Consider the following 56,129-nt stretch of genomic DNA (forward strand, 5'->3'; position numbering starts at 1 on the left):
CCATCTCTACAACGCGACCGCGCCGCTGTTCCGCCGGGTCGTGTTCAAGATCGACAAGGCCGAGTGCCTGGCCCTGGCCACGCGCGGCACCGAGCTGGTGATGAAGTACGCCGAGCAGCACCTGGGCGACGTCGAGTTCGGTTACCAGTACTCGCCGGAGATCTTCACCGGCACGGAGCCCGAGTTCGCGGTCGAGGTCTGCAACGCGGTGATGGACGTCTGGCAGCCGAGCGCGGGGCGGGAGATCATCCTCAACCTGCCCGCGACGATCGAGATGTCGACCCCGAACACGTACGCCGACCTGATCGAATGGTTCGGCCGCGAGGTCCGCAACCGGGAGCACGTCGCGATCAGCCTGCACCCGCACAACGATCGCGGTACGGCGGTCGGCGCGACCGAGTTGGCGATCATGGCCGGCGCGGATCGGGTCGAGGGCTGCCTGTTCGGTCACGGCGAGCGGACCGGCAACGTCGACCTGGTCACGCTGGGCATGAATCTGTTCTCCCAGGGCATTGATCCCAAGATCGACTTCTCCGACATCGACGAGATCCGTCGCACGGTGGAGTACTGCACCAACCTGCCGGTCCACCCGCGCCATCCGTACGCGGGCGACCTGGTCTACACCGCCTTCTCCGGGTCCCACCAGGACGCGATCAAGAAGGGGCTGGAGGATCTGGAGGCCCAGGCCAGGAGCCAGGGCGTCGAGGTCGCCGACATCGCCTGGGAAGCGCCCTACCTGCCGATCGACCCGCACGACGTGGGGCGCACGTACGAGGCCGTGATCCGGGTGAATTCCCAGTCCGGCAAGGGCGGCGTGGCGTACATCATGAAGAGCGAACACGCCCTCGACCTGCCCCGGCGGCTGCAGATCGAGTTCTCCCAGGTGGTGCAGTCCCGCACCGACGCGTCCGGCGGCGAGATGACGCCGGAGGTGCTGTGGGAGATCTTCTCCTCGGAGTATCTGGACCCGGAGGCGCCGCTCCATCTTGATCATGTGATCGGTGCGACCAGCAGCGACAGCGGTGACACGGTCGCCGCCTGGGTGATCGACGGCGGTGAGGTGAAAGAGGTCAGCGGCGACGGCAACGGCCCGGTGTCCGCCTACGTCGACGCCGTGTCCGCGCTGGGCTACAAGGTGCGGGTGCTTGACTACGCCGAGCACGCTCTCTCCGCCGGCGGCGACGCGATGGCCGCCGCCTATGTCGAGGCCGAGGTCGGCGAGGGTGAGGACGCCAGGATGGTCTGGGGTGTCGGCATCCACGCCAACATCGTCACCGCCTCCCTCCGCGCCGTGACCTCCGCGATCAACCGCGCCCACCGCTGACCCACACCCGCCGACTTGTCAGAACTGAGTTGTGCCCGGGCACAACTCAGTTCTGACAACTCGCGATGATTCGGAACGAATCAGGTCCGGGGTTGGGACCAGGCCTGCCAGAGTTCCGCGTAGCGACCGGCGGCGGCCAGCAGTTGATCATGGGAGCCCTGCTCGACGATCCGGCCGTGTTCGAGGACGATCACCCGGTCGGCGGTGGCGGCCTGGCTGAGCCGGTGGGCGACGATCAGTGCGGCGCGGCCGGCGATGGCCTGCTCGGTCGCGCGGTCCAGCAGGCCGGCACTGGTGCTGCCCGCTTCGGCGGTCGCCTCGTCGAGGATCGCGACGGGCGGGTCCAGCAGCACCAGCCGGGCCAGCCCGAGATGCTGCACCTCGGCGGCGGTCAGCGCCCGGCCGTGGCCGCCGACCTCGGTGTCCAGGCCGTCGGGCAGCCGGGTGACCAGTTCCTCGGCGCCGACGGTCCGTAAGGCGGCCCAGAGTTGCTCGTCGGTGGCGCCGGAGTCGACCAGGGTGAGGTTGTCGCGGAGGGTGCCGGCGAACACGTGCACCTCCTGGGTGATCAGCACGATCGGGTCGGCGTGCCGATCGATGCTGCCCGTGCCGGGCTGGTGTACCCCGGCGATCAGGGCGGCCAGCGTGGACTTCCCGGCGCCCGAACTGCCGACCAGGGCGACTCGTTCCGAGCGGCCGAGCTCGAGCTCGATGCCGGCGAGCACGGGATGATCTTGGTGGTACGCGAAGCCGAGCTCACGGATCCTCACCGCGGCCGATGAATCGCGCGGCTCCGGTTCGGCGATCCTGGCGTCCGGCTCGGCGGCCGCGGTGGGTGCCTGGATCACGCCGACGATCCGGCCGAGCGAGGCCAACGCCGACTGCAGGTCGTCGACCACGATCAACAACTGGTTGATCGGGTCGAACAGCCGCAGGAAGAACAGCATCGCCGTCGTCGCCGCCCCGATGGTGCCCAGATCGTTGTTGATCAACCAGAACCCCACCAACAGGATCCCGGTCATGCCGAGGAATTCGGCGAAGTTGAGTCGACCGAAGAAGCGGTTCTGCAGCACCCGCGCCTTCATCGCCCAGCCGACCACCTGCCACGAGGCGGCGGCGATCCGGCCGCCGTGCCGCTCGCTCATCCGGTACGCCAGCACGGTGTCCAGGCCGCGCAGGCCGGCCAGCACCTGATGGGCCCGGTCGGCCATCGCAGCCCGCTCGGCGGCGTAGACCGGGGGAGCGGCCCGGAGATACCAGCGGACCGCGAGCACGTGCACCGGAATGATCACCAGCAGCGCGAGCGCGTACCGAAGATCGAGAACGGCCATCCCGACGAACGTCAGCACGATCGTGAACAGTGCCCCGGTCAGCGCCGGCGTGACCCGCGGGACCGCCTCGGCGACCCGGGCGACGTCGTCGCTGGCCCGGCTGATCAGGTCACCGGTGCCGGCCCGTTCCACCACCGACTGCGGCAGCAGCAGGGCGCGGGTGACCATCCGTTCCCGGAGGGTGGCGAGCACCGACTCGATCAACCGGGCGGACAGCACGACACCGACCCCGGTCAGCGCCGCGCCGACGATCCCGCTGCCGACCATGATCAACCCGAGCAGCCAGATCCGGGTCGCGCCGAGCCGGCCGTCGATCGCGTCGACGATGCCGCCCAGCGCGGCCGGCATGACCAGCCCGGCGGCGTTGGCGGCGATCAAGATCACGATCAGCAGCGCCAGCAGCTTCTTGCGTCCGCGCAGGGCGTGCAGCACCTCGGCCGTGACCTGCCGGCGGTCGGCGATCGGCAGCCGGTCGCCGGGCACGGTCGCCGGATCGGCCACACCGGAGCGGAGGGTCGCCGTCATGACGCCACCTCGATCACCCGATCGCAGGCCGACATCCAGGCCGGCGAGTTGGTGATCACGATCGTGGTCCGGCCGTTCCTCGCGTCCCGGACCTGCCGGGCGATCTCGGCCTCGGTGACCGAGTCGACGGCGGTCGTCGGGTCGTGCAGCACCAGCACCGGTGCGTCCTGGGCCAGCGCCCGGGCCAACGCCACGCGCTGCCGCTGGCCGCCGGACAACCGGGCCCCGGCCTCGCCGACGGCGGTCCGGTGTCCGTCCGGCAGCACCTCCATCAGGTCCGCCGCGCCGGCCTGGGCCAGCACCCGGTCGGCCCGGTCGGAGTCCGCTTCACCGAGCTCGAGATTGTCCAGGACCGTTCCCTCGAAGAGATCCGCGGCATGCGGCGCGACCAGCAACTCGGCCCGGATCGCCTCCGGCCGGTAGTCGGCCAGCGCGATCCCGCCGTAGCGCAGCTCGCCCCGCTCCGGCGGTCGCCGCGCGGCCAGCAATGCGACCAGCACGTCGGCCTGGCCGCCGGTGGCGCGGACGCCGACGAACTCCCCGGCCTCGACCCGGAGGTCGAGCTCGCGTACCGGACCGGAGCTGACCCCGGCGAAGCTCACCGGCGCGGTGGCCCCGGGGCGCTCGGCGGTCCGGGAACCGTGCGGCATCGGCGGCGCGGTGAGCACCGCGAGCACCCGGGCCGCGGAGGCCTGCGCGGCGGCCCAGATCGGGCCGGCGTTGCCGGCGATGCTGCGCAGCGGACTGAGGATGAACTGGGTCAGCCCGACGATCGTGATCAGGCCGCCGACGCTGAGCGACCCGTTCAGGGCGAACAGCCCGGCGGCCACGGCGATCGCGGCGACGAAGATCGTACTGACGCCGGACATGGTGCCGACGTAGCCGCCGAAGGCGCGCCGCGCGTGCAGCGTGCCGTCCAGCGCCTCCCGGCTGACCCGGCGATAGCGCTCCGCGGCGATCCGTTCGGCCCGCAGGCCGCGCAACACCCGATAGCCGGTGACCAGATCGGCGGCGCGACCGGACGCGGCCGCGGCCAACTCCTGCTCGCTCTCGCTGCGCCGCCGCAGCGGCCCGCCGGCCCGGTCGAGCAGCAGCAACATCAGCGGGGCGCCGACCAGGACGGCGATCCCGAGCGGCCAGCACAACACCAGCAGCACGATCCCGGCGAAGATCACCGCCGCCAGCTGGCCGACCGGATAGACGGCGAGCATCAGCGCGAAGGAGAGCCGATTCACGTCGGAGGTGGCGACGGACAGCGCCTCGCCCGGCAGCCGGCCGGCGGTGCTAGCGTCGCCGGCCGGATCCAGCAACCGGTCGGTGACCTTGCCGCGCAGCTGATGCTGCACCACCTGGAGGCCGTACTCGCCGATCCGGGAACCGAACCGGTACGACAGCGACAACACGGTGAAATCGACCGCCAGTAACACGATCCAGAACACCAGCTGACCAAGATCACCGGTGGCCAGCGCCCGGTCGATCGCCAGCCCCATCACCACCGGGACCAGCCCCTCGCCGAGCTGGTGCAGCACCGCCAGCACCGCGGCCGGGATGACGTAGCGGCGGCCGGCCAGGACCGTCCGCAACACCAGCCGGCGCGGGGTGGTCGCCGCATCGATCGTGATCGGCCGGCCGACGCGGGGGCCGCTCGCAGCTTTCACCCCTGGAGGTTAGCTTGCCCTAACTTCGACCGTCGACCCTGCGGCTGGGTTCCGGACGGGTGATCATCACCACAGGGCGTTCAGGCGATCAGGCGGCCGGCGGCGACGGGGAGGGTGCGCATCATCGGGTGGTCCTGGGCTTGCCCGGCCGGGTCCTTGGCCCAGGAAGTGTCGGCGGCGGGTGTCACCATCGACACCATCAGCAGGCGGTTGCCGGCCCGGACCAGTCCGATGCTCTCCGTGGTCGGCCTGCTCTGCCGTTCCTGGTATTCCAGCCGCAGGTGTTCCGCGACGACGCCCTCGGGCAGCGGCACCGGCCTGGCCGCGACCGGGCTCGGCTGCAGGTAGCCCTGACGGCGCAGCATCCGTGGACAGTCGCGGATGCTGCGGCCGAGCTCGGCGTAGACCTCCTCGGCCTCCGCGTCGGAGGCGTAGTCGGCGATCAGGGCGGTGCCGTGGCCGCTGGCGGCCAGGGTGTAGTCGCGCCGGAAGAGGTGGGCCGGGTTCGCCAGCACCGTGACCGACGGCAGGCAGACCGAGGGCAGCTCGTCGCCGGACTCCTCGGCCGCGGCCCGCTCCTGCCAGTCGCCGGTGGCGCGCCAGGCGAGGTCGGTGGCGGCGGGCAGGTTGCCCTCCGTGATGGCCGGCCGGGCCTCCTGGGCGGGCTCGGTCGGGGACGGCGGTCGGGTCGGCTTCGGCGACCGCGACGGAGATTGCTTGGGCCGGCTCGTCTCGTCCTCGGTCGGCTCGTCGTCGGGCACGTGCGAGTGCTCGTTCTCGATCGGCGTCTCGGCCTGGCTGGCCGGCACCCGGCCGAGGTGGGTCGCCGGCGGCGGGCCGGCCTGGGCCGGTGGCGCGGCCGTGGTGGCGGCCTCTGGCCGGTTCACCAGGACGAAGACCACACCCAGGACGGCGATCGCGATCATCGCGATGCCGACAGCGCCGAGAATGCGCCCGGATCCGGGCGATCTCGGCGACGGTGACCGGCGCTGACGCACCCGTTCCTCCTTGTCGATTCCCCCGAGGACTCGTCTCTTCATCGGCGTCGTGCTCGACACCGGTGGTCGCTGCAGCACAATACCCCGTCAGCGGAACCCGTTCTCCGGCGTCGCCGCCGGTACGGACTCCGACCGCAGCCAGGCGTCGAAGAACGGTTCGAGATCCGTGGTCGTCCTGGCCTGCGCGGCCACCATCCAGTCCTCGACGCTGCGGGGACCGGGATCGGCTGCCCAGTCCCGGGCCAGCGCGAAGAAGGCGTCGTCGCCGATCACGTTGCGCAGCGCCTGCAGGGTCATCGGGCCGCGGCTGTAGACGGTGTTGAACAGCTGGTCGGCGCCCGGATCGATCATCGTGATCCGCCAGAACTCACGGACCCCCTTGACCCGGTCGTACAGCTTGGTGAACGACTCGTTCGCCGGCCGGCCGTTCCGCTCCCGATACAGCCACTGCGCCCAGGACGCGTACGCCTCGTTGATGAAGATGTCGTCCCACTGGGCCAGCGTGACGTTGTTGCCGAACCACATGTGCGCCAGCTCGTGCATCACCAGCTCCGGGCCGTGGTCGGGGTCGGCGATCGCCTCCCGCTGGTAGATCGGCCGGGTCTGGGTCTCCAGTCCGCCGAACCAGAAGTCGTGCACCGGGACGACTCCGCCGAGCTCGCTGAACGGGTACGGGCCGAACGACTGCTCCATCATGGTGATCAACTCGGGCGACCTGGCCAGGTTGGCGAACGCGGCCTGCCGCTGCGGGCCGGGGATCTGCTCCGACACCGCATAGAGGTACGGCCGGCCGGCGGCGACGCCTTCCTTGATCTCGTAGCGTCCGATCGAGATGAAATTGAGATAGGTCGCCATCGGCTGCCGGGAGATCCAGCGCCAGGTGTCGTGATCTTGCTCGTCGGCGGTGTCGCGGGACTCCAGCCGGCCGATGCTGATCACGTCGAAGCCGGTGGGCACCCGGACGCTGACATCCATCAGGGCGACGTCGGACGGATGATCATTGGCCGGATACCACCAGGCCGAGCTCTCCGGCTCGCCGGCCACGGTCCACTCCTCCCCGGTCGCATACCAGGCGCGGATGTCGTCGCGCCGGACCTGGCCCGGCTCGCCCGCATACTCCACCTGCACCTGGAACTCGTTACCGGCCTCGACCGGCCGGGCGGGCGTGATCTTGACGTCCTGGAAACCGGACTTGGCGAACCGCGCCTCGGCTCCGTCGACCAGCACCCGGCTGACCGGCAGGGCAAGATCAACATAGAACGACGACAGTCCCTGCTCGGCCCGGGCGTTGATCGTGGTCCGGCCGGAGAGCCGACCGGCCGCCGGCGCCCAGTCGACGGCGATCGTGTATTTGCTCACGTCGTAGCCGCTGCTGCCGTAGTCGGGGTAGTAACGATCACCGACCCCGGGCTTGCCCGCGCCGGGCTCGGGCAGCACGATCGGCGGGGAGCCCTCGGCCGTCGAGCGGTTGATCAGGACCGGGATTCCGACCGGCACCGCGATCAGCACCAGGCTGACCAGGACCATGATCACGGCGAAGACGTACGCGGCCCGGTGCGGGCGGTGCTTCGGCGGTCGGGCCGGCACCGGGGCGCCGGAGAATCGGCCCGACGGATCGGGCGGACCCCAACCGGGATCAACGTTCGACATGCGCCAGCGATCGCAGATTCCGGTCGAGGTGCCAGGCGACGTAGCCGCCGGTGATCGAGCTGGCCTCGGCCATGATCACCGCGGGCTGGTCCCGGGTCGCCTCCCAGTGACCCTCGAGCAGGGCACTGAGCAGGGCCAGGGTTTCGGGGTTGGGCCGGCTGGAACCGGCCGGGCGACAGGGCTCGCAGACCACGCCGCCGGCCGTGGGGGAGAAGGCGCGGTGCGGCCCGACCAGCCCGCACCGGGCACAGTCGACGAACGACGGCGCATAGCCGGCGATCGCCATCGCCCGCAGCAGGTAGGAGTCCAAGATCAACGACGGCGCCCGCTCGCCGTCCCGGGTGCCGGACTGCAACACCCGCAGTGCCCCGGCCAGCAACAGGTAGTGCTGCACCGCGGGCTCGCGTTCCTCGGCGACCAGCCGGTCGGCGGTCTCCACCATCGCCTGGCCGGCCGTGTATTTGCGGTAGTCCTGGCCGAGCTCGTCACTGTGCGGCTCCAGGGTGACCGCCTGGGTGATCACGTCCAGCGTGCGACCGATCGCGAACTGCAGATCGACCCGGGAGAACGGCTCCAGCCGGGCGCCGAACTTCGAGGACGTGCGCCGGATCCCCTTGGCCACCGCCCTGATCTTGCCGTGCCGCCGGCTGAGCATCGTGATGATCCGGTCGGCCTCGCCCAGCTTGTGGGTGCGCAGCACGACGGCCTCATCGGAGTAGGTCGGCACCCGGCTATTGTCCCTTACGTGCCAAGGACACCCGACGAGAACGCTCCGCTGCACGCCACCTTTCCGCGGGGACGCCGGTGAGGAACTCCCGGCGTTCGTACGCGGCGCCCAAGCCCCACCCCAGCGGGGCGCGGCCGCCGAAGCTCCCGGCGGCCAAGCTGCCGCGGCACGTCGCCATCGTGATGGACGGCAACGGCCGCTGGGCCAAGGCCCGCGGGCTGGCCCGGACCGAGGGGCATGCGGCCGGCGAGGCGTCGTTGTTCGACGTGATCGAGGGCGCGATCGAGGTCGGGGTCAAGTACGTGTCGGCGTACGCGTTCTCGACCGAGAACTGGCGCCGCTCGCCGGACGAGGTGCGCTGGCTGATGGGCTTCAACCGGGACGTGATCCGGCGCCGCCGGGACGAGCTCGACGCGATGGGCGTCCGGATCCGTTGGGCCGGCCGGCGGCCCCGGCTGTGGCGCAGCGTGATCTCCGAACTGGAGGCGGCGGAGGCCCGGACGGTCGACAACGACGTGATCACCCTGCAGTTCTGCGTCAACTACGGCGGCCGGGCCGAGATCGTCGACGCCGCCCGCCGGATCGCCGAGGAGGCCGCGGCCGGTCGGCTCGATCCGTCCCGGCTGACCGAGGACCGGTTCCGCCGGTTCCTGGACGAGCCGGACATCCCGGACGTCGACCTGTTCGTCCGCTCCTCAGGGGAGCAGCGCACCTCCAACTTCCTGGTCTGGCAGTCCGCCTACGCCGAGCTGGTCTTCCTCGACCGCCTCTGGCCCGACTTCGACCGCCGTGACCTCTGGCGGGCGATCGAGCTCTACGCCGACCGCGACCGCCGCTACGGCAGCGCCTGACCCAATCCGCCGACCCGCCACAAACGCACGCGTTCTGTCGGCGTGTCGGTGCACAATCGACGTCTCGACGGGAGCGGGAACCGAGGGGAGGACCATGTCGGTGGATGAGAACGGTCTACTCCGAGCGCTGTCGAACATGGATGGTTTTGCTGGTTCCTGGTGGGTGACCGGCGGCACACCCGGGTCCGCCGGGAGTGGGAACGGGGCGATGCACTGGTTGCTGGGCCGGACACGATCGTGCTGGGCTCCGCGGACGATCCCGGGGAGGGCTGCGGTTGCGGCCGGCGGTCGCGATCGTCCGTCGCCGAGACGTCACTTCTGCACCGACACGCCGCAAAACCCGTGCACTAGTGCCGGGTGGGCGGATTTTAGTAGATGAAGATCGGGAGCCAGTCGGGGTTGTGGGCGTGGACCAGGACGAACCACAGCACGCAGTCGAAGATCAGGTGCGTGCAGACGACGTAGGGGAGTGACCTGGTCCGCTTGAAGATGTAGCCCTGGACCAGGGTGAACGGGATGGTGAGCAGCGGCCCCCAGCTCTGATAGCCCAGCTCCCACAGGAACGACACGAAGATGATGCACTGCAGAATGTTGGCCTGCCACATCGGGAAATGGCGCCGGAACAGGGCGAACGCGGTGCAGATGAAGAACAGTTCGTCCCACAGGCCGACGGCGTTCACGGCGACGCCGAGTCTGATCATTTCGCTCGGCTCGTGCACCGCCGGCCAGTTCAGGTAGGTGCCGGAGTTGATGAAGTAGAAGGGCAGGATCAGCCAGGCCAGCGCGACGACGATGACCAGGTACCAACGCTCCAGCCGGGTCCAGCGCCGACCGGTGTTGACCGGGAACCGGATCACATGGCGCTTCAGGATGAACCGGTCGATCAGGTACGGCGCACTCGCGGCGAAGGCGAGCACGCCACCCATCCGGAGGAAGTTGAACCAGCCGATGTCGGCCTCGAGCGAGATCAGGCCGATCGGGGCCAGCCCGATCCCGATCAGCAGCAGGCTCTTCCCCAGATCCCGGTCCAGCACGAACGCAAGGCCGATGCTGACCGCCAGCACGAGATAACCGGACAGTTGGTGTTGGAAACCGAACAACAGCACCGCGGAGGCGGAAACGCCCGCGGCCGGGATCAATCCCCACGAGAACGGCGGCGGGGTCGGGGACTCGGCCTCGACCGTCTCTTCGGCCGTCGTCATCGGTACAGCATGCCATCTTTGTCCTGGATCGACGGAGTTTGGGGTTTCGGACAGGGTTTGGGTTGAGCCCGGAGTTGAGTACGGTGAGCGCGTCGGGATTGCGGGATCCACGGAAGGCCCATCATGGATACGTATACAGAACTTCGGCTCGGTGACCTCGGCCGGCTGTCTCCGCGGGTGGCCGTCGAGCCGTCCGCCTCCCTGATCTCGGTTGTGGCCGACCTGCTCGGCGGGCCGGCCCAGGGCATTCCCGCGCACTGCCGGGCGAAGCTGTTGCCGGCCGAGCTCGCCACCGACCGGGCCCGTGCCGCGCAGCTCTTCGGGTCGCCGCTGGTGGCCATCCCGGATTGCCTCTCGCCGATGCCGTACCCGGGGGAGCCGTCCGGCCGGAGCTTCCTGGACCGGACCGCCGACGTCGACCGGCACACCCTGCTGGCCGAACTGGAGGCCGACCTGGCCGGCGAGCCGGTGCCCGAGGCGTTGCGCCCGGTGATCGACCGGCCGGGCACCTTCCTGGCCGGATTCTCCCGGGTCGCCGCCCACGCCTGGGAGTTCGTCGAGGCGGTCTGGCGGCGTCGCCGGCGCCGGCTGAGCCGGGAGGTGGTACGGATCGGCACCGCGGCCGTGACCGGCACGCTCGGCGCCGGACTGTCGCTGCTGGGGCCGCGGATCCGGCTGGTCGGCAGCTCGCTGCTGCTGCCCGACCCGCGCGGCGAGGTGATCGACCTGGCCGGCCGCACGTTGGTGCTGGTGCCGCTGATCTCCGGCGGCACCGCCTCGCTGCTCAACGTCGACCAGGACGATCACGTCTGGATCGGCTATCCGCTGCGGGAGTGCGGCACCACCCACCCCGCGGAGTCACCGGCCGACCTGATCCTGGGCGAGGCCCGGACGCAGATCCTGCGCGGCGCCGACGGCTACCTGACGATGAGCGAGGTCGCCGCCCTGATCGGCAGCACCGGCGGCAGCGCCACGTACCACTGCAAGCAGCTCGAGTCGGCCGGACTGATCAGCCGGCACCGGGTGGGCGGCTCGGTCCGCGTCCACCGCACCCTGCGCGGCGAGGAGATCCTCGACCTGCTGCACTGAGCCGTACGACGGCGGTCAGACGGTCAGGTCGACCTTGGCGAGCTTGCGACCGGCCAGGGTCCAGGCGGTCATGGTCGAGCCGATGAACCCCAGTTGCGGGTAGGTGTACCAGGACCGGCCGAGGTTCTGATTGCGCAGGGTTGCGGTGGTGAGCCCGGGCCCGAGCCGATACAGATGGACGTCGTCGTTGGCTTCGGCGTTCACGGCGGCGAAGATGTGACCGCCCTGTCGGACGACCTCCCCGTAGCCGGGCAGCATCCGGACCCAGTTGCCGTTGGCGTCCTTGGACGATCCGGCCACCCGCTTGCCCTGGGCCAGATCCCAGGCGAACCAGTAGCCGGCGGGCACCTTGTAGACGCCGTAGACGAGTCCGTCGAGGTGGGCGATGCTCATCAGGGCGGTGCCCTCGCCGAGCGGGGTGAAGGTCTGCAGGGTCTGCAGCGTGGCGAGGTCGAGCACCCGGATCTGGGCGCCGGCGGCCCCGTCCGGCACCGTCTCCGCGCCGGCGGACCGGTCGCCGGCGATGAAGATCTTGCCGGCGTCGAGGTCGACCGAGACGACCGCCTGCCCGGGCAACAGGCCGGTCAGCACCTGCAGGCTGTCGGCGACGGACGGCTTGATCACCGCGAGGGCTCCGTCGGCGACGCCGAGGTTGGGTTTGGTCGCGATGAAGACGCGGCCGGTGGCGGCGTCGACCTCGAGGTCCATCGGGCGGTACTGACCGTTCAGGATGCGGCCCAGGCTCCGCTGGTCCCCGGTCGTGCGGTCGATGGCCCGCAGTTCGGTGGACGGGTAGATGGCGGCAACGAGGTCGTTGCCGCACACGCCGACGGCCTTGGCCTCGCCGGAGATCGGATAGCGCACCGCCGTGCTGCTGGACACGTTGTGCATGGTGATCGCGTTCCGCCCACCGACCCAGGCGACGCTGCCGCTCGACGAGGCACAGATCGAGTGCACGAGTTCGCCGCCGGCGGCCTGCGGTGCGAGCTCGATCAGGTTGCGTTCCGTGTACGCCCCGGTGGCCAGGACCAGGTCCCAGACGAGCCCGTCCTCGGTGCAGCCGACCAGCAGTCCGGGTCCGGCGATCCCGATGCCGGCGTGGCGCAGCGTGGAGGTGGTGTCGGCCAGGTGCTCGTACGAGGTCGAGCCGTCGGGCAGCCGGTAGATCGCCCCGTCGATGCTGGCGACGTAGAGGGCGGCGGTGGCCGGGTCGTGGCAGAGCTGGTTCAGCACGGCCGGGGCGGTGATCGACTCCACGCCGCTGCCGTCGTGGTTCAGCCGGACGACGTCGCGGCCGCTGAGGGCGTACACCTTCGCGGCGCTCAGGGCAACGCCGTTGTAGCCGGTGACGGTGACGCCGGGCGGCTTCGGAATCCGGTGCAGCTCGGTCCAGCCGCCGCCGCTGCGGGCCCGACGGACCAGCACTCCGTCCCGGGTGGTGGCCACGTACACATGGGTGGCGTCGACCGCGAGCCAGCGGGCGAAGCGCGACGTCGCCGCGGGCACGGCCTGCCCGAGGGAGGTCACCGCGCCGGTGCTCGGGTTGTACTCCCGGACCACCGCTCCGGCGTTGGGGTCGTAGATCCCTACGTAGACCTTGCCGTCGGGCGCGACGTCCAGGGTGAACGGCAGGTTGCCGATCGTGTTGGCCACCCGGGTGAAGGCCTGGGTGCCGGGGTTCCAGCGATACAGGTCGCCGTCCGGGTAGGTGGCCACGTGCACGAGTGAGCCGTCGGGCGACGGCCCCACCCCGTAGGCGCCGTCGATCGCGGTGCCGTTCGCGCCGGCCGCCGGGAGGAAGGACACGTTGCTGACCTGGCGCGCGGCGAAGTCGTACCGGAGCAGGCGGACCGGGGCGAGGCCCCGGGTGGTCAGGTAGCCGATGCCGTCGTGGACGCCGAAGCCGGAGAGCTCACAGGACAGCGAGGCGTCGCCGTACACGGTCGGGGTGGCGGCCTGCGCGCTGGGGACGGCGGTGCCGCCGACCGCCACAGCGGCCAGGGAGGCGGCGCCGAATTGCAGGACTCGACGACGCCGGAGCGGAAAGGACGGTGACACGGGGTTCCTCCCGACGCGAGGCGAATTTGCGCGGAGCGGCGCATTACGGACGACCTTCGCTCACATTCAGGCACTGCCACAAGAGGCATCTCACTGCACCCGATCGCCGGCAAGCGCGGAAACGATTTCAAACTTCTTTCAAAGCGTTGTGACCGCCCAGCACCGGCCCGGACAGTGAAGGCATCCGGGACCGATCCCGAGTCCCGGACCCTGGACGAGGAGGAACTGTGGGATCCCAACGCACGCTTCGACGCACCGGACGACTACCCCTGCTGGCCGCACTGCTCGGTGTGGTGCTGGCGGTGCTGCTGCCGCTGACGGCGTCGGCCGACAGCGCCATCGACGAGGACAAGAGGGTCGCCGGCCGGGATTACGGCGTGGCCGGCCCCGACGGCTACTGGCAGACCTGCACCCAGATCGCGACCTGGGAGCTGAAAGGCACGCTCTGCATCGACGCCTCCGGTACGGCGAACGGCCAGGGGGTGATCGGCGTCGGTTGGTGGCAGACCAGCGCGGCGAACAAGGCGATCAATCTGTGCTGGGGCAACAACCAGAGCGGCTACCACTGCAAGACCGCCGGCGTCACCGGCGGCGGTGACAGTGCCTCGCACACCTGGCCGACCTGGATGGGCCGGGGCTGCAACGTGCACCCGATCATTCAGGTCAACAACGTCACCAACGCGCACGGCAACCCGCTGTGCATCGCCTGACGCCGATGATCACGGTGAACCGGCGACTGCGGCGGGCTGCCGCCCTGGTGATCATGACCGTGCTGATGATCACCGGCGGCGGTTCGGCCACCGCCACCGCCGCAACCGAACCGGCCAGGGCGGAGTACTACACCTGCTTCGTCAAGACGGTCGGCGTGCCGTTCTACAACAAGCCCTACCCGTCCGGCGGTGAGATCAAGGGCTGGGTGACCCAGGGCCAGGGCTTCGACGTGTTCGCCGAGGATTTCGGCGGCCACTGGCGCGGCGGCAACCTGTGGGGCGGCCCCAGCGGGGTCTGGATCCACGCCAACTATCTCGCTTGTTGATCAAGCTAGGCAGAAAGGAATGATCATGATCAAACAGAGACTCAGGTCCGGTCTGGTGATCGGTGCCCTGGTGCTGACCGGCTGGCTCACCGCCGGGGCTGCCACGACGGCAGCCGCCGCGGGGGAGGAGCCGGCGGGTCGCGACTACTCGGTCACCGCGCCGGACCAGGAATGCATCTACAAGGTGCTGCAGGCGACCCTGATCGAGTGGGACGGCGGCGGCAGCACCTGGCTGCAGCCGGGCGCCGAGTTACACGGGCCCAACGACCTGGGCCCGATCAACGTCTACTCCTACGCCCACGCCCGCCGCGGCTGGGTCTACCGCGACTACTTCAACCTCCAAATAGTCGGCTGCGACCCCTAACCCCCGACTTGTCAGACTCTCACCATGCCCTGGCGTGGTGAGAGTCTGACAACTCGGGGGGTTGGGTCAGTGGTCGGCGCAGGTGCCGAAGATCTCCAGGTCGTGGCTGACCTCGCGGAAGCCGTTCTCCTCGGCGATCCGGGTGGCCCAGCGTTCGACGGCGGGGCCGGTCACCTCGACCGTTCGACCGCAGACCCGGCAGACCAGGTGATGGTGGTGGCCGGTGGAGCAGCGCCGGTACGCCATCTCGCCCTCACCGGTCCGCAGCGCGTCCACCTCGCTCGCCTCGGCCATCGACTGCAGCGTCCGGTAGACCGTGGTCAGGCCGATCCGGTCGCCCTGCTGACGGAGCAGGTCGTGGATCTGCTGCGCGGTCCGGAACTCGTCCAGATCCGACAGGATGGCGTGTACGGAGGCCCGCTGCCGGGTCCGGCGTTGCGGCGTCGTCGTCACCTTCGGGTCGACCATGGCCGGCTCCCTCGCCTGCTCAGTGCTCGTCGTAGTGGTCCGCGTGCTGGGCGTGTCGGTGCCCGTCGTGGACGTAGTCGATGTGGTCGCCGTGGCGGACCGGTTGGTGGCCACAGGTGTCGCTGTGCTGGTGCGGATGGTCCGGCGCCGGCTCGTGCGGCGTCGGCTGGTCGAGTTCCTCGCTCAGTTCCGGTAGCACGGGGAGCACTCTACGACGACGGGTGAAGAGAATCGAGAAAGGCCAACTGAGCGCGAACACGACGATGGCCAGCACCACGATCATCGCGCCAGGGGGAGTGTCGGCATAGAACGAGGCCGTAGCACCGCCGACGGCGACGACGACGCCGATCACGATCGCGCCCACCAGACCGGCCCCGAAACCGCGGGTGAGGTTCTGGGCGGCGGCCACCGGGATCACCATCAGCGCGCTGACCAACAGCAATCCGACCGTCCGCATCGCCAGGGCGACGGTGATCGCCGCGACCACGACGATGATCAGGTTGTAGAGCCGGACCTTGAGGCCCTGCACCCGGGCGAACTCCTCGTCGGCACAGACCGTGAACAGTTGCGGCGCCAGCCCGAGGGTCGGCACCAGCACCAACACGGTCAGGATCCCGACCATGATCAGATCCTCGGCGGTGACGCTGGTCAGCGAGCCGAACAGATACTGCGACAGGGCGCCGGCGCCGCCACCGGCGATGCCCGACATCAGCACACCCGCGGCCAGGCCGCCGTAGAACAAGATCGCCAATCCGACGTCGCCGGTGGCCTTGCCCTGCTGGCGGAGCAGCTCGACGATCACCGCGCCGGCGACACAGACCACGACCGCGATCGGGATCGGCGCCTGACCGGTCAGCAACGCGAGGCCGACGCCGGCGATCGCCACGTGGCCGAGGCCGTCGCCGAGCAGGCTGAGCCGGCGCTGCACCACATAGCTGCCGATGGCCGGCGCCATCAGGCCGGTCAGCAGCGCGGCGATCAACGCCCGCTGCATGAACGGGAACTGCAGGATCTCGATCATGAAGCGCCGTTTCGTCGGAGCAGGTCGGGGCGGTCGATCATGGCCGGGCCGATCAGGCCGGGCTCGATCGCCGGCTCGTCGCACTCGTGACCGCCGGAGCGCAGGCCGGGGATGCCGGCCAGGCTGCCGTGGTGGGCGACGCGGCCCTGGTTGAGCACCACGGCCCGGTCGATCTGACCGGCCAGCGGCCCGATCTCGTGCAGCACGACCAAGATCGCGGTGCCGTTGTCGGTCAGCCGGTCCAGCACCGAGGCGAGCACTCGCTGGTGCTCCAGGTCGACGCCGGCGATCGGCTCGTCCAAGATCAACAACCGGGGCTGGGCGACCAGCGCCCGGGCGATCAGCACCCGCTGCTGCTGGCCGCCGGACAGCCAGGAGATCGGATCGCCGGCCCGCTCGGCCATCCCGACGGTCTGCAGCGCTTCGGTCACGGCCTGGCGCTGCTGCCGGCCCGCGGGCAGGATCGGGATCCGCCGGGCCAGTCGGCCGGCCGCGACGACCTCGCGGACCGTCGCCGCGCTGGTGCCGACCGGGGTCCGCTGCGGCACGTACCCGATCCGCTGCCAGTCCCGGAACAGCCGGATCGGCCGCCCGAAGAGCGTGATCATTCCGCGCTGGTACGGCAGCAGGCCGACCAGGGACCGGACCAGGGTGGACTTGCCGGAGCCGTTGCCGCCGAGCAGCGCGACCGTCTCGCCGGCCTCGACCGACATGGTGATGCCGCGCAGCACCGGCAGCCCGCCCAGCTCGACGGACAGGTCGGTCGCGGCCAGGACGGTTGCGGCGTCGGGCTCCGGGTTCACCGACCCTGGATTCACAGACACGGAGTGCTCACCGGCATCGGCGGGGTCACTGGCACGCGTTGGCGGATCGGAGCGCCGTCAGGTTGGCACGCATGATCTCAAGGTAGTCCTTGCCGCGGGAATCCTGGGTGACCCCCTCGATCGGGTCGAGCACGTCGGTCTTCAGCCCCAGGTCGCCGGCGATCGACTCGGCCACGGCGGGGGAGACCAGCGTCTCGTAGAAGATCGTGGTGATCTTGTGTTCCTTCGCCTCGGTGTGGATCTCGGCGATCCGCGCCGGCGACGGCTCGGCGTCCGGGCTGAGCCCGCTGATCGAGATCTGTTCCAGCCCGTAGCGCTTGGCCAGGTAGCCGAACGCGGCATGGTTGGTGATGAACTCCCGGATCGTGCACTGCTTCAGCCCGGCGGTGTATTCCTGATCCAGCCCGGTCAGCTCGGTGGCCAGGGCAGCGGCGTTCTCGGTGTAGTCGGCGGCATGATCGGGATCGGCGGCGGCGAGTCGTTCGGCCACCGCCCGGCCCACCGTGGCCAGGTTGTTGGGGTCGAGCCAGATGTGCGGATCGAGGCCGCCGTGATCATGCTCCTCGCCCTCCTCGCTGCCGTCTTCGTGTTCGTGAGCTTCCTCGCCGAGCGGGATCATCGGCACCACGGTCGCGGTGTCCAGAGCCCGATCGCCGGCATTCTGCGCGACGGCCTCGTCGACGGCGGCCTGCAGCGTCTTCTCGTACACGACGAGATCGGCCTTGCCGACCTGGGCCACCTGCTGCGGTGACAGCTCGAGGTCGTGCGGCTCGGCCCCCGGCTGGGTCAGGTTCTCGACCTTCGCATGGGTCCCCGCGACGCGCTCGACGACGAACTGGAACGGATACACCGAGGTGACGATCGACAGCTGACCAGGCTGCCCCCCGGAGCCTCCCGGACCGGTCGACCCGCACGCCGCAGCAAGGAGGAGAACGGACGACGTGACGAGCGCACCGAGCACGCGCGGGAACCTCTGCATGAAAACCATTTTCAATAAGTTACCTGGCTTCGTCAAATCCCCAACCCCAAATTCCGCCGACCCGTCACATCCGCGGCCGTTCTGGCGGCGTGTCGACGCGGATGTGACGGATCGGCGGAGCTGGTTGGGGCGGCGGGCGGGTCGTGGTGATCGCTGTGCGGTCGAAATCTCGTTGTTCCGGGACGATCGGGTGTGGCAGAGTCGCCGATCATGGCGGATGTCGCGGGGCTGGTGATCAGGCCGTTCCGGCTCGAAGATGTCGACCGCTGGACCCGCACCGAACTGCACCGGCAGCACCTCCTCGGCGGTCTGGAGGGTTCGGGTGACTATCTGGCCGCGGTGCTGGCCGACGGTCGGATCGCCGGCAAGATCGGCATCCGATACGACGAGCATCCCGACGCCGGGACGCTGTTCCAGTTCGATGTCGTCGAACGCCTTCGAAACAAGGGGATCGGAACCGCCCTGATCGGCCGGGCGGAGCAGGTGATCAGTGATCATGGCCTCGATCGCGCCACCCTCGGCGTCGAGGAATCCAACGAGGGCGCCATCCGCCTGTACCGCCGCCTGGGCTATCAGGAGTTCGCCTCTGAACCCGCCGAGTGGGACCAGGAAGCGCCCGACGGGACCAGCTACCGCTACCACTGCTTGTGTCTGCTGATGCACCGGTCGCTGACCTCTGTCTGACCTGAGAAACCGCCGGTGTGCCGGGAGGCCGGCGGCGACCGGGGTCGGGATCAGGTGAGCCGGAGCAGGCGCAGCCCGCCATCGGGCCGAACGACCAGGATCAGTTCCTCGTCGACCTGCAGAACGGTGCCGGACACCAGATCCGAGCGGGTCCGTCCGCTGCGGTCGTACGCGACCTGGCCGTGCTCGGTCTGCACCCAGATGTGGTCGCCACGCGCGAACAGGAGCGGGTTGGTGCCGTAACGGTCGGGCAACGGGGTGAGCAGCGGCGTGGGATCCCTGGTGGACCGGCTGAACAGGTTCGTGCCGTCGTACCACCAGGCGACCGGTCCCGTGGACGATGTCGAGGCCAGCTGCCCGGGCCAGGGCGACGCGGGCAACTCGAGCACGACCCGTCCGTCGGACAGGTCGACAACCAGGGCCGGTGATTCCGGGTCACTGAACGTGAAGATCGTCGCCAACCCGTCCCCGACGGTGTCCCAGACGGAAGGCTGCTTCACCGCAACGCGGGAGATCTCGGCACCGGTCCGTCCGCTCAGGACGACCGGGGTGCCGGCGGCATCCCGGCGGTCGTCCCCGACCGGATCCTGCAGGGCGAGCACGCGATCACCCTCGACCCGGGACGGCAGCACTTGCTCGGTCCGCCACAGCCGCTTGCCGGAGCGGGGATCGATCGCGACCGTCGCCAGGCCCGGATCGTGCGTCGGTCGACTGGTGCTGTACGTCATGGCGACGACCACCGAGTCGCTCGCTCCGATGGCGTCCATCCGGACGGCCTGCTGCTCGCCCTCCAGCTGCTTGACCGCCGGGGTGACCTCGGTCGCCCAGCGGATCGAACGATCGACCAGGGAGACCGCGACCAGGCCCGCACCCCCATCGCGAGTCTGCTGGGATGCATGACACATCGGGGCGTCGTTCCGGCACGAGTTCTGGTTGTACTCCAAGATCAACACCCCGCCCCGCCCGTCGTCCGCGGCCATGGCCGCGGTGCCCGCCCAACCTCCGTCCGGACTCCCTGATGAGCCCGGCTCGACCGGGCCGAGCCTCGTCGAAAGCTCGGCCGGCAGGTCGCCGTCGTCCCAGAGCAGCTTGCCCGAGCCGGCGTCGATGATCATGAAAGTGGGATCGTCCTTGGTCGAGCCCCGGACGACCAGCCGGGAGCCGATCCGGTCGGCTGACCAGCCGGTCTCGAGCCCCACCCGATCGAGCTGCCAGACCTCGGTCCAGTCCAGCCGGGGCGCCGGCGGTCCGCCGTAGCCGGCCGGGCCGGTCGGAGTCGGGCTGACCGATGGCGGAGGAGGGTCCGACGGTGGCTCCGGTTTGGTGCAGGCGGCGATCGACAGCAGCGCCAGGCCAAGTGTGGCGATCACGAAGAAGCGCACGATGAACCGGTTGCCCGACGACGAACCCACTCGCGCCGAAACCTTGGCGAGCGTCCGATCAGAGGATCGATGCCTTGATGGGTCCACGTCTCCCGTCCCCGGTGCAGCGGCAACATCCGGCCGCGTTCGTTCCTGGCGACGGTAGTGATCGACCGGCCCGGTCCGATACACATCGGCACGGCCAATCTGCAATGGGCCCATTGGCGATCCGCATCGGCGACGCGCGCGGCATCCACACCACCGATCTCACGGCAGCGCGCGGCTCGAGGAAGTTCAGAGGCGCGTGATGGTGAGGATGATGATCAGGACCAGCATGATCGCGCGGATGATCTTGCCGCTGGTGGTGACGGCGGGCCAGGACAGGTAGGAGATCCAGGCGATGAACAGGAAGACCAGGACGAACGCGGGGATGGCGATCGGCAGCGGGGCGAAGGCTCCGACCGCGACCAGGGCCAGGGTCACCAGCGGCACCACCAGGCGGGGCAGGGCGGTCAGTCGGACCAGAGCGGGGCGGCTGATCCGCTCCATCGACTGACGAAGGCTCGGCTGGGACGTCTCGGGCATCTGCCAAGTCTGACACGAGTGCCGAGTGGTCCGCCCGGGTGCCGGAGTCACTCGGCCGGGAACTGGATCGGGCTGATCAGATACCTGCTCCGGCCTGGCGCCTCCTGGTTGGCGAGCACCGGCAGGATGGCGGCGCGCAGCCCCTCGATCAACTGCTGCAACTCGGCCGGGCTGACCCAGATCGCGTGCTGGCGGTAGCCGACCAGGTCGGCCGTCGGGTCGGCGTCGGGGCGATCCAGATAGGCGTTGAACTCGGCGGCGAGGACGGCGATGGCCGCGGTGAAGCCGCGCCGGTGATCATCGGTTGTCAGTTGCTCGGCCTGGGCTGCGCTGATCGACGCCCGGTCCTGGCGGAGCCGGTAGTGCCGCTCGACCGCCCCGCGCACCCGCCGTTCCTCGGCGACCTCCAGGATGCCGCCGTCGCTGAGCAGTTCGATGTGCCGGTAGAGCGTCGCCTTCGACACATCGGGGATGCGGTCGCCGAGTTCGGCGGTGGTGAGCCGACGGTCGCCACGGAGGGCGTGCACGACTCGGAGCCGTACCGGATGGCCGAGCAGTTCGAGCGGATCCATCGGCCAACGATCTCAGAATGTGCTACCTTTCGCAAAGAATGAGAAAGGTGAGCAATTCGTGACGACTGAAGAATGGGCACCGCCGAGCTACGCCGACCCCGCGCGGTTCACCGAGCGGGAACTCGACCTGACCGCCGCCAGCGGCACCGTCGGCGGCACCCTCACCCTTCCCGAGGGTCGTACGCAAGCCGGCGTGGTGCTGCTGACCGGCGGCGGACCGCTGGACCGGGACGAGACCAGCGGCCCGAACAAGCCGCTCAAGGATCTGGCCTGGGGTCTGGCCGGCCGCGGGATCGCCGTGCTCCGGTTCGACAAGATCAGCTTCCTGCGCCCCGAGTCGATGACCGAGCCGGGCTTCACGATGACCGGCGAATACCTACCGCACGCTGTCGAGGCCGTACGGACCCTGCGCCGGCACACCGATCGGGTCTTCGTGGCCGGCCACAGCATGGGCGGCAAGATCGCGCCGCTGGTGGCGGCCACCGAGCCGGCCGTGGCCGGAGTGGCGATCCTGGCCGGCGACACCCAGCCGATGCATCGGGCGCTGGTCCGGGTGGGCCGCTATCTGGCCGAGGTGGCACCGGAGCTGGTGCCCGCCGAGCTGGTCGAGCAGTTCGCTCGGCAGGCCGCCGTCATCGACCGACCCGACCTGTCACCGGCGACGCCGGCCGCGGATCTGCCGTTCGGCCTGGCCGCCGAATACTGGCTCGATCAGCGCGTCTACGACCCGGCCGCCACGGCCGCGGCACTGGACCGGCCGATCCTGATCCTGCAGGGCGGCCGCGACTACCAGGTGACGGTCGCCGACGACCTGCCCGGCTGGCAACGGGCCCTGGCCGGCCGGTCCGACGTGATCATCCGGGTGATCGCGGCCGACAACCACCAGTTCGTCGCCGGGAACGGCCCGTCGACCCCGGACGACTACGGGCGACCCGGGCATGTCGACCCTTCCGTGATCACGACGCTGGCCGACTGGATCGACTCCTGTGCCGCGCGGCCGGACGAAGGGCCTATCCTCGTCCGGTGATCGCGATCAGCCGGTTCCGGGTCGATGCCGCCGAGGCCGCGTCGTTCGCCGAGCGCGCGGCGGCGGCGGTCGGCGTGCTGCAGGGCAGTCGCGGCTTCCGCAGTGTCGATCTCGGCCGCAATCTGGACGATCCGGAGCTGTGGACGATCACCACCCGCTGGGACGACGTCGGCTCCTACCGCCGGGCGCTGCAGGGCTTCGAGGCCAAGACCGTGGTGGTGCCGTTGCTGTCGGTCGCGATCGACGAGCCGAGCGCGTACGACGAGCCGGAGCTGGTCGGGGAAAATGTGGCCCGGGGTTCCGGTTCGGGCCCGTTATCCTGAGGCGTCGGTACGGTCTGCGTACCGCACGACAATCCCGAAATCCTTCATCCACCTCGTATTGGAGTAAGCACGTGGCCCCCGCCAGCCGTTTGGACAACGTCACCAGTCTCTGCAAGCGCCGGGGGTTCGTCTTCCCGGCCGGCGAGATCTACGGTGGCACCCGCTCGGCGTGGGACTACGGCCCGCTCGGGGTGGAGCTGAAGGAGAACATCAAGAAGCAGTGGTGGCGCTCCGTCGTCACCTCCCGCGACGACGTGGTGGGGCTCGACTCCTCGGTGATCCTGCCGACCGCGGTCTGGCACGCCTCCGGCCACCTGGAGGTCTTCAACGACCCGCTGATCGAATGCCTGAGCTGCCATCGCCGGTTCCGCGCCGACCACCTGCAGGAGGAGTACGCGGAGCGGAAGGGGATCGACAACCCCGACGACGTGCCGCTGACCGACATCCCCTGCCCGCACTGCGGCACCCGCGGCCAGTACACCGAGCCGCGGATGTTCAACCAAATGCTCAAGACCTACCTCGGTGTGGTCGAGGACGAGTCCGGGCTGCACTATCTGCGGCCGGAGACCGCCCAGGGCATCTTCGTCAACTTCGCCAACGTGGTGCAGACGACGCGGAAGAAGCCGCCGTTCGGGATCGGGCAGGTCGGCAAGTCGTTCCGGAACGAGATCACCCCGGGCAACTTCATCTTCCGCACCCGCGAGTTCGAGCAGATGGAGATGGAGTTCTTCGTCGAGCCCGGCACCGACGAGGAATGGCACCAGTACTGGATCGACGAGCGGACCAACTGGTACGTCGATCTCGGCGTCGACCGGGACAACCTGCGGCACTTCGAGCATCCGAAGGAGAAGCTCTCCCATTACTCGAAGCGCACGGTCGACATCGAATACCGGTTCGGCTTCGCGGGCAGCGAGTGGGGCGAGCTGGAGGGCATCGCCAACCGGACCGATTTCGATCTTGGAACGCACAGCAAGAACTCCGGCCAGGACCTGTCCTACTTCGACCAGGCCAAGAATGAGCGCTACACGCCGTACGTGATCGAGCCGGCCGCCGGCCTGACCCGGTCGCTGATGACGTTCCTGGTCGACGCCTATGTCGAGGACGAGGCGCCGAACACCAAGGGCGGCGTGGACAAGCGGACCGTGCTGAAGCTTGATCATCGGCTGGCCCCGGTCAAGGCCGCGGTGCTGCCGCTGTCCCGTAACGAGGCGCTGTCGCCGAAGGCTCGTGATCTTGCCGCCGAGCTGCGGAAGAACTGGAACGTCGACTTCGACGACGCCCAGGCGATCGGCCGCCGCTATCGCCGGCAGGACGAGATCGGCACGCCCTACTGCATCACGGTGGACTTCGACACGCTCGATGATCATGCGGTCACCGTGCGCGAGCGGGACTCGATGACCCAGGAACGGGTGTCGCTGGACAAGATCACCGACTATCTGGCCACCAGGTTGATCGGCTGCTGATGCCGGTCGGTTGTTGATCATGGGAGTCCGGTAGGCGTGGGCCTGCTGTTCGGGTCGCGCCCGTCGGACTCGCCCTGGATCGCCTCGGTCTGGACCTGCCGCAGTGAGCAGGTCTCGGAGATGACCTCGGTCGCCTCCGAGACCTGGGGTCTGGTGTTCGGGCAGCAGCGGGGCACGCCTTCGTGACCGTCACCGGCGCGGAGAGCCGCACCGGCACCGCGCCGGTGCCCGAGGAGGCGAGCTTCGTCGGGATCCAGTTGGCCATCGGCACTTCCCTGCGCCGGCTGCCCGGGCCGGCGCTGCTCGACGGCGGCATCGACCTCCCGGACGCGACCCGGCGCAGCTTCCGGCTGGACGGGGCTCGCTGGCCGACGCCCGGGGTCGACGACGTGGAGGCGCTGGTCGACCGGCTGGTCCGGCGCGGCGTCATCACCCGCGATCCGCTGGTCACCGAGGTGTTGCGCGGGGGTCGCCCGCCGGTCACCGCCCGCACCCTGGAGCGCCGGTTCCGCGCGGCGACCGGGCTGCGGCACGGTGCCATCCGACAGATCGAACGGGTCCGCTCCGCGGCCGTGCTGCTCAGCACCGGCGAGCCGGCGACCGAGGTCGCCGGCAAGCTCGGCTACTACGACGAGCCCCATCTGGCCCGGGCCCTGCGCCGCTACGTCGGGCGGACGGCCGGGCAACTCCGCGACGGCACCGGCGGTACGATCGGCCTCGACCTCGCCCAGCCTCAGCGCACCACTTCGTAGACCAGCTTGGCCACGCCGTTGCCGTAACTGTCGGCCTCGCGGAGCTTCAGCTTCTGGCTGTCCCGGTCGGTCCGCGGGAACACGCTCTTGCCGGCGCCGAGCAGCACGGGGAAGACGAGCAGGTTGTAGCGGTCGATCAGATCGGCCTCGGCGAGGCGCAGGGCCAGCTCGGGGCTGCCGTGGATGAAGATCGCGCCGCCGTCGCCCTGCAACAGCTCGGCCACGTCTTCGGTCGACCGCAGGATCGTGTTCGTGCCCCAGCCGTCGACGAGGGCATCGTCGGCCAGGCCGGACGAGACGACGTACTTCGGGAGTTCCTTGTACGCCACGTGATCATCCGAGTCGGGCCAGACCGCGGCGAACAACTCATAGCTGCGGCGCCCGAACATCAGCGCGCTCGTCTCCTCGAGTTCCTCGCTCTTCAGCGAGTACGCCTCCTCGGAGAACTCGACGTCGAACACCCAACCGCCCCCGCGATGTCCCTCGGACGTGCCGCCCGGCGAATCCATCACGCCGTCGAGCGACATGAAGCCCGTGTAGACCAGTTCACGCGTCACAGAAATCCTCCTGAATCGAATCGGTGACCGGAGCATAAGGTCGCGAGCCAGGTGGAGTCTTGGACGAAAACGACGCCGGTGGGTTGGGTCCCGCGACGGATTCAGATATTCTGAATCCATGGCTACGATGACCGCCGCGGAGGCCTCGCGGAACTTCTCCACCGTGCTCGACCGCGCGGAGCACGGTGAGACGATCACCATCGTGCGGCATGGTCGCACCGTTGCGACAGTTTCGCCTGCGCCGAAGAAGACGGGCCGGGACCTGCGCCTCGCGCTGGCGAAGGCCGACATCCCACCCCCCGATGACGACTTCGAGGCAGACATCGCCGCCGCCCTGGCCTTCGTCTCGAAAGACGAGAGGGATCCGTGGGCCGAAGCCTGATTCTCGACACCGGAGTTCTGATTGCCTTCGAACGCGGGAGAGTCGATCAATCCGTTTTCGACGATGATCAACTATCGGTGGCCGCCGTGACCCTAGCGGAGTATCGAGTCGGTGCCGAACTGGCCGACACGCCTCTGCGAGCGGCTGCCCGGCTGCGTAGCCTGGAGCTGTTTCTCGCCGAGATGGACGTGCTGGAATACACCGCACGCACGGCCACCGACCACGCTCAGCTTCTCGCCTACACTCGGAGGTCAGGCTTGTCACGCGGCCCACATGACTTGATCATCGCCGCCCACGCGGTCGAAACCGGTCGCACCGTCGTTTCCTTGGATGCGAACGCCAGATTCGGAGATCTGCCTGGCGTCGTCGCGGTCGCGCCATGACGGGAGCGACGACGCGGGCGGCCGCTGAGTTGCGGCTCGGCCCGCTTCGGGTCGAGACGCCGGTGGTGCTGGCGCCGATGGCTGGCATCACCAACGCCGCATTCCGGCAGCTCTGCCGGGAGCAGGGTGCTGGGCTGTACGTCTGCGAGATGATCACCTCGCGCGGCATCGTGGAACGGGATCGCAAGACGCTGCAGATGCTGCAGTTCGATCCGGGCGAGAAGATCCGTTCGGTGCAGTTGTACGGGGTCGATCCGGCGACCATGGCGGCCGGGGCGGAGATCCTCTGCAACGAATACGGGGTCGGCCACATCGATCTCAACTTCGGCTGCCCGGTGCCCAAGGTGACCCGCAAGGGCGGGGGAGCGGCGCTGCCGTACAAGCGGGATCGGCTGGCGGCGATCCTGCGCGCGACGGTCAAGGCCGGCGAGCGATACGGGGTGCCGGTGACGATGAAGACCCGACTCGGCATCGACCAAGATCATCTGACCTACTTGGACGCCGGCAAGATCGCCGAGGACGCCGGCTGCGCCGCGATCGCGCTGCACGGCCGGACCGCGCAGCAGTCCTACTCCGGCGTCGCCGACTGGGACGCGATCGGCCGGCTGAAGCAGGCGGTGAGCCTGCCGGTGTTGGGCAACGGCGACATCTGGGAGGCTGCCGACGCGCTCCGGATGGTCGAGCAGACCGGCGTCGACGGAGTGGTGATCGGCCGCGGCTGCCTGGGCCGGCCCTGGCTGTTCCGTGATCTTGCCGACGCCTTCGCCGGCCGGCAGACGAGGACCCTGCCGCGGCTGGGCGAGGTGGCGATCATGGTCCGTCGGCACGCCGAACTGCTGGCCGGGTTGAGCGACGAACGGCACGGACTGACCGACCTGCGCAAGCACATGGCCTGGTATTTCAAGGGTTTCCCGATCGGTGGCGAGGTGCGCCGCCAGTTCGGCCAGGTGAGCAGCTTCGCCGATCTCGACCGGGCTCTGGCCCAGCTGGACCCGGCGGAGGAGTTCCCGGTCGCCGAGCTCGGGCTGCCGCGCGGACGGCAGGGATCGCCACGGGACAAGGTCGCGCTGCCCGAGGGGTGGCTGAACGACACGTCCGGCGATGATCTTGATCTGGCCGCGGCGGAGCTCGGTGTCTCCGGCGGCTGACGTACGGTGACCGTCGCGTCCTGATCATCTTCGGCCTGTCGCTGCTGATCGGCTCCGGCTCAGGCTTCGACTCCGCGGGCGCGATTGCGCCATCGGCTGTCGGCCAGGCCGGCGCCGGCGGTCGCGGCGATGATCACGACCATGATCACCCACCAGCCGGTGAACAGGGCCGGCAACTGGAGCCGCCAGGCCCCCAGCAGTGGATCGCTGGTGTGCTCCAGCCGGCCGATCCCGATCAGCAGCTCACCGAGCCAGACGGCGGCGCCGAGGGCGAGCACGGCCCCGCGGGTTGCCGGGGTGACCCCGACCAGCTCCCGGTCCCGGACGCCATGGCCCCGCGGCAGCGGCTCGGCGATCATCCGACGGAGCAGGAGTGACTCGCGGATCGGCCGGATCAGCCGGGTGATCACGGTGAACAGCACCGCAGCGACGACCAGTCCGCTGCCGATCAGCAACGCGATCTCGATCACCGAGTCGATCTCGCCTGAGCTCAACCATTCGGGCAAGAGATCGGACCGACTGAGATACATCGCACCGAGGAAGATCGCCAGGCCGGCCGCATGGAGCCACAGCAACCAGTGCACCGACCGCGGGCGGGCCGACGGCCGCGCCACGGCCGCGCCGACCAGTGGGGTCGCCGCCGGTGCCGCCATTTGGCCCTTCAGTCGCGGTGCCGATTTCGCCCGCCAGCGGATGGCGGCCAGCACCAGCAGCGGCACAGCGATCACGGCCGCCACCAGCAAACCGGTCAGGGGCCAGCGAACGGCCACGGTGTCCGGCCGGTCCGACAGGACGGTGATGGTCGCGATGGCCCCGTGGACCACACAGAACGCGGTCAGCGCCGCGGGCACAAACGGTGACCGGCCGATCGGGCCGCGCGGATCCGGCTGCGCCGGACGGGCGCGCGGCTTCTGGTTCGCCTTGATCAACAGCGCGCCCAGGGCGACTTGGCGTGCGGTCCGGGCCAGGCCGATCACCGCCGCTCCGGCGACCACGCCGAGGATCGTGACGCCGATCAACTCGCGGACCAGCAGATAGCTCGGCCAGAGCGGGCCGAGGTCGAGCAGCACCTCCTCGGCGAGCACACCGGCCACCAGGACGAGCAGGAAAGCGAGGGTGCTGGCGGCGAGGACGGCCGTGGCCAGCCGGTACGTCGTGTCGGCGATCACGAAGATCGGGCCCGGCGTCGGCTCCGCGGCAGGGGTCGGCACCGGCCGACTGTAGCGTCCGACCGGCCGATCGGAGATCGTACCGGCGCGAGCCCGGCCCGCGATCACTCAGCCCGGATCCACCGCTGAGCTCGACACGGCTCGCGGAATCGCGATCACCCAGATCGCCCGCCGGTGTGCGTCGAGTGGACAGTTTGGTCAGCTCCCCGACGAAGATCCGCGCCCATAGTGACCACTCGCTGGGTGCACCCTCATCCCAGCACCGGACCGATGGCCGGCCGCGATTCCGGTCCGACCGCACCAACTCACCCGCCCTTGGCGCGTCTTTCCGACCGACAGGCCGAAACCCCCAGGAGACGCGCAAGGGCCTGGCTTGCCCTTCGACAGGCTCGGGGAACGAACCAAGCGGCAGCTCGCCGGCCCGAACAGGGGATGCAACACGACAGTTCCAAGATCATCGGTGGATCCAGGCGTCACTCAGGCGAGGAGCCGGAGCGGTTCCTCGAGCAGACCGGTCAGCGTGGTCAGGAACCGGGCCGCGAGAGCGCCGTCGATCACCCGGTGGTCGGCGGTCAGGGTGCAGCGCAGTCGCCGCCGGACGACCACCTCCCCGTCGATCGCGGCCGGCTCGGCCCGGGCCGAGCCGACCGCCAGGATGGCGCCCTGGGGCGGATTGATGATCGCGCTGAACTGCTCGACTCCGAACATGCCCAGATTGCTCACGGTGAAGGTGCCGTCGGCCAGGTCGGCCGGCGCCAACCCGCGCTCGGCGGCCAGCACGGCGAACCGGCGGGACCGGGCGGCGATCGTCGTCGCCGAGGCCAGGTCCGCGTCCCGCAGCACCGGGACCACCAGCCCGCTCGGCGCGGCGATCGCGATCCCGATGTGGATCCGGCCGTGCTGCAGGGTCGCGCCCCGGCCGTCGTCGGCGTAGGAGACGTTGACCTCGGGATGGGCCCGCAACGCCAGCGCGCAGCCACGGACGACAAGATCATTCACCGTCACCGCGTCCCGCGGGTCGCCGGCCAGCGCCGCGTTGACCCGGCCGCGCAACTGCAGCAACTCTTCGACATCGGTGACCGTCGTGACGGTGAACTGCGGGATCGTGGTCGCGCTCCGGACCAGCCTGGTCGCGATCGCCTGTCGAACCTGGTCGAACGGGACGAGGGTCGAGTCCCGGTCGTCCCCGCTCCCGGTGCCCCGGCCCGGATCGGCCGGCGACGTGGGTTCCGGCGGAACCGTGGTCTCCCGGTCGAGATCCGCCCGGACGATCCGGCCACCCGGACCGGAGCCGGTGATCAGGCTCAGGTCGAGGCCCCGCTCCCGGGCCATTCGACGCACCAGCGGCGTGGCCGGCCGGCGCTCGGCCCGGCTTGTGGGTGCGGCGGGCCGGTCAAGGGTGGTGGATCCGATCGGGTCTGGTTCGGTGGGCGCCGGCGGCACGGTCGCTGCCAGCGGCGCCGGAGAGTCGGTCGGTCCCTCGTCGATCCGGGCGATCGTGGCGCCGATCGGGGCGGTGCCGCCGGCGGCCACGACGATCTCGGCCAGGGTGCCGGGCTCGTACGCCTCGTGCTCCATCACGGCCTTGTCGGTCTCGATCTCGACCAGCACGTCGCCGGCGGCGACCGGATCGCCGACCGCCTTGTGCCAGCTGGAGATCACGCCCTCGGTCATGGTGTCGGACAGCCGGGGCATGGTGATGTCGATCATGATCGGGGTTCCTCTCGCCGCCGGCCGACCGCGCTCAGGGTTTCGGTGATCGCGGTGATCACGTCCGCCGCCGACGGCAGGGCGGCGGTCTCCAGGGACTTCGCATAGGGCAGCGGCACCTCGGCCATCGCGACCCGGCGGACCGGGGCGTCGAGCCAGTCGAATGCGCCGTCGGAGATGGTGGCGGCGATCTCCGCGCCGATCCCGTAGGTGAGCCAGTCGTCCTCCAGCACCACGGCACAGTTGGTCTTTCGCACCGACGCGATGATCGTTTCCCGGTCCAGCGGGCGCAGGCTGCGCAGGTCGATCACCTCGACGTCGATCCCCTCGGTCCGGGCGAGAGTGTCGGCGACCTGCAGGGCGACGGTCGCCATCCGGGAGTAGGCGACCACGGTGATCTCCGTTCCCGGCCGGGTCACGGCGGCCCGGCCGATCTCGGCCGGCAGGTCGTCGTCGGGGACCTCGCCCACGGTGTTGTAGAGCGCGAGATTCTCCAACAGCAGCACCGGATCGTCGTCCCGGATGGCCGCCAGCAGCATCGCCTTGGCGTCGGCCGGCGTGCTCGGCGCCAGCACCTTCAGGCCGGGCACGAAGGCGTAGTACAGCTCGATGTTCTGGGAGTGGGTCGCGCCGAGTTGCTGGCCGCCGCCACCCGGCGTGCGGATCACCAGCGGGACCCGGGCCTGGCCGCCGAACATGCCGTAGATCTTGGCCGCGTGGTTGACGATCTGATCCAACGCCAGCAGCGAGAAGTTGATCGTCATGATCTCCACCACCGGCCGGAGCCCGAGCATCGCGGCGCCGATCGCGGCGCCGGTGAACCCTCCTCGGCGATCGGGGCGTCCCGGACCCGCTTCGGCCCGAACTCGTCCAACAGCCCGGCGGTGATCTTGTACGAGCCCTCGAACTGCCCGATCTCCTCGCCGATCAGGAAGACGTCGGGATCCCGGATCAGCTCGGACCGCAACGTGTCGCGCAGCGCCTGCCGATAACTGATCATGCTCATCCGACGGCTCCGACGGCTCCGACGGCTCCGACGGCTCCGACGGCTCCGACGGCTCCGACGACCGCCGGACCGGGGACCGGTGCCGCAGGGAAGAGGGCCTGACCGGGAAGCCGGCAGGAGTCGTTCGGGACCGGCGTGGCGTAGGTGTGGTCGAACAGGGTGGAGATCTCCGGGGCCGGGCTGGCCTCCGCCGCCGCGACCGCCGCGGCAACGGTTTCCATGATCGCCAGATCGATCTCACCGACCGACCGTTCGGTCAGCACCCCCTGGGCGAGCAACCGGTGCCGAAACGTCTCGATCGGGTCGGCCGCGTGCACCGCGGCGGCGTCCGCCCGGCTCCGGTAGCGGGCCGGATCCACCACCGAGTGGCCCTTCAGCCGGCCCGAGACGGTCTCCAGCAGGTAGGGCCGGCCGGATCGGGCGCTGGTCAGCGCCGTGCTGATCGCCCGGTGCACGGCGACCGGATCGTTGCCGTCGACCCGGGCCGCGGGCATCCGGTAGGACGCCGCCCGCTTGTACAGCTCCGGCTCGGCCGCGGCCTGCTCGACCGTGGTGCCCATGCCGAGCCCGTTGTTGATCACTACGTAGACGATCGGCAGCCGCCACAGGGCCGCCAGGTTCAGCGACTCGTGGAAGGCGCCGACGTTGGTGGTGCCGTCGCCGAGCAGGCACAGCACGGCCTCCGGCCCGTCGCGATAGTCGATCGCCAGTGCCGCGCCGGTCGCGAGCGGGAGCTGGCCGCCGACGATGCCGTACCCACCCATGAAGCGGGCCTCGGCATCGAAGAGATGCATCGAGCCACCCCAGCCGCCCGAGACGCCGTCCCGACGCCCGTACAGCTCGGCCATCACCCGGCCGGGCTCGATGCCCCGGGCCAGTGCGTAGCCGTGATCGCGGTAGTTCGCGAACACGTAGTCCGTTCCCGCGAGAGCGGCCATCAGGGCGACGACCGTGGCCTCCTCGCCGAGATTCAGATGGCAGTAGCCGCCGATCTTGGCCTCGGTGTACGCCCGTGCCGCCCGCTCCTCGAACCTCCGGATCAGCACCATCCGGCGATAGAACTCCAGCAGCTGCGCGTCGCTGACGGAGTGCTGGTCCCCCGACGAGCGGCGCGGAGTCTTGACCGTCCGCGACATTCCCGAGCTCCTCTCCTTTAATGACACGTTGATCGTATCATTTATAGAATGGCGCTCGAGCCGGGTGGTTCGGCCATCGAAGGGAGAGCGGATGATCATGGAACCGGCCGAACCGAGGAAGCGGGGCCGGCCCACCGGTGCCGAACGGGAGCGGCGCCGCGACGAACTCCTCGACGCGGCCGTCCGGCTCTTCGTGGAGCGCGGCTTCCAGGGGGTGTCGCTGGACGACATCGCCGCCGCGGCCCGGGTCACCAAGCGGACCATCTATGCCTACTTCGGTGATCGCTCGGAGATCTTCGTCGCCGCGGTCGAGCGGCTCCGGCTGCGGACCATCGACCTGGCCGGCGGTCCGGACGACTCGCTGGAACAGCTGGCCGTCCGGATCGTCGAGGCCCTGCATTCCGATCAGGGGATCGGGCTGCATCGGCTGATGATCACCGAGGCGCACGCCTTCGACGGCCTGGCCGCCCGCTTCTACAGCGATGGCCCTGCCGCCTACATCGCCGCGCTGCGGGTCCGGCTGCCGGAGCCGGACCTGACCCTGGCTCGATCGCTGTTCACGCTGCTGCTCGGTGAGCGGCACCGGCAGCGGCTGCTCGGGCTGAGCCCGGCGCCGACGCCGCGGCAGTCCCGGGAGCAGGCCCGGTCGGCCCTGCGCGTGCTGGGCCTGGCCGACTCCCGGTGAGGCCGGGCGCTCGGGTCAGAGCGCTCGGGTCAGGCTGCGGCCTGCGGATCGGGGAAGAGCGGCGGAGCGAGTCGGGCGAATCCCTCCTGGCGGTGGTACGGGAAGTGCGGATACGGGGGCAGCCGGTAGCTGACCGCGTCGAGTCTCCGGACGTGCTCCGGGTCGAGCCGCCAGCCGGTCGCGCCGAGGTTCTGCCGCAACTGCTCGGCGTCTCGCGCGCCGATGATCACCGAGGCCACGGTCGGCCGGTTGATCAACCAGTTCAGGGCGATCTGCGGCACCGTGCGGACGGTCTGGTCGGCGATCTCGAGCAGGGTGTCGACCACCGAGTAGAGCAGTTCGTCGTCGACCGGCGGCCCGAACTCGGCGGTGGTGTGCAGCCGGCTGCTGGGCGGAATCGGCTGGTCCCGCCGGATCCGGCCGGTCAGCCGGCCCCAGGCCAGCGGGCTCCAGACCACCGCGCCGACCCCCTGGTCGAGGCCGAGCGGCATCAGCTCGGCCTCGTAGTCCCGGCCGACCAGCGAGTAGTAGACCTGGTGCGCGACATAGCGCGACCAGCCATGATCATCACTGGCGCCGAGCGACTTCATCAGCTGCCAGCCGGCGAAGTTGGAGGCGCCGACATAGCGGAGCTTGCCGTCCTGGACGAGCCGGTCGAGCGTGCCCAGCGTCTCCTCCACCGGGGTCGCCGCGTCGAAGGCGTGCAGCTGGAACAGGTCGATCCGGTCGGTGCCGAGCCGGCGCAGCGCCGCCTCAACCGCGGTGATCAACCGGGACCGGGAGGTCCCGGCGTCGGCCGGTGCGGAGCCGGTCGGTAAGGCAGCCTTGGTGGAGATCAACAACTGATCCCGGCGGCCGCGGATGGCCGCCCCGAGGATCTCCTCCGAGGCTCCGTCGGAATAGACGTCGGCGGTGTCGATCATGGTCGCACCGGCATCGACGGCGATGCTGATCAACTCCCGCGCCTCGGCCACCTGGGTGTTGCCCCAGCCGCTGAACAGGGGCCCGCGGCCGCCGAAGGTGCCGGCGCCGAAGGCGAGCACGGGCACGGTCAGTCCGGACCGGCCGAGTTGGCGATACTCCATCTCGTTCTCCTAATTGGTACGATCGTCTCGTTAAAGAATTCACCGAAGCCTCGGCCCGGACAACCAGGAGTCTCATTAAGGTGGCGACAGACCAGGCGATGACCCGACCCGGCGGCCGCACGGCCCGGGTCCGGCGGGCGGTGCTGGTAGCGACCGAGGACGTGATCGTCGAGCGCGGCTCGGCCGGGATCGAGCTCGCCGACATCGCCCGTCGGGCCGGCGTCGGCCGGGCCACGGTCTATCGCCGCTGGCGTACTCCGGCGGGATTGATCACCGACCTGCTCGCGGACATGGCCGAGCGGTCCGAGCCGCGGGCCCGGACCGGAGCGCTCGAATCTGATTTGCGGGCGAACGCCCGGCTGGTCCAGCGCACGTTGAACAGCCGGCGGCAGGGGCCGATCTTCCGAGCGGTGATCGGCGCCGCCGCAGCGGATGCCGACTCTGCCGCGGCCCTGCACCGGTTCTATCGGGCCCGGCTGGTCGAATGGGCGCCGTGCGTGGTCGAGGCCGTGAGTCGCGGCGAGGCACCGCCCGGCACCGACCCGGTGACGGCGATCGCCGCGGTCTCGGCGCCGTTGTACTACCGGCTGCTGCTCAGTGATCAGCGGCTGGACCGGCACGCCGTCGACCAGGCCGTCGCGGCCGCGCTCGCGGCGATCCGGGCCGGCGCCTACGTCACCGGTTCCTGACCGGGTGATCGCCTCTTGCCCAAGGGCCTGCGCAGTGATCGACGCGGCCGCGGTCGGCCGGCTCACGTCGCCCCGCACCGTACTCGTTACGCTCGGCGGGTGAGTGACTCAGAGATCACCGCGCGCGCTCGCGCGTGGGCCGAGACGATGGCCGGCCATGATCATGGCGGCGTCGTCCGGGCCCATCGGGACTCGACGCTGAGGGTCGAACCGGCGCCGTTGATCACCCGCGAGGTCCGAGAGGAACGGGAGCGGCTGTTGCTCCGGCCGGGTGCGACCCAGTCCGGCGGCGCCGGGCACCGGGCCCGCCCGGAGGAGCCGGACCCGGAACGTACCTGCTTCGAACGGGACCGGGACCGGATCGTGCACTCGGCCGCGTTTCGCCGGCTGGCGGGCAAGACCCAGGTCGTGGTGCACCCGACCGATCACCAGCGGACCCGGCTGACCCACGCCATCGAGGTCGCGCAGGTCGCCACCTCGATCGCCCGGTCGGCGGGCGTCAACGTCACCCTGGCCGACGCGATCGCGCTGGGTCACGACTGTGGCCACGGGCCGGGCGGGCACGCCAGCGAGGACGCCTTCGACGCGTTCATCCCGGAGGGCTACGACCACGGCCCGTGGGGCTCCGACGTCGTGCTGTCCGGCCTCAACCTCTGTGCCGAGACGCTGGACGGGATCCGCAACCACTCCTGGTCGCGGCCGGCGCCGAGCACGATCGAGGGTGAGATCGTCAGCTGGGCGGACCGGATCGCCTACTGCGCCCACGATCTCGAGGACGCCGTGCACGCCGGGATCGTGACCCTGGACGACGTCCCGCGGCGGGTCGCCGAGCTCGCCGGCCGGACCCGGCGGGAGCAGTTGGGGACCTTCATCCGCGCCGTCGCCGACACGATCGGTCGGTACGGCACCGTCGGGATGGAACCCGACGTCGCCGAGGCTCTGGCCGAGCTGCGCAACTTCAACTACGAGCGGATCTACGTCCGGCCGGCCTCGCTCGAGCAGTCGACCTCGGTGATCGCCGTCCTGCATGCCCTGGTCGAGCACTACGCGGCGCACCCGGAGGCGATGCCGGAACCGCCGGACGACGACGCCGGCACCGACACCACCGTCCGCGCCGCGGTCACCTATGTCGCCGGGATGACCGACCGGTACGCCTTCACCACCGCCGTGACCGAGCTCGGCTGGGACCCCGATCGGCTGCCACAGGGGATCGACCACGGCGAGTGAGCGGTCGTTCCCTGAGTCGGTAGCCGGGCTGAGACTTCGGCCCCTGAGCCTGTCGAAGGGCCGAGGTGATCGAGCCGGCCCCCGACGGCTGAGGAAGTGCGCGCCGGCCGGATCAGGTGGGTGGGCGATCTCGTACCAGGGTGCGGTCAGGCGGTTGGTGAAGACGCGCCAAGGGCGGGCGGGTTGGTTCGGACCTTGGCTGAGTGTCCGGCCGCGGATCGGTGCCGGCTCCCTCACTGAGTGGACGCCTTGGCCAGCCGAAACGGCTTGAATCGTGGCCAAGGAGTCCACTCGACGTCGGGCGTGGCCGAAGTGGTCGGTGTCGGTGGCGGGAACGAAAATCTGCTGCGTGTCGGCCCGCTGGGTGGAACGTCGGCCCGGGGCCGTGCCTGGCGTGCGCGGCGTCGGCCTACGATGATGATCATGTTCTCGAACCTGAGCGCGGGCGCTCTCGGACTGTCCCTGGACCACCCCACAGCGATCGAGCTGGCCGAGAAACACGGCTTCGGCGGCGTCGATCCCGATCTCGGCTTCCTGCGTGGCCTGGCCGGCCCGACCGCCGTCGCGGAGCACGCAGCGTCGGTCCGCGAACGCGGACTGCAGTGGGGCATCGCCGGGCTGCCGGTGCCCCTGACCGCCCCGGCCGGGGAGTTCCGGGCCGCCCTGGAGACCCTGCCCGCCACCCTCGAACTGCTCACCGCGGCCGGCGTCACGTCGGTCGGCACCTGGCTGCGGCCGATGCACGACGACCTGAACTACCGCCGGAACTGGGCCCTGCACGCGAGCCGGCTCAACCTGGTCGGCGAGCTGCTGGCCGACGCCGGGCTGCGGCTCGGCCTGGAATACATCGGCCCGAAGACCTTCTGGTCCACCGAACGGTTCCCGTTCCTGCACTCGATCGGCGAGGCCCGGGAGCTGATCGCCGAGGCCGGCCGCCCGAACATCGGGCTGATCCTGGACACCTACCACTGGTACACCGCCGGTGAGTCCGCGGCCGACCTGGCCGGGCTGACCGACGCCGACATCGTGTCGGTCGACATCAACGACGCCCGCGACGACCGGGAGCGCGACGAGCAGCAGGATCTCGACCGCCGCCTCCCCGGCGCGACCGGCGTGATCGACCTGGCCGGCTTCATGGCCGCGGTGCACGCCGCCGGTTACACCGGCCCGGTCAAGGTCGAGCCGTTCATGAAGTCGCTGGCCGAGCAGCCCGTCGACGACGTCCTGGCCGACATCTCCCAGCGCCTCCGCGACGCCATCGACCACTGACCGCCGACTTGTCAGAACTGAGTTGTGCCATAGGGCAACTCAGTTCTGACAACTCGGCTCCGGGGCCAGGCGGGAGAAAGTTTCGTGGTGAAAGTTAGTCGGGGTAGAGTCGGGATCGGCGGCTGCACTGTCACTGATCGACCCGAGGAGACCTCGTGCCGGAACGAACCGACTGCCTGATCCACCTGCGCGCCGAGGGTGTCTCGGTGATCATCGACTGCACCGCCGGTCGACTGCCCGCGATCGCCTACTGGGGTGGCGATCTGGGCGCGTTGTCGGCCGCCGATGTGACGGCGGTGGTGGCGAGCGGAGCCACCCCCGGGCCGATCGCCGATCAAGGGGTGCCGACCGGCCCGGCCCTGCTGCCCGAGCACTGGACCACCTGGACCGGCCGGCCCGGGCTGAGCGGCTCCCGGGCGGGCACCGCCTGGTCGCCGAAGTTCACCAGCAGCAGCGTCGCGGTGACCGGCGACGTCGCCGACGACGGCGTGATCACCGACGGGGTGATCATCGGTGGCCGGGCCGTGGTCGAGGTCCGGGCCGCGGATCCGGTGGCGGAGCTGGAGTTGTCGATCACGATCGAGTTGACCGCGGGCGGTCTGCTCCGCAGCCGGGCCGAGGTGATCAACACCGGCGCGGAGTCGTACCAACTGAATGATCTGGTGCTGGCCTATCCGGTGCCGGAACGGGCCCGGGAGCTGCTCGACTTCGCCGGCCGGTGGGCCAAGGAGCGGACGCCGCAGCGGCGCGAGTTGATCGTCGGCACCCATCTGCGGGAGGGCCGGCGCGGCCGGACCGGCGCGGACGCGGCGACGGTGCTGCACGCCGGCGTGCCCGGTTTCGGCTTCGCCGACGGCGAGCTGTGGGCGGTGCACACGGCCTGGAGCGGCAACCACACCCACTACGCGGAGCGGCTGGCGACCGGTGAGCAGGTGCTCGGCGGCGGCGAGTTGCTGCTGCCCGGCGAGGTCCGGCTAGCGTCCGGCGAGAGCTACACCAGCCCGTGGTTGTACGGCAGCCACGGCGTCGGCCTGGATCAGGTGGCGCGCCGCTTCCATCGCTACCTGCGGTCCCGGGACCGGCATCCGGCGGCGGACCGGCCGGTCACCCTGAACGTCTGGGAGGCGGTCTATTTCGATCATGACGCCGACCGGCTGATCGATCTGGCCGAGCGGGCGGCCCGGCTCGGCGTCGAACGGTACGTGCTCGACGACGGCTGGTTCGGCAGCCGGCGTGACGACAAGTCGGGGCTGGGCGACTGGACCGTCTCGCCCGACGTGTGGCCGGACGGTCTGCACCCGTTGATCAACCGGGTCCGGGAGCTCGGGATGGAGTTCGGTCTCTGGTTCGAGCCGGAGATGATCAACCTCGACTCCGACGTCGCCCGGGCCCACCCGGAATGGGTGATGGCGACCGGCGACCGGCTGCCGGTCGAGCACCGGCAGCAGCAGGTGATCAACCTCGGCATCCCGGAGTGCTACGCCTATCTGCGGGACGCGATCAGCGCGATCCTGGACGAGTATCCGATCGGCTACCTCAAGTGGGACCACAACCGCGACCTGATCGACTCCGGCACCTCGCCGGAGGGCCGGCCGGGCGTGCACGCGCAGACCGACGCCGTCTATCGCTTGATCGACGAACTCAAGGCCGCCCATCCGGGGTTGGAGATCGAGTCCTGCTCCTCCGGTGGGGCCCGGGTCGACCTCGGCATCCTGGAGCGGACCGACCGGGTCTGGGTGTCGGACTGCATCGATCCGCTGGAACGGCAGCAGATGAACCGCTGGACCACCCAGCTGGTCCCGCCGGAACTGATGGGCTCGCACATCGCCTCGGGCCGGTCGCACACCACCGGGCGCCGGCACGACCTGTCGTTCCGGGCCGGCACCGCGGTGTTCGGGCATCTCGGCATCGAGTGGGATCTGGCCGAGGCGACCGAGGCCGAGCTGACCGAGCTCGGCGGCTGGATCGAGTTCTACAAGGCCGAGCGGGAGTTGCTGCTGCGCGGCGACCTGGTCCGGGTCGACTTCGCCGACGAGTCCGTCTACGCCCATGGGGTGGTGGCTCCGGACCGGCGCCGGGCGATCTTCGCGGTCGCCGCGGTGGGTCGGTCGGAGGTGTCGGCGATCGGCCGGATCCCCTTGCGTGGCTTGGATCCCGAGCTGCGCTACCGGATCGAGCCGGTGCTGATCGATCCGGCGGCGGCCGGTCGCGGCCGCGATCCCTGGTTCGCCGATGATCTTCCCGCCATCCCGGGCACGGCCCTGATCGGTGCCGGGCTGCGCATCTCCGATCTTCGGCCGGAGCACGTCGCCCTGATCCGGCTCACGGCTGTCTGAACCGAGATCTCGCCGGTCTTGCCCTCGGGTTTCCTTCGTGCCAACGTTTAAGGCCAGCCGACCGGCCGACCGGGTGCCGGCTGCTGCAATCGATACTGGCGGGGTGATCATGACGGTCGTGTCGGGTGCCGTCCTGTCCGCGGCGGTGGACGGATGAATGCCGTGGCGGACGGCGCCGACGCGCCCCGGTTGGACAAGACCGCCCAGAGCGTCGCACTGGCCGTGTTGCGGCACGGGCCGATCGCCCGGGCCGAGCTGGCCCGCCGGCTCGGCCTGTCCAGCCCGTCGCTGACCCGGCTGACCAAGGAACTGATCAGGACCCGGCTGGTGCGGGAACGCCCGGCCGAGCAACGGGCCGCGACCGGCCGGCCGTCGCTGCCGCTGGAGATCAACGGCGACGCCGCGCACTTCGTCGGTATCAAGATCGTCACCGGCGCCGCGTACGCCGTGGTGACCGACCTGGCCGGCGACGTGATCACCCGGCGTCGGGTCGGCACCCGGGCGCGGGCCCCGGGGACCTTCCTGAACCGGGTGGCCGAACTGATCAAGGAGCTGCGGGCCGACGATCCCCGGATCCGCGGGGTCGGGGTCGGCATCGGCGGGCCGGTCTCGGACGGCAACTCGGTGCGGCACGCCTACTTCCTCGGCTGGGGCGAGGTCGAGGTCGGCAGCATTCTGGCCGCGGCGGTCGGGCTGCCGGTCACCGTGCACAACGACGTCAAGGCCCTGACCCTGTCCCAGCACTGGTTCGGCTCGGGCCGGGACTGCCAGTCGCTGGCGGTGCTCACCCTCGGCGTCGGCTTCGGCTGCGCGATGGTGATCAACGACGCGCTGATCACCGGCGACCGCGGCATCTCCGGCGAGATCGGGCACTGGCAACTGCGGGCGGACGGGCCCGAGTGCAGCGAGGGACATCGCGGCTGCGCCTCGGTGATGCTGACCTCGGGCGGGCTGGCGAGACTCGCGAGTGAGGCGGTCGGTGCTCCGCTCGAGTTCGAGGAGTGCGTCCGGCTGGCCCGCGACGGTGACCCCGCGGTGCGGGTCGTGCTCGAGACCTCGGCCTACCAACTCGGGCAGCTCTGCGCCCGGGTGGCCGACCTGATCGCTCCCGAGCGGCTCATCCTCTGCGGTGACGGGATCGACTTCGCGATCATCACCGACGACGTGGTCCGCCGTGGCCTCGCCGATCATCGCAGCTCCCTGGCCGACCCTGACGACCTGATCATGGAACGACTCGACTTCTTCGACTGGGCCCGCGGCGGTGCCGCCCTCGCCATCCGGCACTACCTCCTCGGCTGATCCAGGACCGTTCGGGACCGGATCCGTGCAGGGGTGAGCCGATCACCCGATCAGGTAGACCAGGCCGGAGCCGTCCTTGGCCATCCGGGCGGCGAAGTCCTGCGCGTCGGCGAGATACTGCGCGATGTAGCCGTACTCGTCGGCGGAGCTGCGGAAGCCCGGCTGTCGGAGCAGGCTGCGGACGTCGTCGGTGCCGAGCAGGCTGAGGTCGCGGGCGACCTCGGCCACCTCGTCCGGATCGAGCACCCTGGTCCACGGGATCCAGGCGAGCCCGTCGTGGACGAAGGTGACCTCGCCCTCGAACAACCAATAGGCGGGTCGGGGGTCCTGCCCGTAGTCGGGTTGGGTCAGGGCCTGGAGATACCTCCAGCACTTGTCCAGATAGAGCATGATCGGCCGTTCCTCGGCCGGGCCCCAGGCGTCGAGCAACGGGTCGGCCGACAAGAAGTCGAGCGGTTCCTCCCGGGCCCTGGCGACGAACTCGGCGGCGAGCGGATAGGCGTAATAGCGGATTCCCATGCCGGGGACTCTGTCGCTGCGAGGCCCGATCGGTCGGCCGGCCAGAAAGTCTGTGGACAACGGAATTCGTTGCCGACCGGCTGTGGATGACCGGATCGCGGAGCAAGTCCGGGCTATCGGCGGCGGCGGCCGCGTCGGTGGGGGATGCTGACGGAGTGAGTGACGACGGCGAGATCGACCGGGCGATCGAGGTGTTCGTCCGCGGCTTCGGCTTCGTCCGCAGCCGGACCCATCCCTACGTTGCCGAACGGGTCGGCCTCGGCTGGGTGATCCGGGACGCGCCGCGCCGCGATCCGGCCAAGTACCGCCGGGAGGAATGGGTCGCGCACGGCCTGGCGCCGGCAGAGCTGCACGAGCTGGCCGAGCGAAACACCTGCGGTCGGTACGCGCTCTGTGTGGTCCGCTCCGACGACCAGGATCCGGATCCGATCCGGCTGGCCTACCGCGACCTGGGCTTCCGGCTGGGCGGCGCCGAACCGTTCCTGCAGCATCGGCTGATCGACCTGCCGCCGCGGGACCGGGCGATCCCGATCGAACAGGTCACGACCCAGGATCAGGCCGAGCGACTGCGCGCGGCCGGCGGCCCCCGGTTGCCGGCGGAGGCGTTCGAGCCGGACGGACGGTTGCGGCAGTATCTGGCGGTGCTGGACGGGACCGCGGTCGGCTGGGTCGCCAGCGTCGAGGTAGCCGGGGTCGGCCCGGCGACCGACCAGGTGGCGACCTGGTGCTCGGAGATGTTCGTCGCCGCGACCCACCGCCGGCGCGGGATCGGCCGCGCGCTGCTGGCCCGGATGCTCCGCGACGACCGCGACCGCGGCGCCCACTGCTCGGTGCTGAGCGCCAGCCAGGCCGGCGCCCGGCTCTATCCGACGGTCGGCTACGAGCGCCTCGGCGAGCTCCTGGTCTACACCCCGGCGCGCCGCACGCATCCCCGCGTCGACGGCCTCCAACGCCGAGTTGTCAGAACTGAGTAGCCCTAGGAGGGCGCTGACCAGTGGGGGAAGCCCCGGGACCCGCGGACAGTTCCTCCTGGGCGACGGCCCGATAACGGGACGGTGCGGTGCCCTCCACGGCGGTGAACACCCGGCTGAAGTAGAACGGATCGCCGAATCCGGACCGCCGGGCGATCGCGGCGACCGGCAGGTCGGTGTCGCGCAGCAACTGCCGGGCGATCCCGATCCGGAACCACTGGATGAAGCGGGACGGTGGCTGGCCGGTGGCCCGGCGAAACATCCGGCGCAACTGCTCGGCGCTGACGTGGCTCGCCTCGGCCAGCTCGCGCGTGCTCAGCTCCCGGTCGTAGTGCTGCCGGATGTGATCGATCGCCGCCGCCACCGCGGGCGGCAGGGCCGCACCATCGTCGGTGATCACCGACTCGGCGTCCGACCGCAGCAGCCGCCCGAGCGCGCCGGCCAAAGCGGCGTTGGCGATCAGCCGTCCGCCCGGCCGGCGTTGATCAAGCTCGGTGGCGGTGTCCCGGACGTCGGCGACGATCCGGTCCCAGGACCGTCCGGCGCAGTTGATCAACAACGTCGGCGGCCACAGGTCCGGTCGTGGTTCGCCCCGGTCGTAGGCCATGAAGTGGGCCACGTACGTCTGCAGCGGCGGCTCGCCGAACTCGGCCTGTTGGGCGACGTTCGGCGGGATCAGGATCGCCGACCGGGCCCCGACCTCGGCCGCTTCGAGCGAGCCCAACCGGAAGATCATCGAGCCCGACGTGATCACCCACAGTTGGTAGTGCGGCAGCGAGCGCGGCGGCAGCCGCCAACTGGGTGAGCAGTCGAAGGCCGCCGCCGCGTGCACGGTCAGCGAGATGCCCGCGCCGTCGTCATCGGTCCGCACAGTGCCGATCCTGCCGTCTGCGGGCCGGGGCCGGCGTCACGGCCGGGGCGCCACGACCGGATAGTCCGGTGCCTCGTCGTCGCCGGTGTAGCGGTGTTCGGCGCCGAAGTAGCTCATCGTGATCGCCCGCCGCGACTGGCCGGAGGTGTTGGCCGCGGTGCCGTGCACGACCAGGCTGTGGAAGAAGAGGCCGGAGCCGCGGCGCATCGGCACCGGGACCACGGCGTCGAGGTCGTACCGGCTGCTGGGGATGACGTAGTCGTCCTGGGTCGACTCGTGCGGCAGTCCGCCGCCGGCCTGGCTGCCGGGGATGACCAGCATGCAGCCGTTCTCGACCGTCGCGTCGTCCAGCGGCAGCCAGCAGGACCAGAGCGACATCGGCTCGATCGGCCAGTACGGCGAGTCCTGGTGGAAGCCCTTCTCCGAGCCGACCTTGCCCGGCTTCATCAACGCGTCGGCCCGGAACAGCCAGAGCTTCTCGCCGAGGATCGACTGGATCCGCTGCGCGACTGCCGGGCGGGTGATCAACTCCCGCCGGATCAGCTCGTCGTCCCACAGCCCGCTGATCTTGCGTACGTCCTGACCCGGCTCGACCTGCTGACCGGACCGGACCAGCGCCGGCTCGCGCTGGACCTGCAGCCGGCCGGTCGCCTCGCGGTCGCCGCGGGCGTACTCGAGCAGGCGCTCGCCGATCTCGTCGCACTCGGCGGGGGAGAGCAGGTCCTCGATGATCACGTACCCCTGCTGGAGGACCTGCGGATCATCGATCTCGGTGGCAGTCATCGGAATCAGAACTCCTCAGATCGGAAACTCGTGACTCCAAGCCTGTCAGGCGCTCCGGGATGGAGGACATGGACTGCACAGCACAGATCCTGGACGGATCAGTGGTGCGGCACCGGTTCCGTTCCGGGCGGCGGCAGGGCGCAGGCCGGTGAGCCGCCGGGCAGCCGGTGCCGATTGATCGCGATCACCCGGTAGGCCGCCGCGGCGAGCTGGGCGATCACCGGCAGCCGGAGCAGCGTGCCGAGGATCCGGTACGGGCCGCCGGCGTAGCGCAGCCAGGCCGAGACGGCCGCGGCGCCGCCGGAGACGTCACCGCGCAGGTCGAGCCAGAGCACCTCGTGCTGGGCCCGCTCCGCCGTCGTGCCGGCCGCCTCCAGGTCCGTGAACTGCCACGGGATCAGCCGCGCCTCCGGCCGATCGGGCCGACGCAGCCGCTCCGCGATCCAGGTCGCGGTGGTGGTGCAGAAGGCGCAGTCGCCGTCGAAGATCAGCCACGGCTGCTGGCGTTCCGGGTCCGGCGCAATCCTCGGCATGCCCTCATTTTAGTGCCGTGCGGCGGGCCGCTCGCGCGGGTCTACACTCGCGGTGTGGCGGGCCGGATCAACGAGGAAGACATCGCGGCCGTCCGCGACCGCGCCCGGATCGACGAGATCGTCGGTTCGTACGTCACGCTGCGCCGATCCGGCGGCTCGATGGTCGGCCTGTGCCCGTTCCACGAGGAGAAGACGCCGAGCTTCCAGGTCACCCCGGCCCGCGGACTCTGGTACTGCTTCGGCTCCTGCTCCGAGGGCGGGGACGTGATCAGCTTCGTCCAGAAGATCGACAACCTGTCCTTCGTCGAGGCGATCGAACGGCTGGCCGACCGTGTCGGGATCCAGCTCCGCTACACCGACGACGGCGGCCCGCGGACACCGCCGGGGCTGCGGATGCGGCTGATGGAGATGCACCAGGCCGCGGCCGAATACTTCGCCGACCAGTTGACCAAGCCGGATGCCCTGGCCGGACGGCAGTTCCTGGCCGAGCGCGGCTTCGACCGGGAGACCGCGACCGACTTCGGGGTCGGCTTCGCGCCTCGGGACGGTAAGTCGTTGCTGCGGCATCTGCGCGGCCGCGGCTTCGCCGACGCCGACCTGGTCGCCGGCGGCCTGGCCCGCGAGTCCGGCTACGACTTCTTCCAGGGCCGGCTGCTCTGGCCGATCCGCGACTCCGGCCGGCAGGTGCTCGGCTTCGGCGGCCGGCGGATCTTCGACGACGACCGGATCTCCGCCAAATACATCAACACCCCGGAAACCCCGCTGTACAAGAAATCCCACGTGCTGTACGGCCTCGACCGGGCCCGGCAGGCGATCGCCAAGAAGAGCCAGGCGGTGGTGGTCGAGGGCTATACCGACGTGATGGCGGCGCACCTCTCCGGAGTGGACACGGCGATCGCCTCCTGCGGCACCGCGTTCGGTGATGATCATGCTCGGCTGCTGCGCCGGCTGATGGGTGATCATGACGCGTTCAACGGTGAGGTGATCTTCACCTTCGACGGCGACGAGGCGGGCCAGAGCGCCGCGCTGAAGGTGTTCTCCGGTGATCAGAACTTCCTGGCCCAGACCTATGTCGCGGTCGAGCCGAGCGGTCTCGACCCGTGCGACCTGCGGTTGCAGCAGGGCGATGCGGCGGTCCGCGAGCTGGTGGCCCGGCGGGTGCCGCTGTATCGGTTCGTGATGAGCAACATCGTCGGCCGCTACGACCTCGATCGCGCCGACGGCCGGCTGAACGCGCTCCGCTCGGCGGCGCCGCTGGTCGGCAGCATCCGCGACCGTGGTCTGGTCAGCGGTTACATCCGCGAGCTGACCGGCCTGCTCGGCATGGAGCCGGAAGAGGTGCAGCGGGAGGTGGCCCGCGCCGCCCGGGCTCCCCGTCCGCAGGGCAAGGGTGATCGTGGTCGCGGCCAGGACAACCGCGGCCGGGGCGACGCGGGGCCGGACCAACCGCCGGCCGACGATGAGCCGGTGCGCCGGCCGGCCGGGCCCGAACTGCCCGACCCGAACGACCGGCTGCTCACCACGGAACGGCAGACGCTGAAGTTGATCATCCAGGCGCCGCAGCGGTTCGGTGCCGGCTGGGACGGCGTCGGGGTCGCCGACTTCACCCACCCCGCGTATGCCGCGGTGTTCACCGGGGTCGAGAAGGCCACCGCCGACGGCACCGACGGCGACTGGGCGCACCGGGTCAGCCTCGCGGCCGAGGACGAGCGGATCCGCGGCCTGGTGGTCGCCCTCGCCGTCGAGCCGCTGCCGATCACCGGCGACCCGACCGAGCGCCTGGTGTCGGCGTACAGCTCGAGCCTGCAACTCCTCACCGTGATGCGGCAGATCGCCGAGCTGAAGTCGAAGCTGCAACGGACCAACCCGGTCGAGCACGCGACCCGCTACAACCAGATGTTCTCCGAGCTCGTCGTCCTCGAAGCCCGCCGCCACGCCCTGCACCAACGCAGCATGGGCTCCCAGGACTGACCACCTCTATGAACGTTGCAACCTTCATGAAGTGACAGGAAAGTTCATGAAGCTGGTCGATGGGCGGGGTCGGACAGCCGGCCGGTGGTGGAGCCGAAGCCGAGCCAGGTGTGCCGGTTGCCGGCCCAGCACCAGCCGACCTTGGGTGCGTCGCGGCGATCGCGCCCGTCCCGGCCGGTGCCGCCACTGATCCAGATCGCCGGCGTACGGGCATCGAGCCGGCCGCGATCGTTGGTCTTGCGGGACGCGGGGCACATGAAGCAGAAGTTCGGCTCCAGCCGGTCGGGCTGCTGCAACAGCCAGCTGATCCCCTCACTGATGGTCAACGGGCTCCGGCCGCGGGCGGCGAGCTCCGGCACCGCCTCGTGCGGGCTCCAGTTCCGCAGGTCGTCGCCGCGGTCGGGCTCGGTGATCAGATAGAGCGGCCGGTCCGGGATCTCGACGGTGGGCACCGGCACGAACCGGTCGAGGTCGGTCAGGTCCTCGACCACGAAACCCGGCTTGCCGGAGCGGGCGAGCAGCGGGGTCAGGGCGCTGGCCGGCACCAGGGACGGATGGACGGCGAGCACGGCATCGGGGCGGTCGGGCAGGTCGGCGCCGAGCCGGCGGAACTCCTCGGCAGTTCGGTCGGCGAGAGCGGGGACGCCGAGTTGGACGAGGCGTTCGAGCTGAGACAAGAGTGATCCTTCCGGTGGTTCGGTGGGTCGATAGGCGTCAACGCACCATCCTCCACAATAATTCCGTATATCAAACGGAGTTTCTCCGACTTGTCAGAACTGAGGTGTGTCCTGGGGCTACTCAGTTCTGACAAGTCGGCGGGGTGCGAGGGTTATCCACAGATTTGGGGGTACGTGCTGGCCGCCGGGCCGGATCTGGCGCACAGTGCGTCCATGGTTGATCACTCGGGGGATGCCGACCTGCTGACGGCGGCGGAGGAGCGGGAGCTGGCGTACCGGATCGAGGTCGGGGCGCTGGCCTGGGCGGAACGGCAGGCGGCGCTGCGGCGCTCCGACGCGACGGTCGAGGAACTGCTCGCCCTGGAGCAGGCCGGACGGCAGGCCCGGCAGCGGTTCGTCCAGGCCAACCTCGGCCTGGTCGCCGGCCTGGTGCGTGCCTGCGCCGCCCGGACCGGCCTGCCGCGCGACGAGCTGTTTCAGGAAGGTTGCCTCGGGCTGATGATCGCCGTCACGCGGTTCGATCACCGACGCGGGCTGCGGTTCTCCACCTACGCGGTGCCGTGGATCCGGGCCCGGCTCGGCGAGGCGGTGCAACGCCGCGGGAGCGGTCCGGCGCTGCCCGCCGCTGGCGTCGGCCGGCTGCGGGCGGCGCGGGCCGCCGAGGACGAACTCGTGCAGGCCCTAGGCCGGGATGCGACCCCGGCCGAGGTCGCGGCCCGGGCCGGGCTGGACCAGCGCGGCTATGAGCGGCTGCTCGCCTGGCAGCGGATCGGGTCGCTCGACGACGGCGACGAGCCGGCCCGGCTGGCCGATGCCGGCCCGGCCCCGGAGGAGGTCGCGGACGAGTCCGAGTGGACCGCCGATCGGCTGCTCTGGCACCTGGCGCCGGTCGAGCGGGACGTGCTGCGGCAGCGGTACGGCCTGCCCGGCGGCGAGCCGACCCGGAACGGGCCGGCAGGGGAGGGGGCAACGACGGACGAGCCGGTGACGGAAGGCGCCGCGACGTCGTTCACGGCGATCGCCCGGCGGCTCGGCGTCTCGGTCTCCAGCGTGCGCCGGATCGAGGCCCGGGCGCTGCGCCGACTGCGTGAAGTGTGCGCGGGCGGGGCTGGAAGAATGACCGCATGAGCCGGTGGTGGAGCAAGGGCCGAGGGATGCCGGACGAGGCGTACGGGTCGCTGTCGGAGTCGCTCCGCGCGTCCGGCCGGGCGGCCGAGCGGATCCTGGCCTGGGCCAGCACCGCCGACGGCTTCTGCGTCGGGTTTCCGGCGGTGCTCTCGTACGGCAGCGTCGACGGCTGGACCCACGTCGGCTGGCACGAGATCGAGTCCGGCGGCTGGAACGCCGAGACCCGGCGGATCAGCTGGCGGACCTACGAGGGCAAGCGCGGCCTGGTCGACCTGGCCGAGCCGGCCCGGCTGCCCGAGTTGTTCCGGGAGCGGGTCGCGGCCAGCCTCGTGGTGGAGAAGTTCATCTCCGTCGAGGGCAAGCGTGGGGTGACGATCAGCGGCCGGCGCGACCTCGCCGACCGGGACGCGCCGATCACCTGGCACAGCACCCTGACCCGCGGGATCACCTGGCAGACCGAGGGTGTCCAGGCCGTCGCCGAGCGGGCGCTGGACCAGGTGCGAACCGAGTACGACATTCGCTGACCGGCCTGCTATCGTACGTAGCCGCGCCCCACTCCGAACGGGGAAGCGGTGCGATCCCCTGTAGCTCAATTGGCAGAGCATGCGACTGTTAATCGCAGGGTTGTTGGTTCGAGTCCAACCGGGGGAGCTTTTGCTCCTGATGCCGCGGTGTCCGGCCCTGATCAGGGCCGGTACACCGTCTGGCCGAAGACGCCCTTGGCAAACGTGATCACCGTGCTCGGCTCCACCGCGAACACCCACGCCTCGCGGCTGCCGTCCACGGTGACCGATCGGCGGCGAGCGACAGGAAGGCGTGCCGGAACGGCGACGGCGAGACGTGTCCGCAGGTGAGAAGTGTTACCGGCTGGGGCCCAAAGTCGCCTGGGGGGGCAGGGCGCCGCACGGTAGGGAGTGCGATGCCGGGCTCAGGGCCCCAGCCAATTTCGAGGCTAGGGCGCCCGGACCGCCATCACAACAGGATTGGATCGGATTGACCTTAATTGTGATGAGCCGTCCAAAGATTGGGTCAAGGCCGGATCAAGAGACACACCCTGGTCACGAGCGGCCGGCCAGGTCGTCCAGGAACAGCGACGCCCACCGGTCGATGTCGTTCTCGAACACCTGTTTGCGCAGGAACCGCATCCGTCGGGCGTGCACCCGCGGCGAGTCGGTCATCGCCTCGAGCAGCCGTTCCTTCAGGCCGTTGATGTCGTACGGATTCACCAGATAGGCCTGGCGCAATTCCTTGGCCGCACCGGCGAACTCGCTCAGCACCAGCGCCCCGGAATCGTCCTGCCGACAGGCGATGAACTCCTTGGCGACCAGGTTCATCCCGTCCCGGAGCGGGGTGACCACCATGATGTCGGCCGCTCGATAGAGCGCGGCCATCTCGTCGCGCGGGTAGGAGGCATGCAGGTAGGTGATCGGCGGCCGGCCGATCCGACCGCTCTCGCCGTTGATCCGGCCGACCAGCATGTCGATGTCGTCGCGGAGTTGCCGGTACTGGTCGACCCGTTCCCGGGACGGGGTGGCGACCTGGACGTAGACGGTCTCCTCCGGGTCGACCCGGCCCTCGTTGACCAGCTCGCCGAAGGCGCGGATCCGCTGCCGCAGGCCCTTCGTGTAGTCCAGCCGGTCGACGCCGAGGATCATCGTCGTCGGGTCGCCGAGATCGTGCCGGATCTGCTTGGCCCGCTGCTCCACCGCCGGGCTGGCGGCCAGGTCGTGGAAGCTGTCGGCGTCGATCGAGATCGGGTACGCGCGGGCCAGCACCGTCCGGCCGTCCGCGGTCCGGACCCGGTCGCGGTGGGTCTGCAAGTGAAGCCGCTGCCGTACCAATCGGACGAAGTTCTGGGCCCCGCCGGGGAGCTGGAAGCCGACCAGGTCGGCACCCAGCAGGCCCTCGAGGATCTGGTTACGCCACGGCAGCTGCTGGAACAGCTCCAGCGGCGGGAACGGGATGTGCAGGAAGAAGCCGATCCGCAGGTCGGGCCGGCGCTGGCGGAGCAGCTGCGGCACCAACTGCAGCTGATAGTCCTGCACCCAGACCACGGCGCCGGGTTCGGCCACCTCGGCGGCCCGGGCGGCGAACCGTTCGTTGACCTCGACGTAGGCGTCCCACCACTCGCGGTGGAAGTGCGGGTGCTCGACGGCGTCGTGATACAGCGGCCACAGGGTGCCGTTGGACAGACCCTCGTAGTAGTCGCGGACCTCGTCGGAGGTCAGATGCACCGGGACCAACTGCATTCCGTCGCTGCTGAACGGTCGCAGCTTCTCGTCCGGCGCGCCGTGCCAGCCGATCCAGGCCCCGTCATTGGCGCGCATCACCGGCTCGAGTGCGGTGACCAGTCCTCCGGGGGACGTGCGCCACCCGGTGCTCCCGTCGGCGTGCTCGATCCGGTCGACGGCGAGACGGTTGGCGACCACCACGAAGGATGAGGTCGGGCTGGACGACTTTTTCCCTCTATCGGTGCTCATCTGTTCAGCTCAGCCTCCCAAGGCGTTTCCACACTTTAACCGACGCTCGACGAAGGGCGAGATTCGGCCGGGCGAACGTTCGCTCCCGCAAGACGCCCGTTGTGTGCAGTCGCCATCGTCTGACAGCATCGGCGACGTGAGTGCTGCCGGAACCCTGCCCGACCCGGGCATCGAGGCGATGCGGGCCATCATGCAGCGGCCCGAGCGGACCATGATCGCCGTCGATTTCGACGGGACCCTGGCGCCGATCGTCGACGACCCCGAACACGCCTACGCCAACCCGCGGGCCGTGGCCGCGCTGGGCCGGCTCGGTGGGCTCGGCCTGACCATCGCCGTGATCACCGGCCGGCCGGCCCAGACCGCCGTACGGCTGGGTCGATTCGGCTCGGTCCCCGGCCTGCGGAACATGATCGTGTTGGGCCAGTACGGCGTCGAGCGCTGGGACGCCGCCACCGGCGAGTTCAGCATCCCGCCCGAGCCGGAGCAGATCGATGTCGTCGCCGCCGAGATCGAGGAACTGCTCGCCGACCTCGAGCTGAGCGACGCCCGGCTGGAGCACAAGGGCCGGGCGATCGGCGTGCACACCCGTGAGCTGGCGCAGCCCCGGGCGGCCTTCGAGGCGCTGTTGCCCCGGCTGCACGAGCTGGCCGCACGGCACAGTTGGGCCGTCGAGCCGGGCAAGAACGTGATCGAGATCCGGGCTCCCGGGATCGACAAGGGGGTCGCGCTGCGGGCCCTGGTCGAGGAGACCGGCACCCGTCAGGTGATCTTCGCCGGCGATGATCTCGGTGATCTGCCGGCCTTCCGGATGGTGCAACAGCTGCGTTCCGACGGATTCTCCGGGCTGCTGGTCTGCTCGGCCTCCCACGAGGAGGACGCCCTGACCGAGCTGTCCGACCTGATCGTCAGCGGCCCCGAAGGCGTCGCCGACTGGCTCGGCCGCCTCGCCGACAGCCTGGCCAGCCGCCGCCCGTGAGATAGCGGTCAATCGTGCCGCGACTACCCGGCCGAACTGACCGCTATCCTGCCGCCGCCCGCCGCTATAGTCGGGTCCGCCGGGGCGGTAGCTCAGCCGGTTAGAGCAGGGGACTCATAATCCTCCGGTCGCGGGTTCAAGCCCCGCCCGCCCCACCGAATAAAAGGCATCTGACTAGGTTGTTTGCACCGCGAGCGTTAGTCCTCTCGCGGCTTGTAATCGCAATGGCCATGTCAGTGGCCATTGTTATGATGCGAGACATGGCCAGGCCGAAGAAGCAGCCCGAGGGCGACGAACTGAAGAACGTTCGCGTTCGCGGTGGCTCGTAGCAGGTCCGCGTGTACGCCGGCCCGGACCCCGTGACAGGAAAGCCGAACTACATCAGCGAGTCGACGCGCGATCCTCGCCAGATCCGACAGGTCCGGACGAAGCTCCAAGCTCAGGTGGACCAGCAGCGCAGCGCAGCAACGAACGCAATACTGTCCTACACAATCGAGCGTTGGCTGGAGATTGCCGAACTCGACTTCCAGACAAGGCAGGGCTACGAGGGATACATCCGGCGAAATATCGGCCCAGCTCTCGGAGACCTTCCGATATCCAAGATCAGACCCCAGGCCGACGACAACGGCATGTTCCAGGTTGAGCCGATGCCTCACTGATCGTCGGCGAGGAGGGCGGCGACGGTGTAGCTGCGTAGGCGACGAGGATCCGGCCGAAGTGCGGTCGTTCAGCAACACCGCAGGCTGAGGTGGTCCGGGAGTTCACCCCTTCACGGTGAACTCCCGGACCACCTCATGCCGTGCCTCGGCCAGGGTGGCGGCCACCTCGGGTCGCGGATCTCCGCACTCGTTCTGAGGCAACCTGATTCGCACGGCGCGATCATCGTCCAGACGAGCGAGCACGAAAAGCTCAATGACTGGCTGGCCTGGGCAAACGGTGTTGGGGTCGTACCCGGTATCAGGCAGCCCCAGTGTCGCTTGCTGCTGCTCTGTGAGGGACAACGCCCGTTCCTCGACCCGCACCTGCGGACCTCGGGGATCGTCCAGCCAATGGCACCAGATCAGCTGAGAAAGATCAGCATCAGCCGAGGGAGGAACCGGGCGAACAAGAGACCCTCTGAAGCCCAACTCGTTTCCGTCTGTCGGACAGCTTGCCGGTCTCGGAGTGGCTGACCCCTGAGGTGTTGGATCGGGAGTCTGCGGTGGTGGTGTGACCGAGCTGCATGCTGACAGCCAGATGGCCATCGCCAGCGCTGCGCACAGCGCGGGAAGCCTGTTATCGAACTTTAAGCGCGTATCCACCATCGGTGAGGTCGCCAATCTTGATATAAATCAGACGGTTATAGCATTTGCCCGCGACTGAACCGCTGCCGCAGGTTACTTCGCGGTTGCCGCCGCTGATCATACCAGCAGCTCGGATATCGGCCAGAACGCCGGTGTTCTTCAGGACTGGTCCCCCACTGTCTCCTGTACCCATTGCTCGAAGCGAAATAGTGCGACGGAATGCGAGCGCACCCCATTTGTAGGTACTATTTCCGGACATTGAACCAGTCAAGTTGTAATAGTAGTTCTGGTTAGTTATTTGGATGTCGCAATTCACTCCCGTGTAGGAGCCGGAAGTGCAGACATAGGTGCCGCCCAGGCTCGTGGTTGCACCGACCACATTCTTGTAGAGTCCTGCTGAATTGTTGTAAGCCTTGTCGTACTGGCGAGGGGCAGCCGCCGAAGCAGCGATGTACATCTGATCATCGGACGCGTCACGTCCCGATGTTGTTCCGATCGTGGATCCTGCCCCGTCCGTTGCTGTCCGACCTGACAGTCCGCAATGCGCGGCAGTGATCAGGTAATCTTGGGAATTTCGCCGGACTGCGTACCCGGTCGTGCATGAGAAGCTGTCAATCCGGGCACCGGCCTTCCAGCCGGGTGCTGCGCTGCTGTCATTCTGTCTGGTTGCTACTGCGGGGACGACCGGTCCGGTTGTGCGATATTCGAGCACGTACGGATTCTCGTCGGATGACCGTGCCGTTGGGCTTTCGATCAGGTCCACAACGAGACCGTCGCCATTGCTGGCGACCGCAACGCCAGCGATGTTGGGATCGGCAGCTGCCAATACCTCGGCTTGGGTCATGAGTTCGCTCTGGTTGTACCTAGACACGCCGATTCGGAGTCTGACGTCGCCAGCCTCTTGCCGTATTGCTTCCCGCATCTCGTACGGTGCCATTCCCGTCAGAAATACCTCTAACAACCCGCCTTCGACGTCGGCGGACGCGCCACCATAGAATTCTGTCCAGTCCGGTCGCTGTTGGACTAGTTGTTCGATCCGCGTGAACGCGTCATCGATCGGAGCTTGAGCGATCGCGATCGGATCGGGCTCCTCAGCAGCTGCGTCTGTTCCTACCGAAAGACCGCTACCAATAACGAGTAGTGCGAACAGTGCTGCGCACGATCGGCGCAAGCCATTCTGCTTCGACATGAAAATTCCGCCCCTCTGGCGCCACGATCGGCGCCCTGGACCAGGAGGTGCCTGCAACTACTGACTCATGAAACCGCAGGTGCAGTTAGGGACTGCGAAGACGACTGTGACCCGCGCCACTCCCCTGTTGTGGAGCTTGATCATGTGCCCAGAAACCGTTTCACGCTTGGGAAGTGCACAGACCGTTACACAACGGTGACCTAATGTGTCCCAGAACGGGCCCGTGGCGACCAAACTCATTTGGCGCCTGACGGAGAATCCTTGAAACAAGCCCTCCAGTCTCAAGGTCGACCGCGCAGCTTCTCCGCTCGAGACGCGGTTCAGTGCCGCGATCCGCCGTGACTGGCCTGGCGCCAGGTGGGTTTGGGGCAAGCTGTCGCAGCTCGTGTATCGCCCCGCTCCAACGGACTAGAGGGACCACTAGCTGGAGGTCGCATCCCAGTGCGACCTCATCGACCGTGTAGTCATTCGTGGTGCGAACGGAGTTACCTAGCGACTACGAGAGAGCTCGTCAAGAGGAGAGGCATTGGTCTCCCGAGCCGGCGACACACGTATCTGCGGAATGCCGCACCTCTTCTAATCCGTTGGTATTGGCCTTGAGGGCCTCTTGCATAGGAGCTCGACGCGACCACATAGTGTTGAAGGCGTGAAAGCGCGAAAGGTGCTGGTGGAAGAGCCCGCCTTCTGGTGGCGGGCGCGTTCCCAGGATGTTCGAGGCTGGGTCAACGAGGACCCCGATCGGAGCGACGGCCGGCAACGCTGGCCCGATCGGGACGAACAACGCTGGCCGTTGATCGCCGCCGCGGTTGCGGCCGTCGGGGACCAACTTGCGGCCGGGGCCTGGAGCATCGGCACCGAGGACGAGTGCGACGACGAACCACCCCGAAATGGGATCGTCGAGATCGGTCCCGGCACTGGGCTGACGAAGACCGAGTGGAGGATCATCCGCTTTGAGATGGTGAAGGCTGATCCCTGGCACGAATGGCTTACCAACGGTCGACACCGCCTGTGGGCGACCCTGCCACACTTTGCTGATCACTGGGTGCCACTGGCCAGCCACGTGCTTCCGTGTGCGAACCCGGACGACTGCGGCTCGCTGCCCGACTGGACCTCGGGATATCGCGCGAACCTCAAGAAGCTTGGGCAGGTCGGATGGTTCATCGCCACGGACCCAGTCAATCAGCGCTACCTTTCCGCTCTGGACACCGCGGCCCGCGGCGAGTACCCAACTCCGGTCTGAGGGACCATGATCATCTGTCAATAGGTCTGTCAATACGGTGGGGTCGCGCGATGACAGATGTGCCACCGCAGACACGTTGCATGTCACGGTTCCAGGCTCAGGACACGCCTGGCGAGGTGAGCCCTCAGACTTTTAATCCGCGGGTTGTGGGTTCGAGTCCCACGGGGCCCACCGGTCAGCGTGCTGTACTTGGCGTAGCCATCGTGAAGACGAACCGGTCGTCTGGGCTCCACGGATGCAAATCGTCGCAGCGGAACCCGCGCAGCCACAAGCGGCGATCGATCACGCGGAGGTAGAACCCCTTCGGATAGGCCGCGTCCTGGCTTAGTGGAGCCGCAGCGACCGTGACTGAGCCTGAGGGCGCTCGTCCGTTCGACATGACCGTATCCGGCGCGTTTGGCTGAGACAGCCACGCCAGCCGAAGGTAAGGACCTGTCGTTGGCGGGCAGAGATGCAGTCCCTGCTGCTGGGCAGCTTGCAAGATCTGCGGTAGTGGCGCGCCGGTGGGTAGTCCCAACTCGCCGACCGTGCGCTCAGTGACAGCGATGGTCTGCG

55 protein-coding genes, 2 tRNA genes and 1 pseudogene (2 of these 58 running past the window's edge) are annotated in these 56,129 nt (G+C 69.6%); 30 read left to right on the forward strand and 28 right to left on the reverse strand.

Annotated elements, in window-relative coordinates:
- Positions 1-1,324, forward strand: the 3' portion of a protein-coding gene (gene leuA, locus FNH24_RS02110; protein ID WP_152360457.1) for a 2-isopropylmalate synthase. The gene continues 437 nt to the left of window position 1, outside the view; only the last 1,324 of its 1,761 coding nucleotides appear in the window; the start codon falls outside the window, past its left edge; the stop codon is at positions 1,322-1,324.
- An 80-nt stretch (positions 1,325-1,404) separates the two neighbouring features.
- Here the strand turns inward: leuA and FNH24_RS02115 are convergent, their stop codons facing one another.
- From FNH24_RS02115 to recO, 5 genes are all read right to left on the reverse strand, one after another.
- Positions 1,405-3,180: an ABC transporter ATP-binding protein gene (locus FNH24_RS02115; protein WP_152360458.1), complete on the reverse strand. Its 1,776-nt coding sequence runs from the start codon at positions 3,178-3,180 to the stop codon at positions 1,405-1,407.
- Positions 3,177-4,838 carry an ABC transporter ATP-binding protein gene (locus FNH24_RS02120; protein WP_152360459.1) on the reverse strand — a complete coding sequence of 554 codons (1,662 nt, stop codon included), beginning with the start codon at positions 4,836-4,838 and terminating at the stop codon, positions 3,177-3,179. The genes FNH24_RS02115 and FNH24_RS02120 overlap by 4 nt, the downstream gene beginning before the upstream one ends.
- 80 nt (positions 4,839-4,918) lie before the next feature.
- Positions 4,919-5,836 (reverse strand): hypothetical protein, encoded by a 918-nt coding sequence (locus tag FNH24_RS02125; protein WP_161605952.1) that lies wholly within the window; start codon positions 5,834-5,836, stop codon positions 4,919-4,921.
- Positions 5,837-5,923: 87 nt separating this feature from the next.
- Positions 5,924-7,486, reverse strand: a complete 1,563-nt coding sequence (locus FNH24_RS02130; RefSeq protein WP_152360461.1) for a M1 family metallopeptidase — start codon at positions 7,484-7,486, stop codon at positions 5,924-5,926.
- Positions 7,473-8,213: a DNA repair protein RecO gene (recO, locus tag FNH24_RS02135; RefSeq protein ID WP_152360462.1), complete on the reverse strand. Its 741-nt coding sequence runs from the start codon at positions 8,211-8,213 to the stop codon at positions 7,473-7,475. Before recO ends, FNH24_RS02130 begins: the two co-directional genes overlap by 14 nt.
- A 77-nt stretch (positions 8,214-8,290) precedes the next feature.
- Between recO and FNH24_RS02140 the strand changes: the two genes are divergently transcribed.
- Complete coding sequence (locus FNH24_RS02140) at positions 8,291-9,064, forward strand: isoprenyl transferase (RefSeq protein WP_152360463.1); 774 nt, start codon at positions 8,291-8,293, stop codon at positions 9,062-9,064.
- Positions 9,065-9,432: 368 nt separating this feature from the next.
- On the opposite strand, the gene FNH24_RS02145 is transcribed toward FNH24_RS02140, so the two are convergent.
- Positions 9,433-10,266 (reverse strand): CPBP family glutamic-type intramembrane protease, encoded by an 834-nt coding sequence (locus FNH24_RS02145; RefSeq protein ID WP_152360464.1) that lies wholly within the window; start codon positions 10,264-10,266, stop codon positions 9,433-9,435.
- Positions 10,267-10,389: 123 nt separating this feature from the next.
- Between FNH24_RS02145 and FNH24_RS02150 the strand changes: the two genes are divergently transcribed.
- Positions 10,390-11,355 (forward strand): winged helix-turn-helix domain-containing protein, encoded by a 966-nt coding sequence (locus FNH24_RS02150; RefSeq protein ID WP_152360465.1) that lies wholly within the window; start codon positions 10,390-10,392, stop codon positions 11,353-11,355.
- Between the two features lie 15 nt (positions 11,356-11,370).
- On the opposite strand, the gene FNH24_RS02155 is transcribed toward FNH24_RS02150, so the two are convergent.
- The gene (locus tag FNH24_RS02155) at positions 11,371-13,413 is read right to left on the reverse strand and encodes an NHL repeat-containing protein (RefSeq protein ID WP_152360466.1); all 2,043 of its coding nucleotides are present in this window, start codon (positions 13,411-13,413) and stop codon (positions 11,371-11,373) included.
- 227 nt (positions 13,414-13,640) lie between these two features.
- On the opposite strand from FNH24_RS02155, the gene FNH24_RS02160 reads away from it, so the two are divergent.
- Genes FNH24_RS02160 through FNH24_RS02170 form a run of 3 tightly spaced genes read left to right on the forward strand, consistent with a single transcriptional unit; the run spans position 13,641 to position 14,813 of the window.
- Positions 13,641-14,123 (forward strand): hypothetical protein, encoded by a 483-nt coding sequence (locus FNH24_RS02160; RefSeq protein WP_152360467.1) that lies wholly within the window; start codon positions 13,641-13,643, stop codon positions 14,121-14,123.
- Positions 14,124-14,128: 5 nt separating this feature from the next.
- The gene (locus tag FNH24_RS02165; RefSeq protein WP_152360468.1) at positions 14,129-14,449 is read left to right on the forward strand and encodes a hypothetical protein; all 321 of its coding nucleotides are present in this window, start codon (positions 14,129-14,131) and stop codon (positions 14,447-14,449) included.
- A 25-nt stretch (positions 14,450-14,474) separates the two neighbouring features.
- Positions 14,475-14,813 carry a hypothetical protein gene (locus FNH24_RS02170; RefSeq protein WP_152360469.1) on the forward strand — a complete coding sequence of 113 codons (339 nt, stop codon included), beginning with the start codon at positions 14,475-14,477 and terminating at the stop codon, positions 14,811-14,813.
- A 66-nt stretch (positions 14,814-14,879) separates the two neighbouring features.
- On the opposite strand, the gene FNH24_RS02175 is transcribed toward FNH24_RS02170, so the two are convergent.
- The 4 genes from FNH24_RS02175 to FNH24_RS02190 are packed head-to-tail and all read right to left on the reverse strand — an operon-like array spanning position 14,880 to position 17,976.
- On the reverse strand, positions 14,880-15,281 hold the full coding sequence (locus tag FNH24_RS02175; RefSeq protein ID WP_152360470.1) for a Fur family transcriptional regulator: 402 nt from the start codon (positions 15,279-15,281) through the stop codon (positions 14,880-14,882).
- 19 nt (positions 15,282-15,300) lie between these two features.
- Entirely contained in the window at positions 15,301-16,299 is a 999-nt protein-coding gene (locus tag FNH24_RS02180) for a metal ABC transporter permease (RefSeq protein ID WP_152360566.1), read from the reverse strand.
- Complete coding sequence (locus tag FNH24_RS02185) at positions 16,299-17,126, reverse strand: metal ABC transporter ATP-binding protein (protein WP_246186704.1); 828 nt, start codon at positions 17,124-17,126, stop codon at positions 16,299-16,301. The genes FNH24_RS02180 and FNH24_RS02185 overlap by 1 nt, the downstream gene beginning before the upstream one ends.
- A 25-nt stretch (positions 17,127-17,151) precedes the next feature.
- Entirely contained in the window at positions 17,152-17,976 is an 825-nt protein-coding gene (locus tag FNH24_RS02190; RefSeq protein WP_246186705.1) for a metal ABC transporter substrate-binding protein, read from the reverse strand.
- Positions 17,977-18,315: 339 nt separating this feature from the next.
- Between FNH24_RS02190 and FNH24_RS02195 the strand changes: the two genes are divergently transcribed.
- A complete protein-coding gene (locus FNH24_RS02195; RefSeq protein ID WP_152360472.1) occupies positions 18,316-18,789 on the forward strand; it encodes a GNAT family N-acetyltransferase in 474 nt (157 codons plus the stop codon).
- 50 nt (positions 18,790-18,839) lie between these two features.
- On the opposite strand, the gene FNH24_RS02200 is transcribed toward FNH24_RS02195, so the two are convergent.
- From FNH24_RS02200 to FNH24_RS02210, 3 genes are all read right to left on the reverse strand, one after another.
- Positions 18,840-20,201 carry a hypothetical protein gene (locus tag FNH24_RS02200; RefSeq protein ID WP_152360473.1) on the reverse strand — a complete coding sequence of 454 codons (1,362 nt, stop codon included), beginning with the start codon at positions 20,199-20,201 and terminating at the stop codon, positions 18,840-18,842.
- Positions 20,202-20,444: 243 nt separating this feature from the next.
- Positions 20,445-20,735: a DUF6703 family protein gene (locus FNH24_RS02205; RefSeq protein WP_152360474.1), complete on the reverse strand. Its 291-nt coding sequence runs from the start codon at positions 20,733-20,735 to the stop codon at positions 20,445-20,447.
- Between the two features lie 47 nt (positions 20,736-20,782).
- Positions 20,783-21,307 carry a helix-turn-helix domain-containing protein gene (locus tag FNH24_RS02210; protein WP_152360475.1) on the reverse strand — a complete coding sequence of 175 codons (525 nt, stop codon included), beginning with the start codon at positions 21,305-21,307 and terminating at the stop codon, positions 20,783-20,785.
- A gap of 58 nt (positions 21,308-21,365) precedes the next feature.
- Here FNH24_RS02210 and FNH24_RS02215 point away from each other — a divergent pair, with 58 nt between their 5' ends.
- The 5 genes from FNH24_RS02215 (at position 21,366) to FNH24_RS02230 (ending at position 24,872) form a co-directional block, all read left to right on the forward strand.
- Entirely contained in the window at positions 21,366-22,334 is a 969-nt protein-coding gene (locus FNH24_RS02215; RefSeq protein ID WP_217427993.1) for an alpha/beta hydrolase family protein, read from the forward strand.
- Positions 22,331-22,657, forward strand: coding sequence for an antibiotic biosynthesis monooxygenase (locus FNH24_RS02220; RefSeq protein WP_152360477.1), 327 nt, complete (start codon positions 22,331-22,333; stop codon positions 22,655-22,657). Before FNH24_RS02215 ends, FNH24_RS02220 begins: the two co-directional genes overlap by 4 nt.
- A 71-nt stretch (positions 22,658-22,728) precedes the next feature.
- Positions 22,729-24,120 carry a glycine--tRNA ligase gene (locus tag FNH24_RS02225; protein WP_152360478.1) on the forward strand — a complete coding sequence of 464 codons (1,392 nt, stop codon included), beginning with the start codon at positions 22,729-22,731 and terminating at the stop codon, positions 24,118-24,120.
- A 36-nt stretch (positions 24,121-24,156) separates the two neighbouring features.
- The gene (locus FNH24_RS32100) at positions 24,157-24,306 is read left to right on the forward strand and encodes a hypothetical protein (RefSeq protein ID WP_246186706.1); all 150 of its coding nucleotides are present in this window, start codon (positions 24,157-24,159) and stop codon (positions 24,304-24,306) included.
- Positions 24,303-24,872 carry a helix-turn-helix domain-containing protein gene (locus tag FNH24_RS02230; protein WP_246186707.1) on the forward strand — a complete coding sequence of 190 codons (570 nt, stop codon included), beginning with the start codon at positions 24,303-24,305 and terminating at the stop codon, positions 24,870-24,872. Before FNH24_RS32100 ends, FNH24_RS02230 begins: the two co-directional genes overlap by 4 nt.
- Here FNH24_RS02230 and FNH24_RS02235 read toward each other — a convergent pair.
- Positions 24,854-25,429 carry a dihydrofolate reductase family protein gene (locus FNH24_RS02235; RefSeq protein ID WP_246186708.1) on the reverse strand — a complete coding sequence of 192 codons (576 nt, stop codon included), beginning with the start codon at positions 25,427-25,429 and terminating at the stop codon, positions 24,854-24,856. The genes FNH24_RS02230 and FNH24_RS02235 overlap by 19 nt on opposite strands.
- A 127-nt stretch (positions 25,430-25,556) precedes the next feature.
- Between FNH24_RS02235 and FNH24_RS02240 the strand changes: the two genes are divergently transcribed.
- From FNH24_RS02240 to dusB, 3 genes are read left to right on the forward strand one after another with little or no spacing between them, the layout of a single operon-like run.
- On the forward strand, positions 25,557-25,811 hold the full coding sequence (locus FNH24_RS02240; protein WP_246186709.1) for a type II toxin-antitoxin system Phd/YefM family antitoxin: 255 nt from the start codon (positions 25,557-25,559) through the stop codon (positions 25,809-25,811).
- A complete protein-coding gene (locus FNH24_RS02245) occupies positions 25,796-26,194 on the forward strand; it encodes a PIN domain-containing protein (protein ID WP_152360481.1) in 399 nt (132 codons plus the stop codon). The genes FNH24_RS02240 and FNH24_RS02245 overlap by 16 nt, the downstream gene beginning before the upstream one ends.
- A complete protein-coding gene (dusB, locus tag FNH24_RS02250) occupies positions 26,191-27,342 on the forward strand; it encodes a tRNA dihydrouridine synthase DusB (RefSeq protein ID WP_152360482.1) in 1,152 nt (383 codons plus the stop codon). The genes FNH24_RS02245 and dusB overlap by 4 nt, the downstream gene beginning before the upstream one ends.
- 59 nt (positions 27,343-27,401) lie before the next feature.
- Here the strand turns inward: dusB and FNH24_RS02255 are convergent, their stop codons facing one another.
- The 4 genes and pseudogenes from FNH24_RS02255 to pdhA form a co-directional block, all read right to left on the reverse strand.
- Positions 27,402-28,553: a hypothetical protein gene (locus FNH24_RS02255; RefSeq protein WP_152360483.1), complete on the reverse strand. Its 1,152-nt coding sequence runs from the start codon at positions 28,551-28,553 to the stop codon at positions 27,402-27,404.
- 435 nt (positions 28,554-28,988) lie between these two features.
- Positions 28,989-30,221 carry a dihydrolipoamide acetyltransferase family protein gene (locus tag FNH24_RS02260; protein ID WP_152360484.1) on the reverse strand — a complete coding sequence of 411 codons (1,233 nt, stop codon included), beginning with the start codon at positions 30,219-30,221 and terminating at the stop codon, positions 28,989-28,991.
- Positions 30,218-31,227: pseudogene (locus FNH24_RS02265) on the reverse strand (alpha-ketoacid dehydrogenase subunit beta). The gene FNH24_RS02260 and the pseudogene FNH24_RS02265 overlap by 4 nt, the downstream one beginning before the upstream one ends.
- Positions 31,224-32,363 carry a pyruvate dehydrogenase (acetyl-transferring) E1 component subunit alpha gene (gene pdhA / locus FNH24_RS02270; protein WP_152360485.1) on the reverse strand — a complete coding sequence of 380 codons (1,140 nt, stop codon included), beginning with the start codon at positions 32,361-32,363 and terminating at the stop codon, positions 31,224-31,226. Before pdhA ends, FNH24_RS02265 begins: the two are co-directional and overlap by 4 nt.
- Before the next feature lie 91 nt (positions 32,364-32,454).
- Here pdhA and FNH24_RS02275 point away from each other — a divergent pair, with 91 nt between their 5' ends.
- Positions 32,455-33,048, forward strand: coding sequence for a TetR/AcrR family transcriptional regulator (locus tag FNH24_RS02275; RefSeq protein WP_217427996.1), 594 nt, complete (start codon positions 32,455-32,457; stop codon positions 33,046-33,048).
- Positions 33,049-33,077: 29 nt separating this feature from the next.
- Here FNH24_RS02275 and FNH24_RS02280 read toward each other — a convergent pair whose 3' ends face one another.
- Positions 33,078-34,133, reverse strand: a complete 1,056-nt coding sequence (locus FNH24_RS02280; protein ID WP_152360486.1) for an aldo/keto reductase — start codon at positions 34,131-34,133, stop codon at positions 33,078-33,080.
- Positions 34,134-34,213: 80 nt separating this feature from the next.
- Here FNH24_RS02280 and FNH24_RS02285 point away from each other — a divergent pair, with 80 nt between their 5' ends.
- The 5 genes from FNH24_RS02285 (at position 34,214) to FNH24_RS02305 (ending at position 40,953) form a co-directional block, all read left to right on the forward strand.
- Entirely contained in the window at positions 34,214-34,822 is a 609-nt protein-coding gene (locus FNH24_RS02285; protein ID WP_246186710.1) for a TetR/AcrR family transcriptional regulator, read from the forward strand.
- Between the two features lie 147 nt (positions 34,823-34,969).
- Positions 34,970-36,049 (forward strand): HD domain-containing protein, encoded by a 1,080-nt coding sequence (locus FNH24_RS02290; protein WP_152360570.1) that lies wholly within the window; start codon positions 34,970-34,972, stop codon positions 36,047-36,049.
- A 423-nt stretch (positions 36,050-36,472) separates the two neighbouring features.
- A complete protein-coding gene (locus FNH24_RS02295; protein ID WP_152360487.1) occupies positions 36,473-37,318 on the forward strand; it encodes a sugar phosphate isomerase/epimerase family protein in 846 nt (281 codons plus the stop codon).
- A 155-nt stretch (positions 37,319-37,473) separates the two neighbouring features.
- Entirely contained in the window at positions 37,474-39,654 is a 2,181-nt protein-coding gene (locus FNH24_RS02300) for an alpha-galactosidase (RefSeq protein WP_152360488.1), read from the forward strand.
- 153 nt (positions 39,655-39,807) lie between these two features.
- The gene (locus FNH24_RS02305; protein ID WP_152360489.1) at positions 39,808-40,953 is read left to right on the forward strand and encodes an ROK family transcriptional regulator; all 1,146 of its coding nucleotides are present in this window, start codon (positions 39,808-39,810) and stop codon (positions 40,951-40,953) included.
- Between the two features lie 42 nt (positions 40,954-40,995).
- On the opposite strand, the gene FNH24_RS02310 is transcribed toward FNH24_RS02305, so the two are convergent.
- Positions 40,996-41,472 carry a DUF1877 family protein gene (locus tag FNH24_RS02310; protein WP_152360490.1) on the reverse strand — a complete coding sequence of 159 codons (477 nt, stop codon included), beginning with the start codon at positions 41,470-41,472 and terminating at the stop codon, positions 40,996-40,998.
- 155 nt (positions 41,473-41,627) lie between these two features.
- Between FNH24_RS02310 and FNH24_RS02315 the strand changes: the two genes are divergently transcribed.
- Entirely contained in the window at positions 41,628-42,446 is an 819-nt protein-coding gene (locus tag FNH24_RS02315; protein ID WP_161605953.1) for a GNAT family N-acetyltransferase, read from the forward strand.
- Here FNH24_RS02315 and FNH24_RS02320 read toward each other — a convergent pair.
- From FNH24_RS02320 to FNH24_RS02330, 3 genes are all read right to left on the reverse strand, one after another.
- Positions 42,433-43,314, reverse strand: coding sequence for a helix-turn-helix domain-containing protein (locus FNH24_RS02320; protein WP_152360492.1), 882 nt, complete (start codon positions 43,312-43,314; stop codon positions 42,433-42,435). The two genes, FNH24_RS02315 and FNH24_RS02320, sit on opposite strands and share 14 nt — an antisense overlap.
- 36 nt (positions 43,315-43,350) lie before the next feature.
- Positions 43,351-44,097, reverse strand: a complete 747-nt coding sequence (locus FNH24_RS02325; RefSeq protein ID WP_152360493.1) for a phytanoyl-CoA dioxygenase family protein — start codon at positions 44,095-44,097, stop codon at positions 43,351-43,353.
- Between the two features lie 98 nt (positions 44,098-44,195).
- The gene (locus FNH24_RS02330) at positions 44,196-44,630 is read right to left on the reverse strand and encodes a thiol-disulfide oxidoreductase DCC family protein (protein ID WP_152360494.1); all 435 of its coding nucleotides are present in this window, start codon (positions 44,628-44,630) and stop codon (positions 44,196-44,198) included.
- A gap of 54 nt (positions 44,631-44,684) precedes the next feature.
- Between FNH24_RS02330 and dnaG the strand changes: the two genes are divergently transcribed.
- A complete protein-coding gene (gene dnaG, locus FNH24_RS02335) occupies positions 44,685-46,601 on the forward strand; it encodes a DNA primase (RefSeq protein ID WP_152360495.1) in 1,917 nt (638 codons plus the stop codon).
- A gap of 44 nt (positions 46,602-46,645) precedes the next feature.
- Here the strand turns inward: dnaG and FNH24_RS02340 are convergent, their stop codons facing one another.
- Positions 46,646-47,278, reverse strand: coding sequence for a DUF5701 family protein (locus FNH24_RS02340; protein WP_152360496.1), 633 nt, complete (start codon positions 47,276-47,278; stop codon positions 46,646-46,648).
- A gap of 213 nt (positions 47,279-47,491) precedes the next feature.
- Between FNH24_RS02340 and FNH24_RS02345 the strand changes: the two genes are divergently transcribed.
- From FNH24_RS02345 to FNH24_RS02355, 3 genes are all read left to right on the forward strand, one after another.
- Positions 47,492-48,406 (forward strand): sigma-70 family RNA polymerase sigma factor, encoded by a 915-nt coding sequence (locus tag FNH24_RS02345; protein WP_152360497.1) that lies wholly within the window; start codon positions 47,492-47,494, stop codon positions 48,404-48,406.
- A complete protein-coding gene (locus tag FNH24_RS02350) occupies positions 48,403-48,930 on the forward strand; it encodes a hypothetical protein (RefSeq protein WP_152360498.1) in 528 nt (175 codons plus the stop codon). The genes FNH24_RS02345 and FNH24_RS02350 overlap by 4 nt, the downstream gene beginning before the upstream one ends.
- Before the next feature lie 54 nt (positions 48,931-48,984).
- Positions 48,985-49,057 (forward strand) — tRNA-Asn (locus FNH24_RS02355).
- 407 nt (positions 49,058-49,464) lie between these two features.
- On the opposite strand, the gene FNH24_RS02360 is transcribed toward FNH24_RS02355, so the two are convergent.
- Positions 49,465-50,886, reverse strand: coding sequence for an alpha,alpha-trehalose-phosphate synthase (UDP-forming) (locus FNH24_RS02360; protein ID WP_152360499.1), 1,422 nt, complete (start codon positions 50,884-50,886; stop codon positions 49,465-49,467).
- 136 nt (positions 50,887-51,022) lie between these two features.
- On the opposite strand from FNH24_RS02360, the gene otsB reads away from it, so the two are divergent.
- The 3 genes from otsB (at position 51,023) to FNH24_RS02375 (ending at position 52,521) form a co-directional block, all read left to right on the forward strand.
- Positions 51,023-51,862, forward strand: coding sequence for a trehalose-phosphatase (gene otsB, locus FNH24_RS02365; protein ID WP_246186711.1), 840 nt, complete (start codon positions 51,023-51,025; stop codon positions 51,860-51,862).
- An 81-nt stretch (positions 51,863-51,943) separates the two neighbouring features.
- A tRNA-Ile gene (locus FNH24_RS02370) sits at positions 51,944-52,017 on the forward strand.
- Between the two features lie 183 nt (positions 52,018-52,200).
- Complete coding sequence (locus tag FNH24_RS02375) at positions 52,201-52,521, forward strand: tyrosine-type recombinase/integrase (protein WP_152360500.1); 321 nt, start codon at positions 52,201-52,203, stop codon at positions 52,519-52,521.
- A gap of 616 nt (positions 52,522-53,137) precedes the next feature.
- Here FNH24_RS02375 and FNH24_RS02380 read toward each other — a convergent pair.
- Positions 53,138-54,334 carry a chymotrypsin family serine protease gene (locus tag FNH24_RS02380; RefSeq protein WP_152360501.1) on the reverse strand — a complete coding sequence of 399 codons (1,197 nt, stop codon included), beginning with the start codon at positions 54,332-54,334 and terminating at the stop codon, positions 53,138-53,140.
- A gap of 646 nt (positions 54,335-54,980) precedes the next feature.
- On the opposite strand from FNH24_RS02380, the gene FNH24_RS02385 reads away from it, so the two are divergent.
- Positions 54,981-55,574 carry a hypothetical protein gene (locus tag FNH24_RS02385; protein WP_152360502.1) on the forward strand — a complete coding sequence of 198 codons (594 nt, stop codon included), beginning with the start codon at positions 54,981-54,983 and terminating at the stop codon, positions 55,572-55,574.
- 175 nt (positions 55,575-55,749) lie between these two features.
- Here FNH24_RS02385 and FNH24_RS02390 read toward each other — a convergent pair whose 3' ends face one another.
- Positions 55,750-56,129: the 3' portion of a hypothetical protein gene (locus FNH24_RS02390; protein WP_152360503.1), read on the reverse strand. The gene runs 151 nt beyond the window's last position; only the last 380 of its 531 coding nucleotides appear in the window; its start codon lies off the right edge, out of view — the gene reads right to left on this strand; its stop codon occupies positions 55,750-55,752.

This window comes from Microlunatus speluncae (assembly GCF_009299835.1).
Classification (GTDB): Bacteria; Actinomycetota; Actinomycetes; order Propionibacteriales; family Propionibacteriaceae; genus Microlunatus; species Microlunatus speluncae.

Coding starts and splice junctions, on each gene's coding strand:
- FNH24_RS02115 (WP_152360458.1), bottom strand. CDS start 3,180: ATGACGGCGACCCTCCGCTCCGGTGTGGCCGATCCGGCGACCGTGCCC.
- FNH24_RS02195 (WP_152360472.1), top strand. CDS start 18,316: ATGGCGGATGTCGCGGGGCTGGTGATCAGGCCGTTCCGGCTCGAAGAT.
- FNH24_RS02130 (WP_152360461.1), bottom strand. CDS start 7,486: ATGTCGAACGTTGATCCCGGTTGGGGTCCGCCCGATCCGTCGGGCCGA.
- FNH24_RS02330 (WP_152360494.1), bottom strand. CDS start 44,630: ATGCCGAGGATTGCGCCGGACCCGGAACGCCAGCAGCCGTGGCTGATC.
- FNH24_RS02165 (WP_152360468.1), top strand. CDS start 14,129: ATGATCACGGTGAACCGGCGACTGCGGCGGGCTGCCGCCCTGGTGATC.
- FNH24_RS02305 (WP_152360489.1), top strand. CDS start 39,808: ATGAATGCCGTGGCGGACGGCGCCGACGCGCCCCGGTTGGACAAGACC.
- FNH24_RS02260 (WP_152360484.1), bottom strand. CDS start 30,221: ATGATCGACATCACCATGCCCCGGCTGTCCGACACCATGACCGAGGGC.
- FNH24_RS02150 (WP_152360465.1), top strand. CDS start 10,390: ATGGATACGTATACAGAACTTCGGCTCGGTGACCTCGGCCGGCTGTCT.
- FNH24_RS02210 (WP_152360475.1), bottom strand. CDS start 21,307: ATGGATCCGCTCGAACTGCTCGGCCATCCGGTACGGCTCCGAGTCGTG.
- FNH24_RS02295 (WP_152360487.1), top strand. CDS start 36,473: ATGTTCTCGAACCTGAGCGCGGGCGCTCTCGGACTGTCCCTGGACCAC.
- FNH24_RS02240 (WP_246186709.1), top strand. CDS start 25,557: ATGACCGCCGCGGAGGCCTCGCGGAACTTCTCCACCGTGCTCGACCGC.
- FNH24_RS02175 (WP_152360470.1), bottom strand. CDS start 15,281: ATGGTCGACCCGAAGGTGACGACGACGCCGCAACGCCGGACCCGGCAG.
- FNH24_RS02205 (WP_152360474.1), bottom strand. CDS start 20,735: ATGCCCGAGACGTCCCAGCCGAGCCTTCGTCAGTCGATGGAGCGGATC.
- FNH24_RS02275 (WP_217427996.1), top strand. CDS start 32,455: ATGATCATGGAACCGGCCGAACCGAGGAAGCGGGGCCGGCCCACCGGT.
- FNH24_RS02170 (WP_152360469.1), top strand. CDS start 14,475: ATGATCAAACAGAGACTCAGGTCCGGTCTGGTGATCGGTGCCCTGGTG.
- dusB (WP_152360482.1), top strand. CDS start 26,191: ATGACGGGAGCGACGACGCGGGCGGCCGCTGAGTTGCGGCTCGGCCCG.
- FNH24_RS02290 (WP_152360570.1), top strand. CDS start 34,970: ATGGCCGGCCATGATCATGGCGGCGTCGTCCGGGCCCATCGGGACTCG.
- FNH24_RS02350 (WP_152360498.1), top strand. CDS start 48,403: ATGAGCCGGTGGTGGAGCAAGGGCCGAGGGATGCCGGACGAGGCGTAC.
- FNH24_RS02145 (WP_152360464.1), bottom strand. CDS start 10,266: ATGACGACGGCCGAAGAGACGGTCGAGGCCGAGTCCCCGACCCCGCCG.
- FNH24_RS02345 (WP_152360497.1), top strand. CDS start 47,492: ATGGTTGATCACTCGGGGGATGCCGACCTGCTGACGGCGGCGGAGGAG.
- FNH24_RS02380 (WP_152360501.1), bottom strand. CDS start 54,334: ATGTCGAAGCAGAATGGCTTGCGCCGATCGTGCGCAGCACTGTTCGCA.
- FNH24_RS02360 (WP_152360499.1), bottom strand. CDS start 50,886: ATGAGCACCGATAGAGGGAAAAAGTCGTCCAGCCCGACCTCATCCTTC.
- pdhA (WP_152360485.1), bottom strand. CDS start 32,363: ATGTCGCGGACGGTCAAGACTCCGCGCCGCTCGTCGGGGGACCAGCAC.
- FNH24_RS02280 (WP_152360486.1), bottom strand. CDS start 34,133: ATGGAGTATCGCCAACTCGGCCGGTCCGGACTGACCGTGCCCGTGCTC.
- FNH24_RS02310 (WP_152360490.1), bottom strand. CDS start 41,472: ATGGGAATCCGCTATTACGCCTATCCGCTCGCCGCCGAGTTCGTCGCC.
- FNH24_RS02325 (WP_152360493.1), bottom strand. CDS start 44,097: ATGACTGCCACCGAGATCGATGATCCGCAGGTCCTCCAGCAGGGGTAC.